This is a genomic window from Paraburkholderia susongensis (genome assembly GCF_900177725.1).
Lineage (GTDB): Bacteria > Pseudomonadota > Gammaproteobacteria > Burkholderiales > Burkholderiaceae > Paraburkholderia > Paraburkholderia susongensis.
The window spans coordinates 1-57,671 of sequence record NZ_FXAT01000008.1 but is presented as its reverse complement, the minus strand read 5'-3'; the positions used below and the strand labels follow the sequence as shown (position 1 = coordinate 57,671).

Below are 57,671 nucleotides of genomic sequence, written 5' to 3'. Positions count from 1 at the left end.
AACCGGGCAAGATGCCCGAGCGAAACAACCAGGCCAGACGACTGAGGAGACACGCGGTGCCAGCAAGCGAACTGATGATTTCGAGCAGCAACAGCGATCTCGACCTCGAGATGGTTTACGCGTTCCTGTCACAGGAAACCGACTGGGCGAAGGGCATGCCGCGCGAAACCTTCGAGCGGGCCGTCGCGGGCTCGCTCTGCTTCGGCGGCTATCTCGACGGCAAGCAGATCGCGTTCGCGCGCCTCGTTACCGATAAAGCCACCGTCGCGTATCTGTGCGACGTCTTCGTGTTGCCCGAATATCGCGGCAACGGCCATGCGTCCGGGCTGATGAAGCACATTTTCGCGAGCCCGTCGCTCGCGGGTCTGCGCAGGATCATGCTGGTGACGACCGACGCGCACCACCTGTACGCTCCGCACGGCTTCAAGTCGCTGACGAATCCCGAGCGCTATATGGAGCTGCATCGGCCGGATGTTTATAAACGGGCGTGAGCACAGACTGAGCGCGAGGCGAAGTACGGAGCCTGGGAAGCGGGTTTCCCAGCGGTTTTTCAGCGGTTCCTCAACGGCTTCTCCGCCCCCTCTCAGCGATGCAGATTCCCGCGATAAAGCGTGAGCCCCCGGCGCGCCTGTGCCCTGAGCATGCGCTGCACGAGCGGCGACCAGCCTAACAGCGTGCCGCGGACGCCCATCGCCTGACGCATCCACAGCCACAGATCGAAACGGTCGCGATGCTCAATGATGAGCCCGTCGCGGAACACGAAGCGCGCGTCGATCCTGTTCACCACGGGCCGGCCCGTCTGGCTGAACTGATAGCTCGCGACCCATTGGGCGCGGCCGCTCTCGTCGTCCGCTTCGATCTCGCCGAAGCTCAGCGAGAAGTCCTGCGCGTGCTTGACGAGCATGCGCCACATGTCGTGCACTTCGTCGCCGCGCAGTTCGCCGAAGGCGGGATCGCTGAAGACGACGTCGTCGGCATAGCAGGCGACCATGGTCTCGGCGTCGCGTTGCTGGAAGGCGGTGTAAAAGCGTTCGATCAGCTCGATGTTGGGATGGCTCATTATTTAGATATCGTGCGTTGCGGGAGCGCGATGTGCCGCGCCCCGGAAAAGCGCCCGCGCGGGATATGCGGCGGGCATGGCGCACACGATATCGGAAAATCGCGTGGGCGGGGGTTTTGCGGTGGATCAAGCTTCACAGCAAGCGCGGTTACTCCCGCAACACCACACCCCGCAACCGCACAAGCTCCGCCAGCCTGGCGAACCACACGCCCGCGGCCATGGCCACTACCGGCGCAAACAACACACCCGCAAAAGCGCACGACCGTCAGCTTCCGATGCAACACGCCAAGCGTCTTTCGTTATATCCTGTTGGATATTACGGTAGGCTTCGCCGCCACAGCGGTGAAGCGCAACGAATCGCGAGGAGCCGTCAGCGGTGCGCAGTCGATCCACTTTGCCGGCCCTCGGGCCGCGCGTTCAACCCGGTCAGCGCGTGGCGAGCGAGATTTCGTCGGCCATCGTCGCGGTGAAATCGGCCTCCGAGCGCGGGCGGGCCGAATCGATCCGCGATGTCGTCGATGCCTATCGCCGCCTCTACGGCAGCGTGCAGCGCTTCGTCATCATGCTGAGCGGCGGCCAGTTGAGCTTCAAGGCGATCGGCACGTCGGGCTCGCATTCGCTGAACCAGTTGCTGTCGATTCTTGCCGAGCAGGCACGCACGACAGCCTTCGCGCGTCTGCGCGAACTGAAGACAACGATCGAGGAAGCACGTCTCGCGGAGCATCTGCGCGATGCGATCTTCTCCGACGCGTTCAGCAACGATCTACCCGCGTTGCGCAAGGTGGTGGCGGAACTCGAACGGCTCGACACCGCGATGGTCGGGCTGTGCGTCGGGCACGTACTCGAACAGCATGTGCGGCCAGCCGGCGAAATGGTTCGCCCAGTGGCTCGCCCTGCGGGCCAGCACCAACGTGCCGCCGTGCGCCGTGTGCGAACCGCCAGGACCGCTGCCGTGGTTCCCGAGCCGCTAAACCCGCGCGCCGAGCCCGCGCTCGCGCACCCCGCCGACTGACATCCTGATGCACGAACGCTGCTAATGAACGCCTTTTTTCGCCCATCGCTATATCCATCTGAATACATCGAAAGCGATGCTGTTCGCGTGATGAGCGTAAGCGCATGCGTTCGGCACGCTTGACACGAACCGGATTCGAGACCTTCATGCACACGCCCCCGTTTCCTCTTGCCCAGCCTCCGCGTCTGAAACTGTCCGGCGACGAGCTTGCCAGCACCGGCATTCGCGCAGTCGACCCATGCTGCTCGCCCGTCAAGGCAACACTGCCGGGCGTAAAGCGGCGCGCGCGTCTGTCCGAACTCGACAGTCATCTGCATTGCTCGATCATCGGCACATGTCTGAGCACGCACGAATTGCGCAAGCTGGTACCCCGATTCACCAATCTCGATCGTCGCGACGCGAGCGATCTCGAGATCCATCACACCGCGGTGGAACTCGCGATTGAGGGCGGCGCGGGCGCGAAGGCACTGCGCAAGCTGCTCGACGAACGCTACGCGGGCGCGATCCGCCGCTTCGAGAAAGCCACCGACGATTTCGACCTGCTGAAGCTCTGGGACGAAGCGCTCAAAAACGGCGACATCCCGCCCGCTTACTGGGCGCTCATGTCGCATCCGCTCGCGACGATGCCCGTGCGTCAGAAAGCGTTCGGGGAATTGCACATGCTGTCGCATCTGGTCGGCGCGGCCAATCGCGCGGATATCCGCCGGCTCGTTGCATTGGAAGAAGAAAACGCTGCGCTGAAGGAGAAGATCGAGCGGCAGCAGAGCCGCCTGCAGGAACTCAGCATCGAGCGCGACAGGTCGATCGCAGCGCTCGACGAACAGACCGCACAGCTTCGCACGCAACTGGGCGCACAGGCCGCGCGCCAGTTGCCCGCCGACACGGCCGGCCTCGAAGCCGAAGTGCAACATCTGCGCGAACGGCTCGCCGACGCCGATCAACGCATGGCCCTGCACACGAGCCGCCGCGAGGCGGCCGAGCAGCGCATGCAGCAGGAACAGGACGCCGCGCTGGCGCTACGCCGCAGCCGCGATCAGGCGCTGGCGCAGTTAAAGCTCGTGCAGAGCGAATGCGACGCGCTCGAACGCGCGACCGTGGACGCCGCCGCCGCAGGTGCTGCACATACCGCCCATGCCGCTCATGGCACGAGTACGCGCCGCGCGAGCCTCGACGGCGTGCAGGGTAAGCGGATCGTCTACGTAGGCGGCAGACCCGGCTCGAATGCCGCGCTCAAGCGGCTCGTCGAAGCGGCCGGCGGCGAACTCGTCGTGCATGACGGCGGTGTCGAAGATCGCAAGGGGTTGCTGGCCGCGGCATTGCCGGGCGCGAATATCGTCGTGTTTCCGGTGGACTGCGTCGATCACGATTCGATGAATACGCTCAAACGGATCTGCGAGCGTCACGGGATCGACTATCACCCGTTGCGCACGGCGAGCGTTGCAAGCTTCGTCGAATTGATGGCGCGGCTGCATCCTGAGCATCTCGCACAGCTTCGCCATGCGCCGCCTTCGTCGTTCTGTCTGCGGCACGGTTGAGCGCGGCGCGGTGTAGTGCATGAACGCGCCGTTCAGGCGCGGATCAGCTTCATCAACTCGGCGATCTGCTTCGAGCAACTGCGCCGCGCTTCTTCCTCGACCTCGCGATACAGCCGGATGATGGTCTCGCCGACCGGCGTCAGCGTGCAGCCCCCGCCGCTTTGCCCGCCCTGCTCCGAATGCGTGGCCGGCGACTTCAGCGAGCGGTTCAGTTCATCGATCAATAGCCACGCGCGCCGGTACGACATGTCGAGACTGCGCGCCGCCGCCGAGATCGAGCCGTATTCGCGCACCGCTTCGAGCAGATCGACCTTGCCCGGTCCGAGCGCAACCGAATCGCCATGGCGGATGCGCATTCTGAAGCGCACTTCGGGGCGCGGCGTCGCGGATTTCGTTGCCGGCGCGGCTTTGGTTTTCGCGGTTTTGACGGTGTCAGCCATGCGCGAAAGCATACACGAACCGCCTCGCGCTGCCACCTGGCCGCGCGCTTCAGTGACGGGCTTCGACTCCGTACGTCAAGTGCGTGACGCGAAGCAATATCCGTAGTCTTCGCAGCCCGGGCAACCCGGCGCCGGACCTGGCGGCAGACCCAACGACAGCGCGCATTGCGCGGCGAGGAATTTCTTCCAGCGCAGGTTCTCGACGTTCAGCGCGACGAGCGCGGGGAAATAACGCGTGAGCATCCACGTGACTTCGTCGCGGCCGGCAAGACCGAGGTCACGCCACAAATGATCCGGGCGCAGACACGCATGGACGATGATCGTGGCGAGACAGCGCGCATCGTCCACATGGACCGCGGTGCTTGCGTTGGCAATCAGCAGCGAGTGGAGCGCGCGCATAAAGCTCGCGTGTTCGCTGGGACTGATTGCCTGCGGCAAAGCGGGCATCGTTGCGTGACCGAAATACCCCGCGAAATGCCGCGCGAGCAGTGCGCGCCATTCGTGCGCCTGCAATCCGAGCAACGCGAGTTCATTGCGAGCATCGCGCGCGGCGATCAGTTTGGCGAAGAGCCGTGTGTCGAGAGCGGGGGCGGCGCTGGGGTCCGGGTCGGCCCGATCGGCGCGAGTGGTCCGGCTCAACCAGTCGCGCATGCATGCGGCGACCTGCAGATCGGACGGCAATTGCAGCGCTTCGATGCCGCTCGTCTTGGCACCTGTATGCTGCGCAGCCTGTGCAAAGGGATCGTCAGACATGGTCATGACTGCGCGATGATCGATGACAGGCAGACATGGCCGAAGGCCCTATACACGTCACATTTCATCCGCATGCGCACGGCTCCTGATATCGGCCAACGACAGATCGGTCAACAGGCGGCCCGCATCGAACACGGTCACGAGCGCTTCTTCCCATTCTTCAGCAACGGTGCGTTCGTCCCATACGACCGGCAGCGTCACCGTGCGGTACTCACCCGTGCGGCGATTGCGCAGCAGCGTCAAGCGCCCTTTCATCGACCGCTTGCCGTGATCCGTGACCGGGTCCTTCGACACATCGTGCCATTCGTCGCCGAGCCGGATCGCCGAGCACTTCATCGCGAAGCGCTGCGTATCGCGGTTGATCTGCTGCAACAGCGCGCCGCCCATGCCGAACACGATGTTGTCGGCGGCGAAACCGGCCTCGTCCATCGCGGCGAGAATCGCGACGATCGAATCGGGGTTCACGCCATCGCCCTGAATCACGCGCACGTTATTGAGCACGCGCCGCCCCTTGCTGTTGGTCACGGAACCGAACGATGCTTCGAGCGAGCGCAGCGTCTGCAACACGATCGTGCACGGATCGCCCGAGTCGGGCCGGATCACGAGCGTGCCGCCGGAATCGAGCACGGCCTGCTTCAGTTCCGTGCCCCACGCCTCGAGCGCGGCGAACAGGTCGTACGAATCGGACACCACCGAAACGATCGCGCCCGGCTTGCCGAAGCGCGCGATCATGTTGCGGTACGCGTCGACTTCGCGCTCGCGGCCCCAGGCGGTGATCGTGCTGTGCTCGGCCGCCGGCACCGAGAACGCGGCCATGCTTTCATTGTAGTAGTGATTCGCCGCGAGCACGCCGAGCACGGTATCCGAGCCCATGAAACTGACGAGATGCGCCGCGCCGCCGATCGCCGCCGACTCCGCGCTCGACACCCCTCGCGCACCGAAATCATGCAGCTTGAACGGCAGTTGCGCGAGGTCGTCGCTGCTCTCGAGCAGATACGCGCGGATCGTCTTGCGCAGATGCCAGCTCTGCGTCGCGACCGTGATCGGATACCAGACGCGCAGCAGCATCGTCTCCAGATACGAGGCGAGCCAGAACACCTGCGGATCGTCGCATTCGACCGTCATCAGCACGTTGCGCGTCGGCACGACCGAGCCTTCGGGCACCGCGCGAATCCGCACCGGCAGGTAGCCGCCGCACTGCTCGACGACGTAGCGCCAGCCCGCTTCGTTGAACGGCTCACCATGCGCGCTGAAGAAGGCGCGCGCCTGTTCGATCATCGCTGCCGTAATGGGCCGGCACAGGTATTCCTTGAGCAGCATCTGCAGGCCGAAGAACAGCGTGCGCTCGTAGCGCCCGCCGCGCGATTCGATGTACGAGAACATCGCCGACGCGTCGGGCGGATATTGCAGATAGTGCGAGGCCTTATACGAATCCGTGTTCAGAATCGGATTGGACAGGATCGACGCGAAGCCGGAACGACCCTGCGCGTTCTGCGTGGACTGTGCTGCGCTCACGTGATTTTCTCGCTGGAGTGGCGGGACGGCGGGGTCTTTATCGGGTCTTTATCGGGTCTTTATCTTTACCGCCCTTACCCCGCACCGTCGAAATATACCGGGAATTGCCGGCAATTCGACCTTACTCCGATATGCACGCCAGCGCTCGAACGCGGGGCGGCCTCAAAGCTCCGGCTTCAGTTGCCGTGGCGGATTCGGCCACGGCGCACGCGGCTGGCCTATGACGTCATTCATCCAGGCCAAGGTCCAGGCCGAAGCCGGAATCTGAACCACCGTCACCCTCGGCCGGCTGCCGCGGCATGTCCCGCTCACGGTCCCGCCCGCGACCGGCCGGCATCTCGTAGAGCGCATCGCGTAACACGTCGCGCCGGATCTCGGCCTGCGCCTTGCGCTTGAGCGCCTCGGCGACCACGAGCGTCAGCAGATCGACCGACGAAGCGTGCGCCTGCGCAAAGAAACGCGCCCGCGACGCCGCGACATACCGCCTGTAGGTCAGTCCGGAAGCCCCCGAAACGCCGGTCGCGCGTTCGGCGGCCGGCTTGCGGATCTGTTGTTTCATCACACACCCCGATATCGAGCAGGATTGCGCCAGGCCGAGCCGCTGCGCGGCAAAGTCCGGCGGCCGGTCCAGGTCGCCGTGCCCGTGCCAACCCACGGACACGGCACCCGGTTCACCTCGTCAAGCGAGCCTCTCTGTGGAGACTGTGGCCTCTCTCCCCGCCTCGTCGCGCCGGCTGGTCCTGGTCCGGCGCTGCCCCTTTTCGTTCCATCGGTGCGTCGCTCGCAAACGTTGCCAACGCGTCACCTGTCGTTATCGCTGTCCTTTTCATGTCTTTTGGACAAAAAGGCGAAAAGGAAAAACGGCGTGGCCGATGTCTGTTGTCGTCCGGTTATGAATGACCGATATCACCACTCCGTCATTCACCCGTTTTATTTGACGTTTATATTCAGGAAGACCCCGCCGCACTCTCGCAAACACTTAATGGCTTCCCCGGCCGTGCCTGCGAGCGACCTGTTTGCCGCCGGTCTTTTTTTAAATCTGGCTTTCCCCGTGCCATGGCGCGGGCGGCAAAACTTTTTTCTGTGCAGCCCTTAACGCAACAGTTATGCCAATGCGTGTTCAAACCCACGCAAACGCCGTCAAAGCCTTGCGCGATCGTTATACCGCCGGTCTTTTTGCGGCATCGCACCTGCGCGCCGGGGTCCGCTCATCGAGCATTGATTCGTCCGTGACACACCATTGAGCCGCATTCCAGCCGTGCCACGCACACGGCGGTGCGATTTTCCTGTCCGCAGGCGCGTGTAGACCAGCCGTTTTTTCCGGCTGCATCGGGCTTGCGCGATAAAACCGGTCAAATATACTGATCCCCAGGCACATCAAAAACGGCCTGCGAGGGTCTGCCCAATGTGTCGCAAACTTGAAACACCCGTGCTTGCCCAGCACGGGTGGATATCGTCGTTTAATGCCCGATGAATTGCTGCGCAATGTTGGATGCCGCTCATAACTGGGGTTGACCGCTTATTTTCTTACATTCCTTGTCAATCCGATAACGAGAAAATCATTCCTTTATCCATATTTGTTGGTATGGTGCTCCCAGTCGCTTTCGCATATGGTTGAGGCCATGCGCCAAACAGAGCGGCTGTATCAGATCGACAAGGTAATAGACCAGGCAACGAACGAAACAACAAGCGAGACAATCGGTTCCAGCGGTTTTCACGATTCCGGGGACAAAGCCACCGGGCAGTTTCAGCAATGCACGAGCTATTTACGCCGTCATTGCCTGATATGTCCGGCATGCAGCGCATTGCAGTCCGCGCCGCACACTCCCTGCTCACGCGATGCACTGCGGCCGGTCTGCCGCTAGCAGGCTCGCGTCGTGAGGCCAGGTCCGCATCCAGGCAAGCGGACCGAACCGGCCGGCCGAACGCCGCCAGTTGACCGTCCGTCTGCCCAGTACGTTGCACAGCAGTTCTGAAAGCAGTATCGAACCGGGGGTACCATGACTACGATTTGCACGCCTGCCGACACGGAACGCACCGTTCTGTACGTGGCGAATTTGCCCGACCCGAAACTTGTCGCATTTCTGGCTGCGTCCGGGTGGCAAGCCGTGCACGCGAAAAGCACGGCAATCGCCGAACGCATGATCGAGCGCGGCAATATCAAGGTCGGTCTCGTGCAATTGCCCGAAGACTCCACCTCGCAGCAACTGTCCGCGCTCGCCTCGTGCATGTGCGGCGTCCAGACCAACTGGGTCGCGCAGATCGTGCCCGGCCAGACCAAAAACGAACTGGTCAGCCGCTTCATCCTCGATTACTGCTTCGACTTCGTCACGCAGCCATGGCTCAACGAGCGGCTCGTGTTCGCGCTCGGCCATGCGCATGGCCTCTCGAGCCTGCGCCAGCCGCGCGCCGCGCCGGAGCCGTCGCTCGGGCGGCACGGCATGGTCGGGCAATGCGAGGCGATGCAGCAGCTTTACCGGCGCATCGACAAATGCAGCGTGACCGAGGCGCCGGTGTTCATCGCGGGCGAATCGGGCACCGGCAAGGAACTGACCGCCCGTGCCATTCACGAGCGCTCGCCGCGCGCCGGCCGCTCGTTCGTCGCGATCAATTGCGCGGCGATTCCGCCGAGCCTGCTGCAAGCCGAGCTGTTCGGCCACGAGCGCGGCGCGTTCACCGGCGCACTGCAACGCAAGATCGGCCGGATCGAAAGCGCGCACGAGGGCACGCTCTTTCTCGACGAAATCGGCGACATGCCGCACGAGTGCCAGGCGGTGCTGCTGCGCTTCCTGCAGGAAGGCACGATCGAGCGGCTCGGCGGCAACGGCCCGATCAGCGTCAACGTGCGCGTCATTTCGGCGACCCACGTCGATCTCGACCGCGCGGTCGAGGACGGGCGTTTTCGCTCCGACCTTTATCACCGCCTGTGCGTGCTGCGCCTCGTCGAGCCGCCGTTGCGCGAGCGCGGCGGCGACATCAAGCTGCTCGCCAACTACGCGCTCAGCCTGTACAAGCAGGACGGCGCGCGCAAACTGCGCGGGCTGTCGAGCGACGCGATCGTCGCGATGTCGAACTATACGTGGCCGGGCAACGTGCGCGAGCTGATCAACTGCGTGCGCCGCGCGGTGGTGATGAGCGAGGGCCGCTTCATCACCGCGAGCGACCTCGGTCTGCCGGAAGCGGACCACGGTCCGGCCGTGACGCTCGCGGAAATCCGCAGCAAGGCCGAAAAGGATGCCATCGAACGCGCGCTGTTGCGGCACGGCTACAAGCTGTCCGACGCGGCAGCCGAACTCGGCATCTCGCGCGCGACGCTGTACCGCCTCATGCACGCGAACCGCTTGCACCCGGAGCCGGGCGCCGCACGCGGCGCGAACGGCGGCGGCGCCGATGCCGACGACGAGGCGGAGCGGCAGGCGTCGTCTGTCGCGTAAGCGGGGGGTTAAGCGCTTTTCGCGGGCTTGGTTGAAGGCTCTGTCTTTGTTGAGGGCGCGTTGTTTTCGTAACCGTGCGTGGTGCGTTGCCGGTGTGCGCCGAGCCCGCCGGTCATGCCTGCTGGAGCCGCCCGTGCTCCGTTTGAAGTTTTCTCCGGCGTTTCAGGCTCCTCGGTAGTCACGCCCCCTGCGGGGTCATCATCCTGGTGACGATGGCCTGATCCATCGACGTCATCGCAGGCCGCGGTTGCCTGAGTGCGCGGCGCCTTCCTCTTTGCACCCTCCTCTTTGCGCTCGCCCAGCCGCGCACCACATTGCATAGCCTGCCCCCTAGGGGAAACCAGCCTCAGGCAGGCTTTGTGCTACCTTCCCCTTCAATACGCCTGCCGGCCGTCATGAGCGGCCGTCATCGGGTATCGTCACGCCTCGCACGAGCGTTCGCCAACGCCGCCCGGCGGCCCGCTGCGCGAGGAACTTGTGCGGCTCGGCCCGTGTCGGTCCGTGGTCGCGGCGCTGAAACAGTCCCCGCGTTCCGGCACAATCGTCCGCATCCGCTTATCTCTCCGGTCTACACCTGCTTTACACCCTATGCAAAGACTACTGCGCGTCTGGTTCTTCATTCTTCTGCTCGCCGGTGCGGCGCCAGTCTTCGCCGCGACGTCCGCTGCCCCCGCCGCGTCACCCGCTTCCGCTTCCATTGCCGCAGTCAGCCTGACGCCGGAGCAGGCTCGCGCGGCGCTTGCGGTGCTCAACGACCCGAAGCAGCGCGCACAAGTCGCCGATACGCTGCAGGCGATCGCCGCCGCCGGCGTGCTAAGCGCCCCGCCCGCTTCCGCCCCCGCGGCGGCCGCGGCTCCCGCCCCGGCAAGCAAGCCGGCCGCGTTCAACGCCAATGGCCTCGCCTCGCAGATCGCGCGTCAAAGCGAGCATTGGGCCTCGTATCTCGCGAAGTCATTGCGCGGCTCGGTGGCCGCGTTGCTCGACGTCGCGTCGGTGCGCGCATGGTTGAACTCGCAGTTCACGAATCCGCACGCGCGCGCCGCGCTGTTCGAAGTCCTGTGGTCGCTGCTCGCCGCGCTGATCCCCGCGCTGCTGCTCGAATGGCTGACGCGCCGGGTCTTGCGGCGTGCGTACTTCGCGCTCGCAGCACGCCGCGAGCGCGCGATGCAGGATGAACCCGGCGACGACGCACCACCGGACGAAGCCGCCGGGCGCGCACCGCAAGCGACCGACGAGCCGACCCGCATGCCGCCCGTGCCCGAAGCCGAGGCGCAGACCGTCGCCACCGGCCCGGCCGCCGCCTACGCGACGCCCTCCGAAAAAGGCCGCGCCATCGAAGCCGAAGGCAAGCGCAATGCAACGCATCACTGGACGCTGCTGCAGCGCCTGCCGCGCGCATTGCTGATTACGGTGCTGCGGCTGCTGCCGCTCGCGGTGTTCGTCGGCGCGGCGGGCGCGCTGATGTCGATCTTCAGCGACAACGGCACGCCGCAAGACCGCGCGCTCGATTCGCTCGTCGATACCTACGTTCTGTGCCGCGTGATCGTGATCGTCTGCGCGTTTTTCCTGCAACCGCGCGCGCCGCGTCTGCGGCTGCTGCGCATGGGCGACGCGTGGGCCGTGTTCGTGCTCGGCTGGATCGTGCGCATCGTCAGCGTGGTCGGCGCCGGCGTCGCGCTCGCCAGAGTCGCGCAGACACTCGGCCTGAACGACGCCGCGCATCTCGCGCTCCTGAAAGTGGTCGCGCTCGCCGGTCACCTGATGATCTCGATTCTCGTGCTGCAATGCGCGAAGCCGGTCGGCAACCGGATCCGCCAGCGCTTCTCCGCGCACGAGTCCTTGCAGATGTTCGGCAATGCGCTCGCCGATGCGTGGGCATGGGTCACCACGACCATCGTGATGGCGCTGTGGTTCGTCTGGGCCTTCGACGTGCAGAACGGCTATCACGCGCTCGTGCACGTCGGCGGCATGACGCTCGTGATTCTGATCGCCGCGCGGCTCGTGTCGATCGTGATCTTCGGCGCGCTCGCGCGCATCTTCCACGTGCAGGACGAGGAATCGCGCTCGCTCGTGCATCAGCACGCGTACCGCTATTACCCGCTGCTGCGGCGCGTGGTGAGCTGGGTGATCGGCATCATCACCTCGCTCGCGCTATTGCAGGCATGGGGCGTCGACGTCATCGACCTGTTCCGCTCGGGCTCGATCGGCCACCGGCTCGCCTCGGCACTCGCCACGATCGGCGTGGCCGCGGTCATTGCGCTGGTCGTCTGGGAGATCGTCAACGTCGCGGCCGAACGGCGCCTCGACAGTTGGACCAATCGCGGCGACCTGGTGCGCGCCGCGCGGCTGCGCACGCTGATGCCGATGCTGCGCAGCGCGCTCTTCTGCGTGATCGCGCTCGTCGTCGTGTTGACCGGTTTAAGCGAGCTCGGCGTGAACATCGGGCCGCTGCTCGCGGGCGCAAGCATTTTCGGCGTCGCGCTCGGCTTCGGTTCGCAAAAGCTCGTGCAGGACTTCATCACCGGCATCTTCCTGCTGATGGAAAACGCGATGCAGGTCGGCGACTGGGTCACGCTCGCGGGCGTGTCGGGCACCGTCGAGTATCTGTCGATCCGCACGGTGCGGCTGCGTGGCAGCGACGGCTCGCTATTCACCGTGCCGTTCAGTTCGGTATCGACCGTGAACAACACCAATCGCGGACTCGGCAATGCGGCGGTGCGCGTGAACATCGTGTTCGGCCAGGACGTCGAGCGGGCGATCGACACGCTCAAGGAAATCGGCGCGTCGTTGCGCGCGGACAGCAAGTTCAAGGACGGCATCCTGTCGGACTTCGCGTTCTGGGGCGTCGACGCGGTCGACGGTTCGGCGATCACGCTTGCCGGCCAGATGCAATGCCGCGATACGTCGCGCTGGGGCGTGCAACGCGAGTTCAACCGGCGCATCGTCGAGCGCTTCAGCGCGTGCGGCATCGAGATCGCGAATCCGCAGCGTCATCTGCTCACGTGGGACCCGGAAAGCAAGGCGGTGAAAACCGATCCAGGCTTGCCGCGCGAACCGGAGAACTGGCAGCCCGAGGGCGATGTGTCGCGAAGCAAGGAGGCCCACCACAAAGGCGACGCTCCAGTGGACGACCAGATACCGGTCGATCCGAGCCCGGCTGGCGGCCCGGGTACGCCTGCGAATCCGGGGTCGGCGTCGCCGCATGCGTGACATGCGCGAACCGCCGCCGCGCCCCCGGACCGCTAATGCGTCATGCCGCGATCATGCCGCGATCCACACGACGGTCAGCGAGCGCACGCCCTGTGCGCCGCGAATCAGCACGCCCTCGATGTCGGCGGTCGCGGAAGGTCCGGTAACGAGCGCCGCATAGCGCGCGTCGCGGAAGTCGTCGCGGCGATAGACATCCTGCAGTCCGTCGAGCAGTTGCGCCGGATCGAGCAGCACGATCAGATGCTGGACGATATAGCCGAGCGCATTGACCCCATACTCGCGCTCACTGAACCAGACGGAGCCGGTTTCCGCGACACCATAGCGCGCACGCACGACGCCGACGTCGACATCCTGCAGCGAGGCGGGATCCGTGTCCGAGGAAAGCACACGCGTGCCCGGCACCTCCGGCACGGCCGAGGCAACCGACGCCGTCGCGCCGAATCGCTCGCGAATCAGCTCGCTCACGTCGCCCGCACTCGCCGCTTCGACGCAGGTGCCGCCCATCGTCTGCAGCGCCGCGGTGAAACGCGCGCGCAGGTCACCGCCGGTCGAATCGAAAAGCGGCACGTCGGGACGCGGCCGCGCGGCCGGTTGCGCGGCGCGCACCTTCGCGAGAAAAGCCTCACGCGTTGTCATCGCCGCCTCCGCGATTCTTTTTGTACCAGGCGTGAAAAGTCATCTTGGGCGCTTCCGGCAATTCGCGCTGTTTGCCCCAGATGTTGAGCGGGTTATAGAGCACGAAATTCGGCAACCGCCGCAATGCGCCGCCCATCGACGACACCGTTGCGCGATACAAGGTCGGACTCGCGAGCAGGCGCCCCGCCATCTTCAGCACCTCCTGCTTCACGAACGGTACCTCATGACGCTCGGCAATCACCGCGCGCCACTTATAGATCTGCTCGTGAATATTGATCTTCACCGGACACACGTTCGTGCAACTGCCGTTGAGCGTCGAGGCGAACGGTAACGCGCTATAGCGCTTCAGATCGAAAGTCGGATTGATGATCGCGCCGATCGGCCCCGAATAGGTTCCGCCATACGAGAGGCCGCCACTGCGCCGATACACCGGACAGGTATTCATGCACGCGCCGCAGCGAATGCATTTGAGCGAGTACCAGAAGTCCTCCATCGCGAGCCGTTCCGAGCGGCCATGATCGACGAGGATAAAGTGCATCTCGGTGCCCGGGCGCGGCGCGCGAAAATGCGATGTGTACTGCGTGATCGGCGAACCGAGCGCGCTGCGCGAGAGCATGCGGACAAACACGCCGAGGTCCGACACTTTCGGAATCAGCTTCTCGATACCGATCGACGCAATATGCAGCGGCGGCACGTTCGCCGAAAGATCCGCATTACCCTCGTTCGTGCACACCACCACCGTGCCCGTTTCCGCCACTGCGAAGTTGCAGCCCGTCATACCGGCCGTTTTCTCGCGCACGAAATACGGCCGCGTATTCATGCGCTGACTTTCGGCGAGATAGTGAATGTCGCTATTCTTCGGATCGGTGCCGATAGTCCGGCCGAACAGCTCCGCCACGTCCTCGCGCAGCTTGTGCACGGCAGGCACCACCATATGGCTCGGATCCTGATGATCGAGTTGCTGGATGCGTTCGCCGAGGTCCGTCTCCATCACCGTGATGCCGCGCGGTTCGAGGTACTCGCGCATCCGGCATTCGTCGGTGAGCATCGACTTGCTCTTCACGAGCGTGGTCATGCCACGCGCGGACATCAGCTCATGCACGATCGCGTTGTGTTCTTCGGCCGTCGCGGCCCAATGTACGACGACGCCATTCGCTTCGGCCGTCGCCGCAAACTGCTCCAGATAGTCGGCCAGATGCGAGAGCGTATGTTCCTTGATGCCAGAGGCGAGCGAGCGCAACGTTTCCCATTCGGCGATACCGTGCGCCTGGGCATCGCGCTTCTCGCGCAAATCCCACAGACGTCTGTCGTGAAACGCGACGTGCTCGGTCTTTTTGATGAAAGCGCCCGCTGATTTGGCGTGATCGACACGGCTCATGCGCGCGCTCCATTGAGAACCTGCGCGATATGGATGAAGCGCGCGTCGGCCTTCATGCGTTCCGCGCAACCTTGCTGATGCATCAGGCACGACATGTCGCCGGAAACGATGTATTCGGCGCCCGCGTTCAGATGATCGCGCACCTTGTCCTGCCCCATGCGCACCGACACCGCCTCTTCCGTGACCGAGAACGTGCCGCCAAAACCGCAGCATTCGTCTGGTCTCGCCGGCTTGACGAATTCGATGCCCTTCACGCCTTCGAGCAAGGTGCGCGGCTTCGAAAACGGCGTGCCCATGATTTCCGACACCGACGCTTCCTTCAGATGCCGCAACGCGCTGCAACTGTTGTGCAGACCGACGCGATGCGGAAACTCAGCCCACGGAAATTCCCGCGCGCCGACGACGTCGTGCAGAAACTCGACCAGTTCATAGGCGCTCGCACGCACCTTTTTCACTTCGTCGGTCTGTTCGATCGCGCTCAGATGCTCACGCACGTGATGAACACAGCTCGCGGACGGCCCGACGATATAGTCATAGCCCGCGAAATTGCGCGCAAAGAGACGCTCGGTGGCGGCTGCGTCGGCATGCGCGCCGCTATTCGCCATCGGCTGGCCGCAGCAGGTTTGCTCCTGCGGATAGTCGACCTCGATGCCGAAGCGCTCGAGCAGTTCGAGCGTGGCGATGCCCACTTCCGGGTAGAACGCGTCGATAAAGCACGGGACGAACAGCGCGACTTTCATAGGCTTTTTTAAAGGGGCGGCGGGGACGATGCCAGCCGGGATAATCAGGGTTGCAGCGGCCGTTGTAGAGGCCGCTGTAGCGGCTGTTCCAGCCAGCCCGGCCAGATTGGTCTTGTTGGTCTGACCAAGACTATAGAAAAGTCCGCGAATGGTGTCAATCCGCCCGGCGGCGCGCCTGGGCGCGCGTTGGGTTTTCGCGCGGTGAACGGAAAATCAGGAATTCATGCTGGCCGGCGGTTTCGCCGCATCGCCCTCGTACATCTCGCGCACGAATGCGAGATGGCGCTCGGCCGCCTTGCGCGCCTTTTGCGCATCGCGCGCGATCACGGCGTCGTAAATGGCCTGATGCTGGCTCATCAACTGCTTTTCCATCGAGTCATCGTAATCGATCAACCGATGATAGCGGCGCATGCCTTCGCGAATCAGCGTATGAATGCCGTGCATCACGTGAGCGAGCGCGACGTTGTGCGTGGAATCGGCAATCGCGAGATGAAACGCGGCGTCCAGTTCGGCGAGATTCGCGCGATCGTTCGACAGCGAAGCAGCCTTCAAGGCCTTGAACGCCGCGCCGATCCGCTTGAGGTCCGCCGCCGTGGCACGCTGCGCGGCATAGACCGTCGAGATCGCTTCGAGCCCCTGGCGCAGTTCCAGAATATCCGCGCTGGTGCGCGGATTCTGCAGCAGCAGTTCGGCAAGCGGCTTCGAAATGATCGGCGCGGTGACATCGACAACGATAAAGCCGCCCCGCCCCGACGTTTCGATATAGCCGTCCGCTTCCAGCCGGATCAGCGCCTCGCGCAGCGACGGCCGCGATACGCCGAGTTGCGCGGCGAGATCGCGCTCGGCCGGCAGCCGGTCGCCCGGCATCAGCGTGCCCGCCGAGATCAGTTGCTTGATCTGATCGGACACGACGTCGGAAATGCGTTTGCGCGCGAAGGACGGGATCGGGGTGAAGGGCATGGGCAACGATCGGTGAAACCGGTTGACGGAGCAAGCGGCAGCGGCAATGGTCCGCGCGGCGTTGAACGCCTGCTCCACGGTGCGTGTTTGTATGTGGCTGTGCGTGGCTGTATGTGGAATTATACCGTTCGCCCCGCGCGCCGATTTCACGCACGCCGCACGACTCAATGCGGCTGCGCCGCGTAGAAGCTCGCCAGATCGCGCTTGAGCGTATGCAGCGCGGCATCGTCGAGATAGATCATGTGACCGGTCGGATAGTAGGCAATGCGCACGTTCTCACGCAGCGGACTGTCGACGCCGAGATGCGCAAGCGCATATTCGGTGGCGTAGAACGGCGTAGCCAGATCGAAATAGCCGTTCAGCGACATCACGCGCAATTGCGGATTCTGCCGCATCGCCTCGGCCAGGTCGCCGGCCGCATAGGGCAGCTGCAAACGTTCGCCCCACCACTCTCGATGCTTCCAGTCCCACTGCCGCAGCGCATCGTCGTTGAAAACCTGATAGCGCTCCGTCGGCGTGAAGTGCAGGTCTTGCGCGAAATGCTGGTGAAGCGCCGCATTGAAGGCGTTCGATACGCTGCTCACGGACGCATCGAAGTCGGGGTGCTCCGATGAGTCGTCGGAGTCGATGCCTTCGAATCGCGCATCATAACGGCCCACGCTGCGCGACTGATTGCGCAGCAATTCGCTGCGAAAACGCGAAGGATAAAGACGCAGACGATTGCGCTTCACATAGCCCACGTCGAGACCCGTGAAATACGCAATGCGCGCGGCGATCGCCTCGCGTTCGGTGTCGGGCAGCGCGTCGCCCTGCGCGAGCGCCTGAGCATAAGGACCGCGCGCGAAAGCGCGCGCTTCGTCGAGAAAGGCCGGCAAGCTGGCGGGTTTCGGCGTGATCTTGTCGTGATACCACGCGATGGCCGCGAAACTCGGCAGATAGCTCTCGCTCTTGAAATCGAAGCCCGGCGAGAACGCCGAGGAATCGAGCACGGACGACATCAGAATCACGCCGTTCAACGCAATATCGTTCTGTCCCAACTGGTACGCAAGCATCGCGGCACGCGCGGTGCCATACGATTCACCGAGCAGATACTTCGGCGAGTTCCAACGCTGGTTCACCGTCAGATAGCGATCGATGAACTGCGCAAACGCGCTGAGATCCTCGTCGACGCCCCAGAAGTCCTTGCCCGTGCCATGCCCGACTATTCTCGACAACCCCGCGCCGACCGCGTCGATAAAAACGAGGTCGGTGGTGTCGAGCAGACTGTCGGGGTTGTCTTCGAGCGTGTACGGCGCGGGCGGCGTGCTGGCGGGACTCGCGGTACGCACGCGCTTCGGTCCGAACGAGCCCATCATCAGGAACACGCTGCCGGCGCCGGGGCCACCGTTGAACAGAAATGTGACGGGACGCGTCGACGGCGTTTTCGTCGGCACCGTGTACGCCACGTAAAAAACGCTCGCGTTGGCGGCACCGGTCTTGTCGTGCAGCAGCAGATTTCCAGCGGTCGCCGTGTAGTCGATCTTGCGGCCGTCGAGCCGGAGCGAATGCGTGGTGACGCTCGTGGTTTCCGGCGGCACTGGGATCGCGGGCGTGGACGGTTTGCCGTTGTGCTGCGGCTTGTCCTCCGGGCCGGACGCTGCAGGGTCAGACGTCGCCGCGTCCGACGTTTCTGTGGCATCCGATAAGGTCTGCCCGTCCTCACGCGAAACCGGACGTTTGCGCGGCAGCGCACCCGTGCGCGAGGGCGCGGCGTGCAACTCGCTGGCAGCGCCAGCCGGCGGCCGGTTCGCGGCGGGCCCGGACGCCGCGCTTTCCAGAGTCTCCGCGCTTTGGGCTGCATTGGACGCTGCGTTGGACGCTGCGTTGGACGAATCGGCAACTCCGGCCGCCAAGCCTTGTTCACTGAACAGCGCCAACGCAGCGAGAGAAAACAGCGCCACCAGAACGGCCACCGGCACGCCGCCCGCCGCCCGGGGCCGGCGCAACGAAGAATAGAAACGAACGATCATGAAGGCCCCCGACCACGAGTCAAGACACGCAAGCCCCGCATTCCCGGTTCGACAGCGAACCCGGCGCTCGATTCTTGACGCAAGTCCGCGCGGCGTCAACCGTCCCGTTGTTGCAGGCACAACATGACAAACGGCATCTCATGCGATGCACTGAGGCCGCGACGCTCAGGCGCATCGTCGAGCTGCCCATCTGGGACATCGCCGTGCAAACCGAGGGCCGGGCGCGCCTGCGCATCGCCGCGTACGCGGCGACGCTCGACGACCCCGAGATGCGCGACGCGCTCGCGCTCAACGCGTGGGAAGAGAATCGCCATAAGGAAATGCTGTCGCGCATGGTGCAGGTCTATGGCATCGAACTCGTCAGCGAGCCCCCTTACGTCTATCCGAAAGACCCGAAATGGGCGTATCTCGTGACGGGCTACAGCGAATGCGTCGACAGTTTCTTTGCGTTCGGCCTCTTCGAACTCGCGCGGCGCTCCGGTCTTTTTCCGCCCGAACTCATCGACACGTTCGAACCGGTCATGCAGGAAGAGTGCTGCCACATCCTGTTGTTCGCGAACTGGATCGCGTGACACCGTGCAAGACTCTCATGGTGGCGGCGCATCCGCTTCGAGATCAAGGTCGCGGGTGTGTGGGCGTTTCTCGCCTGGGAGCGCATCGGCCTCGCGCGGACGAAGAAGTGAGGCAAGCCCTTGCGCACTGCATCGTCCGCATTACGTCCTCGCATTACGTCCTCGCATTACATCCTCGCATTACATTCTCTTTACCTGCGCGACCCCTCGACAAACGCCGCAATCCGCTCGCAAGCCGCGATCAACCTCGCCTCGTCGACCACGAGACCAAGCCGCACGAAACCTCTCGCGGTTTCCCCGAACGCGCTCGCATCGAGCACCGAGACGCGCTGCGCGCGAAATAACTGCCACGTGAAATCCGTCGTGTCGAGGCCCGTACCGCTCACATCGACCATCATGAACATGCCCGCTTCGGGCAACAGGCAGCGCAAACCCGGCACGCGATGCAGCCGCTCGAACACGACGTCGCGGCGGCGCCGGTAAATCCCGCGTATTTCGCCGACGATTTCAGCCTTGTTCTGCAAGGCCGTCAGCGCAGCCTGCTGGATGAAACCCGGCAAGCCGTAGAGCATCGCGAGCGCAAGCCGTCCCATATGCTCGATCAGCGCCGTGGGCCCGATTGCCCAGCCGACGCGCCAGCCCGCCATCGCATGCGACTTCGACAGGCTGCCGAGCGTCACCGTGCGCTCGGCCATGCCGGGCAGCGATGCGATGCTCACGTGCTCGCGCTCGAACGTGAGCTCCGCGTAGACCTCGTCGGACAGCACCCACAGGTCGTGCCGGCACGCGAGCCGCGCGATGCGCTCGAGATCGGCGCGCTGCATCACGACGCCGGTCGGATTGCACGGCGTGGCGAAGAAAATCGCCTTCGTGCGCGGCGTGACCGCCGCCTCGAGCGCGTCGCAGTCGACGTGAAACGCGCGCGACGCATCGACCGGCACCGCCACGAGCGTCGCGCCCGCGGCGCGCACGCAGGCTTCGTAAGTCAGGTACATCGGCTCGGGGACGATCACTTCGTCGCCCGCTTCGAGCAGGCACAGCGACACCGCGAACACGCCGTTCTGCGCGCCCGCGGTCAGGACCACGTTGGCGGCGCTCGCGGCGCACCCGGTCGTGCGCGTGTGCTCCGCGGCAATCGCCGCGCGCAGCGGCTCGCGGCCGGCCATCGCGGTGTAGTGCGTATCGCCGGCACGCAACGCCTCGACCGCGCGCTCGACGACCGGCGCGGGCGTCGAGAACTCCGGATCGCCGACGCTCAGCACGATCACGTCTTCGCCATTGGCGGCCGCCTGTTGCGCGACACGATGAATTTCCCACGCCGACGTGCGCCGGCCTTGCAGACGCTCGACCAGATTCGAATACTTCATTGCGCTCACCCGTTTTGCTGATCCGCTTCGTTGATCTGTTTTGTTGATCTGTTTCGTTGCTCTGATTCGCCACGCTGTTTCCATTCGACCCGCCAATGTAATGGCACGCCGACGAAACGTCCAGATACGAAAAAGCGCCATGCGAGCGGACAGCCTCGCATGGCGCTTCTCGAGGGTAACGGCAATTCAGTTTTTCTTACCAGCCCTTATCAGCCCATTTGATCGAGCAGGCGGCGCTCAAAGCTGCCGGCGCAATTCCGCCGGCGGCACCTTCATCAGATGCCGGTATTTCGCCACCGTGCGGCGCGCGACGAGCACACCCTGATCGGCCAGCATCTTCGTGAGCGTTACGTCCGAAAGCGGATCGTGCGTATTTTCCGCGGCGATCATCTCCTTGAGCAGCGCGCGCACCGCCGCGGCCGAACAGGTGCCGCCGCTTTCCGTGCCGAGCTCGCGCGGGAAGAAATGCTTGAACTCGAAAATGCCGCGCGGCGTCGCCATATATTTGTTGCCCGTCGCGCGCGAGATCGTCGATTCATGCAGGCCGAGTTCGTCGGCGACATCGCGCAGCACCATCGGCTTGAGCGCGATTTCGCCGTACTGGAAGAAGGCCTTCTGATGCGTGACGATGCACTCCGCGACACGCTGGATCGTATCGAAGCGCTGCTGCGCATTGCGGATCAGCCAGCGCGCTTCCTGCAACTGCTGCGCGAGCGGCGAGCGGCTCGCGCCGGCCGACTGCGCGAACAGTTGCGCATACATGCGATGGATGCGCGCACGCGGCTGCGCAGCGGGATTGATCGACACGATCCATTTGTTGCGCCCCTGCCGCACGATCACGTCGGGCACCACGTAGTTGTCTTCGGCGCGTCCATAGCAGTTGCCCGGCTTCGGATCGAGCTTGCGCACGAGCGCGCAGGCCACGCGCAATGCTTCCGCGTCGCAGCCGATCTGCTTTTGCAGCTCAGCCTGCTCGCGGCGCGCAAGACGCTCCAGATGATGCTCGGCAATCTGCCGCGCCACGTCGCGCCCCGGCGTGTCGGCGGGCAACGCGTTGATCTGCAGCGCGAGGCACTCCGACAGTGAGCGGGCGCCGAGCCCCGGACGGTCGAGCGACTGCACGAGGCGCAGCGCCACGAGCAGATCTTCCTCGGTCAACGCGGGTTCGAGATCGACGCTGTCGGCGAGATCGGCCAGCGATTGCCGCAGATAGCCGTCGTCGTCGAGCGCCTCGATGATGAAGCGCGCCACCGCGCGGTCGCGATCGTCGAGCCGGTACAGTCGCAGCGCATCATGCAGCTGCTCGCGCAGCGTCGGCTGCGAACGGGCCCACTCGGCCGGATCGCTGCCGTCCGCGTCGCTGCTCTGGCGCGCCGAATGGTGGCCGCCGTAGTCGCCCGAAAATTCGCCGGGCATGTCGTCCTGGCCCGCGCTTTCCGGCGCGTCGCCATTGACGTTTTCCGCGGACAGCGCACTGGATTCGGCGGTGGCAAGCGTGTCGGCGGCGGGCTGCGCACTTGCATCTTCAACCGGCGACGTGCTGGCTAACGCGACATCCTCCGTTTCCGATGAATCGTATTCAAGAAACGGATTCGTATCGAGTGCCGTGCGCAATTCCTGCTGAAATTCCAGCACCGACAATTGCAGGAGGCGTACCGATTGCTGAAGACGAGGCGTGAGCGTAAGAGACTGCCTTGTGCGTAGTTCAAGGGAAGGCATTGGAGTGAGGTCCCGTTCGTGAGTAGCGCGAGGAGTCCGAAGACGGAAAGCGCCGAGTTCACTCTTTAGAGCAACTGCCGTACCAGTTCCCTCAAGCCGCTGTTTTCTCTACGCTTTATCTTTTCGGGCGGGCACGCTGCATGCGCTCGCGACGCGATTTTTTACAAATACCCGGCAATTTCCGGTCCGCCTTTTCCGGCGCCGCGCGCGATGGCAGCGCGGAACCCCGGCCCGCCATTCCTCAGTCCTGAACCCTGCATCGCCGCGCTTTTACCACGCCTATACGGCGTTTGCTGCGCCTATGTCTCTACTCGAGGTCTACTCGCAGCGGCCGGGTACGGTGCTTGCGGCCGGGCACTGTGTCGACGGACGCCGGCCTTCACGCGTGCTGATGCGAATGCAAGGCCGGCGTCCGGTGTCGGAAACGGACCCTGATGGTACCGTAGCGGCAACGACCCCACGTGCGTCATCGGCGGTTTCGACCGCGATCGGCGACCGGCAACAAGACCGCCATTTTCACCAACACCCGAAGGAGAAACCATGAAGACGATCCAGTTTCTGAAGAGCGCAGGCAGCATCGCTGTTGTCGCATTCGCCCTGAACGCCACCGCGCAGACCAATACGGCAGCGCCGTCCGCTTCGTCCGAAAGCATCGGCGAGCACATCGACGACGGCACCATCACCACCAAGGTGAAGGCGGATCTGCTCGCGGCAAAGAACGTCAAGTCGACCCATATTCACGTCAAGACCCGCAAGGGCGTGGTGTGGCTCACGGGGTCGGTGCCTTCGTCCGACGATAAGTCGGCGGCCGAAGAAGTCGTGCAGAGCGTGAAGGGCGTGTCGAGCGTGAAGAACCATCTGAAGGTCGCGGCCGAATAAGGCCGGGCTCGCGCCCGGCTCCCGCGCAGCGGCCGCCTAGCGCGCACTAAACACACATCAGGCGCACACCAGGCACACACCAGGCGCACTCAGTTCACGCGTTCGGATCACGCGTGCTTTTCCACGAACTCATTGAGCGGCTCCGGCGTTTTCAGCGGATCGAAATCGGCCCAGCGTCCCTGCTGCCAACGCCCGCTCGCCTTTTCGATCGCCACGCCCCCCGCCTCCCGCAATACACGCGCGGCATCGAGCTGATTGTCCGGCGACACGTGCACGGCAACCAGCACGCCGGAATCGCGCGCCTCTTCGTAATACGGAACGCGGTGGCCCGCGTGCTGGTCCGCGCGTTGGCCCGCTTTCTCGCGCGCGTGCAGCGTCGAGCCCACCAGCGAGCCCACGTAGGCGCCGACCCCTGCTGCGATCAGCGATATGAGCAGCGGCGCGGAAAACGCCGCGAAGATCGCGACGCCCACGACCGCACCGATCACCGCGCCGATCGTCACGTCCCTTCCCGCACCGTGCGGCGCCTCGCGCGCGCCCGGGCCGCTGCCCGAATCGCCGCCGATCTGATGCCGCGCATGCTGGCCGCGCGGATTGACGAAAAACAGCGTCACGTCCTCTTCGACGAACCCTGCATTGAACAGCTTTTGCGCTGCGTTTTCCGCAGTCGGAAAAGTCGTGAAGCGTGCTGCGACGATGAGCGACATATCGCCTCCTTGCCTCGTTGAACGGCGTTCGCGGACCATGCCGCCGCCTTTCATCGCGCCCGGAAAGCGCGCTGCGGCGCGGCACGCGACGGCGCTACGCCATAGCGCCGCGCTCCGGCTCCATGCCTTTCACGCTGAACAGTCCACTATGCAACACTACGCCTTCTACGCTGTTCTGGTCGAGTGCTTCCGCGCACATCATGCGGATGCGCTGGCGCTCCTGTTTAAAGCGTTGAAAGCAAAACACGCGCCTATTTCTGGGAAAGTGTTTTGCCGTACGGGATCGCGGCACTGAGTTGCTACGCCTCGTTGAATCGGAGTCGCTAAAATACGGCACCTTCACACTGCGGCAAGGCGCTTTCATTTCGATGACTCCCACCGACGATTCAAGGCGGTCCGCGCGCACGTACGCCGCCGACGCGCTGTTCGCTTTTCTCAAGACGCTGCCGCTTGGCGACCGGCTCATCGAAGGCGGCTTCATGGCCGTGCAGGCGGTGGCGGGCGCGAGTCTCGCGTTCGGGATCGGCAGCGCGCTGCATACGGAACAGGCGTTCTGGGCCGCGATCACCGCGATTGCGGTCAGCCAGCACAGCTATATCGACACCCGCAAGCTCTCGCGCGACCAGTTCATCGGCGCGATGGTCGGCGGGCTATGCGGCCTCGTCGGCACGCTCGCGGGCGGTGGTCATTTCGCGGCCTATGCGGCGACGGTGGCCGTCGCCATCATGATCTGCTGGATCGTCAACGTGGGTAGCGCGGCGCGTCTTGGCGGCATCACCGCGACGATCATGCTGCTCGTGCCGGGCATCGGACCCGCATGGGACAAAGCCCTCCTGCGGCTTGCCGAGGTGACACTCGGCACGGTCTGCGCTCTGCTGATCGCGCGGCTCATGTCGTCGCTCGAACGGCGCGCGTTCAGCAAGCCCGGGAAATCCAGCTAACGTCGTGGCGCGCGCCGTAACGCCTCTGCAAGCGCAGCCATACACACTACCGTCAACGCCGCCGCGCTCATGCGCGTGCATCTGGCACGTGGCATCTGGTCAGTCATCCGAAGCATCATCTGCTTGCGTGCGGCGCCGGCAGCGTCCCGGGTTCACGCCGGTGCTTTGCGCAAATACCCTGCCGAACTTGAAACGATTGAACCGGCCGCGTCGGAACTGAATGCGGCATTCGCGACAATCAACGGCTGCCCGGTCGTCAGGCTCCGAACTATTTCCGACATGGCTGGCGGTCTGGCCGCGCCAGGCCGTACCATACCCGTTCGTCATCCCAACGAATGCGAGCCGTGCTGCGATATCGAGGTCGCCGGCCGCGTACGACGCGTCGCGCAGCGGCGACAGTGGCCACAGCGGCCGCGTGCCGTACACTGGATATGGCACGCACCGCCCCCATCTAGACGAGCATGACTTCGGCCAAAACTTTCGCCGCACTCGACGCGGCACCCCGTTCACGGAAGGCCCGTTCCGTCGCGAGCGCCGCGCGGCCCGTCGCGCGGGCCCTGCCGCCGGTTCCGCAGGCACTCCAGGGTTTCCATCCGGCCGTCGCCAACTGGTTCCAGAAAACCTTCCCCGCCCCGACCAGCGCCCAGTCCGCCGCATGGCCGCTGATCCGCAGCGGCCGCTCGACGCTCGTCGCCGCGCCGACCGGCTCCGGCAAGACGCTCACCGCATTCCTCTCCGCGCTCGACGACCTGGTCCAGCAAGGCCTCGCCAACGGCGGCGCCTTGCCTGACGAAACGCTGGTGGTCTACGTCTCGCCGCTCAAGGCGCTCTCCAACGACATCCGTCTGAATCTGCAGATGCCGCTGCAAGGCATTGCCCAGGAACTCGAAGCGCTCGGCTTGCCGCCGCTCGACATCCGCACGGCCGTGCGCACCGGTGACACCACGCCGCAGGAACGCAACGCATTGAAGAAGCGCGCGCCGCATATCCTCGTGACCACGCCCGAATCGCTCTACGTGCTGCTCGGCTCGGACTCGGGCCGGCGCATGCTGTCGACGGTGCGCACGGTGATCGTCGATGAAATTCATGCGCTCGCGGGCAGCAAGCGCGGCAGCCATCTCGCGCTCAGCCTCGAACGGCTCGATGCGCTGTGCGAGCGGCGCTTGCCGCGCATCGGTCTGTCGGCGACGCAAAAACCGATCGGCGCGGTGGCGCGCTTTCTGGTCGGCCGCGCGAGCGCGGAGAACGCGGGAAGTGTGGAAAGCGACACGCCGGCAGACTGCGCGATCGTCGACGTGGGCCATGTCCGCGCGCGCGACCTCGCGCTCGAAATTCCGCCCGTGCCGCTCGAAGCGGTCATGGCGAACGAGGTGTGGGAACGTGTCTACGACCGTCTCGCCGAACTCGTCGCGCTGCATCGCACGACGCTCGTCTTCGTCAACACGCGCCGCATGGCCGAGCGCGCCGCGCGGCATCTGACCGAACGGCTCGGCAAGGAGGCGGTCGCCGCGCACCACGGCAGTCTCGCGAAAGAGCATCGCTTCGATGCCGAACAGCGCCTGAAGCGCGGCGAGTTGCGCGTGCTGATCGCGACCGCCTCATTGGAGCTCGGCATCGATATCGGCGACGTCGACCTCGTCTGCCAGATGGGTTCGCCGCGCGCGATCGCGCCGTTCCTGCAGCGGGTCGGGCGCTCGGGCCACCAGGTCGGCGGCATGCCGAAGGGGCGGCTCTTTCCGGCCTCGCGCGACGATCTGCTCGAATGCGCGGCGTTGCTCGATTGCGTGCGGCGCGGCGAACTCGACGCGCTGCGCATTCCGCGCGCGCCGCTCGACGTGCTCGCGCAGCAGATCGTCGCGGAGGTATCGAGCGCCGAGTGGAGCGAAGACGCGCTGTTCGGGATGATCCGGCGCGCCGCGCCTTACGCGGAGCTCGAGCGCGAGCAATACGACGCCGTGCTGCGCATGCTCGCCGAGGGCTACACGAGCCGCCACGGTCCGCGCGCCGCCTACGTGCATCGCGACGCGGTGAGCGGCACGCTGCGCGGCCGGCGCGGCGGCAAGCTCGTCGCGCTCACTTCGGGCGGCACGATTCCCGAGAACGCCGACTACGCGGTCGTGCTCGAACCGCAGGCCATCAACATCGGCACCGTCAACGAGGATTTCGCGGTCGAGAGTCTGGCCGGCGACGTGTTTCAGCTCGGCAATGCGTCGTACCGGATTCTGCGCATCGAGAGCGGCCGCGTGCGGGTCGAGGACGCGCAAGGACAGCCGCCGAACATTCCGTTCTGGCTCGGCGAGGCGCCGGGGCGCAGCGACGAGTTGTCGTTCGCGGTGGCTAGGTTGCGCGAGCAGGTTGAGCGGTTGCTGGTGGAGCGGGAGTTGGGGGTTGATGCGGAGGCGCTCGTAGCCGCGCATGAAATCGCGAGCGCAACGCCACCCGCGCTCCAACCCGCCTCCCCCCGCATCGACCACGCCATCGCCTGGCTCGTCGAGCACCTCGCGCTCGACGAAGCCGCCGCGCGTCAGATCGTCGACTATCTGGCGCGCGCCCGCGCGGCGCTCGGCGTGCTGCCGACGCAGAACACGCTCGTCATGGAGCGCTTCTTCGACGAATCGGGCGGCACGCAGCTCGTGATCCACTCGCCGTTCGGCAGCCGCGTGAATCGCGCGTGGGGGCTCGCGCTGCGCAAGCGCTTCTGCCGCAGCTTCAACTTCGAACTGCAGGCGGCCGCGACCGAAGACGCGATCGTGCTGTCGCTGACGGGCAGCCACTCGTTCGTGCTCGACGACGTGTGGCGCTATCTGCATTCGAACAGCGCGGAGCATCTGCTGATCCAGGCGCTGCTCGACGCACCGCTCTTCGGCGTGCGCTGGCGCTGGAACGCGACCACCTCGCTCGGCCTGCCGCGCTACACGGGAGGGCGCAAGACCGCGCCGCAACTGCAGCGCATGCGCAGCGAGGATCTGCTTGCAAGCGTGTTTCCCGAGCAGGCGGCGTGTCTCGAGAATATCGTCGGCGAGCGCGAAGTGCCGCGTCATCCGCTCATCGACCAGACCGTCGACGACTGCCTGCACGACGCGATGGATAGCGTTCGCTGGCTCGCGCTGCTACGTCGCATCGAGCGCGGCGAGGTGCGGCTCGTCGCGCGTGATTTGCCGGCGCCCTCGCCGCTCGCCGCCGAAATCCTGACCGCGAAGCCGTACGCGTATCTCGACGACGCGCCGATCGAGGAGCGCCGCACGCAGGCGGTGCTGAACCGCCGCTGGAGCGACCCGTCGAGCGCCGACGATCTCGGCGCGCTCGACGCCGCCGCGATCGACAGCGTGCGCGACGAAGCCTGGCCGCAAGCGCGCACCGCAGACGAGATGCACGAAGCGTTGACGGGCCTCGCCTGCATCGCCGAGGCCGAGGCGCGTGAGCATGAGGACTGGCCGGCGTTGCTCGCGGCGCTCGCACAGGCCGGGCGCGCGACGCGCGTGCAACTCTCCGCGAGCGCCGGTACGGGTGCCAACGCCAATGACGCGCTCTGGCTGCCCGCCGAACGCGTGACCTGTTTCGCGGCGCTCTACCCCGACCTGCCGCGCCAGCGCTACGCACCACAACTGAGCGCACCCAAGGGCTACACCGATAGCTGGAGCGCCGACGACGCGCTCGTCGACGTGCTGCGCGCGCGCCTGACCGGCTTCGGTCCGCTGACGGTCGACGCAATCGCGCGGCCGCTCGGTCTGCCCGCCAACCGGGTCGAGCAGGCGCTCGTGCGGCTCGAAGCCGAAGGCTATCTGCTGCGCGGCCGCTTCACGCCGCAAGGCAGCGTCGAGGAATGGTGCGAACGTCACCTGCTCGCGCGCATCCATCGCTACACGGTCAAGCGTCTGCGGCGCGAAATCGAGCCAGTGGAGCGGCACGACTTCATGCGCTTCCTGTGCGAGTGGCAGCATCTGACCCCGGACACGCGCGCCGAAGGCCGCGACGCGCTCGCCGCCGCGCTCGATCAGCTCGAAGGCTTCCCGGCCGCGGCCGGCGCCTGGGAAGAAGACATCCTGCCCGCGCGCGTGCGCGCCTATGCCAATAGTTCGCTCGACGAACTATGCCGCTCCGGCAAGATCGTCTGGACGCGCCTGACCGAGCGCGCGCGCGGCGCCGCCGGCCCGATCCGCAGCACGCCGATCGTGCTGCTGCCGCGCGCCCGGGTGCGCACGTGGAGTGCGCTGCTCGATCCCGCGCGGCAGGTGGAGTTGTCCGCGCTCGCGCAGAGCGTGTACGACGCGCTCGCCCAACACGGCGCAATGTTCTTCGACGAACTGCTCGCGGAAGTTCGGGTGCTGCGCATGGAGCTGGAAGGCGCGCTCGGCGAACTGGTCGCCGCGGGACTCGCGAATTCCGACAGCTTCGCGGGCCTGCGCGCCTTGCTCAAGCCGCTCGCCAAACGCAACGCGTTTTCGAGCAGTCGGCGCGCGAGGCCGAGCGCGCTGATCGGCGGCATGGACGACGCGGGCCGCTGGGCGCTCGTGAGCCGCCGCCGCGCTGACGGCACGGCCGACACCGGCGTCAAAGCAGCGGAAAAACCGCCCGAACGTCGCCCGCAGTGGCCGCCCGAGGTGCTCGAACACGTCGCGATGACGTTGTTGCGGCGCTACGGCGTGGTGTTCTGGCGCCTGCTCGAACGCGAAGCCGAATGGCTGCCGCCGTGGCGCGATCTGCTGCGCGTTTTTCAGCGGCTCGAAGCGCGTGGCGTGATCCGTGGCGGGCGTTTTGTCAATGGGCTCGCCGGCGAGCAATTCGCCTTGCCGGAGGCGATCCCGCTGCTGCGCGAAGTGCGGCGGCATGCGAACGATGGTGCTTTTGTATGCGTCGCAGGTACTGACCCGCTGAATCTCGCGGGCACGCTGCTCGTCGGCGAGCGGGTGCCGGCCGTCGCGGGGAACCGCGTGCTGTATCGGGATGGCGTGGTCGCGGCCACGCTCGTGGCGGGCAAATTCTGGTTCGACGCCGCGCTGGAGGCGCATCCGCTCGAGCGCGACCGGGCTCGCGCATTACTTGCGCACAGGTTCTAGGGCCTGTTCACGCTAATTACCGACTTTCCCGATTCCGGAAAAAATCATTCGTGGGGCTGTAGCGTGAACAGGCCCTCGCGGCATGTGCGTAGCGTCACCCGGCTAAGGGATAATCCTGAAGCTCGCGGCCGCGCGGACCCGCGCGGACCGTTAGCGATCTTTAATGTTTATGCGCTCGACTTCAACTGCTTCGATACAATGAGGTAGTTTCACTTTAGTATGAGGAAGACTGTCTGCCGCCACCCGCCCTGACAGGGACTGCCGGCATACCGCCCGGGGACTTCATGAGCGACGAGCAACACGACCAGGTGCTTCACGCGCAGTTCGGCACAGGCAGCCCATGCTGGCGTCTGTCGGCCGAGCGCGACGCGCTCGAACTCGCACCGGTGAGCGGCGCCGCGCCTGCCCCTGTCGAAATTCCGCTCACTCCTCAGCAAGCCTCGTCTATCCGTACGCTGACCGGCGCGACCTCGCACGTGGTCGTCGACGTGCAACTGGCGGGTGCGCCGCTGCGTCTGCACCTGGTCGGCAAGCGGCGCGACCATCACACGTGGAGCGGCACCGCTTCGGCCGACCACGACACCGAATCCGTCTCCCGCGCGTTGCTGCATGGTCTTTCGTTCGCCGAACAGCTCGTCTCCGAAGTGAATTCGGTCGTCGTCATCGTCGACCGGCATGGGCGGATACAGCGCTTCAACCGGCTCGCCGAAGAACTGACCGGCGTCAAGGAAGAGGACATTATCGGCCGCAACGTGCAGACGCTTTTCATGTCGTCCGAAAACGATGCGGCTTCCAGCCAGAACAGCGCCGCGTTTTTCAATCGCGGCGAGTCGTACGAGATCGAGCGGCGCATCAAGACCGTGCACGGCGAACGGCTCTTCCTGTTTCGCAACAAGTTCGTGCGCAGCGGCAGCGGCATCGAAGAGCAGTTCCTGATCTGCTCGGGCACCGACATCACCGAACAACGGCTCGCGCAGGAGCGGCTCATCGAGCAAGCCACCACCGACCCGCTCACCGGCCTCGCCAATCGCAACGCGATCCAGGAAAAAATCCAGATCGCGATCGAGCAGGCAGCGCCGGGCGAAGCCGTCGGCGTGCTGTTTCTCGATCTCGACAACTTCAAGAAGGTCAACGATCACTACGGTCACGTGTTCGGCGACCGGCTCATCTGCGACGTGTCGGATGCGATCCGCCATTGCCTGAATCCCGGCGACTCGCTCGCGCGCCTCGGCGGCGACGAATTCATCGTGCTCGCGGCCAAGGGCACCGCCTACCAACTCGAGAACACCGCGCAGCGCATTCTCGACCGCATGCGCATGCCGTTCGCGGTCGGGCTCGTCGAGGTCTATACGGGCTGCTCGATCGGCATCGCGCGCTCGCCCGAACACGGCGACAGCCTCGAATCACTGATCCGTTCGGCCGACACCGCGATGTACGTCGCGAAAGACGAAGGCAAGCGCACGCACCGCGTGTTCTCGCCGGACATGAACCGGCGCGTCGCCGAATTCATGTGGCTCGACACGAATCTGCGCCGCGGTCTCGAAGAAGGCCAGTTCGCGCTGCATTACCAGCCGAAGCTGGTGCTCGCCACCGGCGCCGTGCAGGGCGCCGAGGCACTGGTGCGCTGGAATTCGCCGGAGCGCGGTCAGATCATGCCGGTGGAATTCATCCGCTATGCTGAGGAATCCGGACTGATCGGCGTGCTCGGCCGCTGGGTCATGGAAACCGCCGCGAAACAGGCGGCCCGCTGGAGCGCAGCCGGCTACGACCTGCGCATCGCGATCAACGTGTCGGCGCGGCAGCTCACCGATACCGCCGTGGTCCAGCATTTCACCGAGGCGCTGCAGCACGCGAGCTTGAACCCTTGCGTCGTCGACCTCGAACTCACCGAAAGCTGCCTGATCGAAAACGAAGCGGCCGCGATCGAGCTAATCAAGCAGTTCCGCCAGCTCGGCGCGCAGGTTCATCTCGACGATTTCGGCACTGGCTATTCGTCGCTGTCGCAACTCGGCCGCATTCCGCTCGACGTCGTCAAGCTCGACCGCAGCTTCGTGCGCTCGATTCACGCGAACACGAAGGCGCAGGCGCTCGTGCGCTCGATGGTCGCGGTCGCGCAGGAGCTCGATTTCCAGGTGGTCGCCGAAGGGATCGAAACCGAGGCGGAAGAAGCCTTCATGAAAGGACTCAGCGTCGATTACGTGCAGGGCTTCCTGTACGGCAAGCCGATGCCCGCCGCCGAGTTCGAGCGCTGGCTGCTCGATCGGCGCAATCTCAGGCTGATCGCCTGAGGCTGCGTGAAACTGCCTGATGACGCTGCTTGATGAGGCTCCCTGAAGCAGCCTGAGCCCGCCCGAAGCTGCATGAGCCGGCTCGAACCCGCGTAAAGCTGCGTGAGCCGGCTCGAACCCGCCTGAACCCGCTCCCCGCCCACTTTTAACGCAGGTGCGCCGACCAGCGCGCCGTCTCTTCCTCGCTCATGCCAACCGCGCGCGCCGCTTCGTGAATCTGCGTCCACGTCGCCGCGTCGATCGGAATGCCCTCGGCCTCGCGCTGCGCGCGCCTCACGCGCTCGGGCTCGCCGGGCTCGTAGATGCGCTCGGTGCCCGCCGCGAGCGGCGAGTCCTTCACCCAGGCAATGAACGCGTCGGCTTCGGCCTGAGCGTTGGCGGCGTCGAAGGCGGCCGGGTCGATGATGACCGACAGCATGCAATTGATGATCGCGTGGGTCGTGCCGAGCGTGTCCGCATGCGTCGTGAAGCCGCCCGAGAGCGCGCCGCCGAAAATCTCGCACATCGCCGCGAGCCCGAAACCCTTGTGGCCGCCGAACGGCGTCAGCGAGCCGAACGGCGCTTCATGCATGACCTTCGGTTCGAGCGTCGGCAAGCCTTCGTGATCGATCAACGCGCCGGGCGGCACAGGCTTGCCCTGGTTATAGGCGACGCGCGTCTTGCCGAACGCGATCGTGCTGGTCGCGAAGTCGAGCACGAGCGGCGGCTTGCCGGGGCGCGGAAAGGCCGCGCAAAACGGATTCGTGCCGATGCGCCGGTCGGCGCCGCCGAACGGCGCGACGAGCGGATCGCCCGCCACGTTGACGAAGTGAAACGACACGAGTCCGGCACGCGCGCACTGCTCGGCCCAATGACCGATGCGCCCGATGTGATGCGCGCCGCGCAAGCCGACCGCGCAGATGCCGAGCCGCCGGGCGCGCTCGATGCCCCGCTCCATCGCCTCGAACGCGATGACCTGGCCGAAGCCCTTGCCGCCTTCGACCGTCAGCACCGCGCCCGCGTCCTTGACGACTTCGGCGTGCAGGTTCAGTCGCAGTTGCGCGTCGGCGAGCGATGCGACATAGCTCGGGATCATGCCCACGCCATGCGAATCGTGACCGCTCAGATTCGCCGCCACCAGATGATCGGCCACCAGTTCCGCCTCGCGCGGCGCACTGCCCGCCTGCTCCCAGATCGCCTTCACGTAGGCATGCAATTGATCGGCCGGAATCCGGGACGTAGTGGGTTGCGCAGTCTGGTGGTCGGTCATTCAGCTTAGGGGTGTGGTTGATGGGAATCAGCAGGAACTCAGCGGCAACTCAGGGAGAACTCAGGGCGCCAAGGCAATCACTTCCGCGACCGCGGCCGTGAGCTTCTTGCCGTACGGCACGTGCAGAAACTCGTTCGGTCCGTGCGCGTTCGACTTCGGTCCGAGCACGCCGCACACCATGAACTGCGATTTCGGAAAGCCCTCCTTCAGCACGTTCATGAGCGGAATCGTGCCGCCGAGCCCCATGTAGGCGGCATCCGCACCGAAGTGCGCGCGCGACGCGCCGTTGAGCGCGCTGGCAAGCCACGGCGCGACATCGGGCGCGCTCCAGCCGTTCGCCGAGCCCGCGTCGGGCTTGAACGTGACCTTCGCGTTGTACGGCGGATCGAGTTCGAGCAGCGCCTTCAGTTCGGCGACGGCCTTCTCCGCTTCGACGAGCGGCGGCAGGCGCAGCGACAGCTTGAACGCGGTGCGCGGGCGCAGCACGTTGCCGGCGTCCGCGAGCGCGGGCAAGCCGGCCGCGCCCGTCACCGAGAGCGACGGACGCCACGTCGAATTGAGCAGCGCTTCCTGCGGGTCGGTCGTGGTGGGCAGCACCTGGCGGCCGTCCTCGCCGCACGCCCACGGCATCTTCTTCCAGACGTCGTCGCCGAGAATGCGCGCGGTCGCTTCCGCTTCGCGCAGACGGTCCGCCGGAACCGGGCAATGGAAGCCCTTGGGCAGCAGCGTGCCGTTCGCCGAGTCTTCGAGACGGTCGAACAACTGCCGCATGATGCGGAAGCTCGACGGCACGATGCCGCCGTAGACGCCCGAGTGAATGCCTTCGTCCAGCACCTGCACTTCGAGGTCGCCGGAGACGAGGCCGCGCAGCGACGTGGTGAGCCACAGCTGATCGTAATTGCCCGCGCCCGAATCGAGACACACGACGAGCCCGACCTTGCCGAGCCGCTCGCGCAGCGCATCGACGTACGGCAGCAGATCGTAGCTGCCCGACTCCTCGCAGGTTTCGATCAGACCGACGCAGCGCGGACGCTCGACGCCCTGCGCGTCGAGCGCGGCAAGCGCCGTGAGGCTCGCGTAGATCGCGTAGCCGTCGTCCGCGCCGCCGCGGCCGTAGAGCTTGCCGTCTTCGAGCTTCGGCGTCCACGGACCGAGGTCCTTGCGCCAGCCGTCGAATTCGGGCTGCTTGTCGAGGTGGCCGTACAGCACGATGGTTTCGTCGCTGTCCGAACGCGTTGCAGCCGTTTCGAAGAAGATGACCGGCGTGCGGCCCGGCAGGCGGATCACCTCGAGCTTCAGACCGCGCACCGGCTGCTGCTCGGCCCATTGCGCGGCGTCGGTGATGACACGCTCGAGATAGCCGTGCCTCGCCCAGTCGGGATCGAAGGCCGGGCTCTTGGCCGGCACCGCGATGTAATCCGTCAGCGCGGGCACGATCTCGTCGTTCCACTTGCGCTCGACGAATTCACGTAGCGTGTCCGGATTGAGGCGTTGAACCTGCTGGGTCGTATCGTCGGTCATCATGATGGCGTCCGTGAGGGCTAATCAGTCGAAACGATCATGATAGTCCGGATGCGCGCCGGGCTGAACCCCTTGGCGCGCATCGCGCGCCGAACCTGCGCGAGTCGGCCGTTCGCGCGACAATCGTTGAATACATCGCGCATCAGGAGTGTGTTTATGGGTGGCAACGTGGCCGTTCAGGCCATCGCCGCGGTGTTTGCGCTGGCGCTGTATTTTCTGCCGGCGATTCTCGCGGACCGGCGCAAGCGCCACGACATGCTGACGCTCGCGCTCTTCAATGCCTGCCTCGGCTGGACCGTGCTCGGCTGGCTGTTCGCGCTCTACTGGGCGCTGCAGCCGAATCCGCCGGAGAACATCGCGAGCGACGTGGTGCGCACGCGCAAAGTCGTGAGCATGCGCGCTTTTTCAGCGGCGCTGATGGCGCGCGTGCAACGGCGTGCGGCCGCGCGCAACCGGCCGGAGCGTTGATCGATCCGGTTCAGGTGAGACAGAAATGAGGCAGGACGGATTCGCGCTCACGCGGCGCGCCCGATGCGATTGCGTTGCACCCAGCCAGCCGGAATCGAACGAGGTTCGGCGCGCACGTTCTGCGGCGCGAACATTTCATGGCGCAGTTCGCCGTGCTCGTCGAACCATTCGCAGATCAGCCAGTTGCCGGGATTGAGCGCTACCGGACCGGCGTATGTCACCGTCATACGCGGGCCCCCCTCTTTCAAGGTGACCACGTCGCCTGCGTTAAAGACGGCGGGCGCCTCAAATGCGTCAATGGTAGCGGTCAGCATATTCAATCCCCTATGTTGAGCCTTATTAAGTCATTGCGCTGGCTTATCGACATTGACCTGCTGAGAGAAGACTCTAAAACTTGGTGAAGATTAACAATTGAATTTAAACGCGGCAAGCGCTTTTTATTGATACCGTTTTCAGCGCCTCTGGAATTTGCTGCTGCCGCGTTTAGTTCCCAGCCAAACTGTAAAAATCCATGAATATCGCGTCAATCCGTTATCTGTGCGCTACCGCACCAATGCAACACTGACTGCACGCGGCTTTGCGGGCCGGTAGAAAAGACTCCCCCGCATTCCTCACATTAGAAACGTGATGCAATGCCGCATAGGGTTTATTCCAGTTTGATGTAAATCAAAATTACCTGTGAATGGCCGGCTTACCGGCAAATACAACAGGACTTGCATTCAGTCTTTCTTTAAAACAACAGCATTTTTACGATAAGCCAGCGGTTGAAAACGATTACCGGCGCGGTATTTTTCAAACTGCCTGCGCGAGCCGCCGCAGCGCGAGTTGCTGATGCCGCACGAGCAGCACGCTCAAACCGATGCACACGAACATCAAAAGCGCGTTGATGCCGAGGCTCAACTGGAACGCATGTGCATACGCGGCGGGCGCCGCGCTGCCGCCGAGCGCACCGAAAAACGCGCCGCTGATTGCCGCGGTGCCGAACGCCGAGCCGATCTGCAGCGTCGAGGACACGACGCCCGACGCGAGCCCCGCCTTCTCGGGCACGACCTCCTGCAACACGATGCGCATGATCGAAGGCAGCAGCAGGCCATGCCCGACGCCCGCGCACACGAGCCCGCCATAGAACAGCAGATCGGGCGTCGCGGACTGGCTCGCGGACCAGCCGGTCAGCGTGAAGCCGAGCGTCATCATCGAAAAGCCGAGTGTCAGCACATGGCCGCCGATGCGCTTGACCACCGCGGGCGAGCTCAGCGGTCCGATCACGAAGCCGATCGCGAACGGCATGATCGCGATGCCCGATGCGAGCGGCGTCCAGTGCAGACCGGTCTGCAGGAAGATGCCGTAAGTCAGGAAGAACGCGCTATTGCAATAAAAGAGGAACGCGAGCACGAGGCCGAGCGCGAACGCGCGGTTGCGGAACAGTTGCAGATCCACGAGCGGATGACCGCCGCCGCGCTCGACACGCCGCTCCGTTGCGACGAACAGCGCGAACACCGGCACGGCAAGCACGAACATCACGAAAGTCCAGGCCGGCCAGCCGGCTTCGCGGCCGTGCGTCATCGGATAGATGACGAGCAGCAGCACCGCCGAGAGCAGCGCGACGCCCTTCAGGTCGACGCCGGTGCGCGCGGCCGGCTGGTTCTCCGGCACGAACTTCCACGTGCCGACGAACGCCACGATGCCGATCGGAATATTGATCAGGAAGATGATGCGCCAGTCGAGCCCGAACGGGTGATACGTAATCAGCGCGCCCCCGCCCAGTTGCCCGACGATCGACGACAAGCCGAACACGAAACCGTACAGACTCATCACACGCGTCTGCTGATGCAGCGGCACGACCGCGCGAATCGTCGCGAGCACCTGCGGCGCCATCACGGCCGCTGCGATGCCCTGCACGATGCGCGAAATCACCAGCATATGGCCGCTCGTCGCGAAGCCGCACAGCGCCGACGCGACCACGAAGCCCGCCATCCCCGTCATGAACATGCGGCGGCGGCCGAACAGGTCGCCGAGGCGCCCGCCCGTAATCAGCAGCACCGCATAGGCCGAGGCATAGGCGGACACGACGAGTTGCAATTGCGCGTCGCTCGCGCCGAGGCCGGTGTGAATCGAAGGCAACGCGAGATTGACGATGAAATAGTCGAGCGGCGCGAGAAACGCGCCGACGAACAGCACGGCGAGCGCAAGCGCCTCGTGCCCGAAGCGCGGCGCGGACGCTTTGGCCGCGACGGCCATCTTCGCCACCGCCGGTCCCGGACAGGTCGGGGCCGCCGCAGTGCAGCCAGCGGGTCCAACGAATGCCGCCGGAGCGGACTGGGTCGCTTCGCTTTTCATGACCGATCGTTCAAAAAATAGTTAAAAAATTTGATGTACTGCCAGACGGAAAACTCGGACAAGAGCGTCAGACAAGAGCGCGCATCGCCACGTCGACGATACCGGTTAGCGCGTCCTCCTGATGCGCGACGCGGCCCAACACGCGCAGACCCTGCATCACGCACAGCAGGAAGTCGCCGACGGCTTTTTCGTCGAGCGTCGAATTGAATGCGCCGCTCGCCTGCCCGCGGATCACCGTTGCCGCGAGCAGCGTCGCCATGCGCCGTTGAATCGCGGCGACACGCGTGCGCAGCGCTTCGTCGTCGGGCTGCATTTCCAGCGTGGTATTGGTGATGAAGCAACTGCGCTGGCCGGTCAGCGCACACGCGACCCGCGCGTAATGCAGCAAGGCGTCGCGCAGGGCCTGCTCCGGCTCCACGGGCGCGTTCAAACGCTGCGCGAGCCGCGCGACCGCGCCTTCCGCGTAATGATCGAGCGCGGCGAGCATGATGCCGTGCTTGTCGCCGAATACGCCGTACAGGCTGCCGCGCAGCAGGCCGGTGGCCTTGCACAGATCGTCGATCGAGGTGGCGTGATAGCCGTGATTCCAGAACACCTGGCTCGCGCTCGCGAGCACGGTGTTCGTGTCGAATTCACGCGGGCGGCCTCGCGGACACACCTCGCCGGCTTTCTTCGTGACTTGCCTGGAATGACTCAATTGCGGTGACCTTGCTGTTTCGTGCCGTGTTTCGTTGGATGGATATTATGACTGGTCATTCAATAAATCAAGGACGGATTTTCGTAGGGTTTCCGGAGAGCGTCTGCGGGGGAACGCCTTGCCACGAGCCACAGCCTTGCCGCTGCTTTGCTCCAACCCTGGAATAGCGTTGGAACAGCGCTCAAAAAAGCCGGCGACGGTTGCCCCCCGTCGCCGGCGTCTGCATGCTTTTACTGCCGCACGGAAAAACTCGCGGCCTCAGGTTTCGAGCTTCGCGTCCATCGTGATCGTCGCGTTGAGCACCTTCGACACCGGGCAACCCGCCTTCGCGTCGGCGGTGGCCTTGTCGAACGCGGCCTTGTCGCCGCCCGGAATCTTCACCGCCACGTCGAGATGCACAGCGGTGATCGAAAAGCCTCCGCCGTCCTTGTCGAGCATGACCGTTGCCGTGGTGCCGATCCGCTCGGGCGTGATGCCCGCCTTGCCCAGTTCCGCCGACAAGGCCATCGAGAAACATCCCGCGTGTGCCGCCGCAATCAGTTCCTCAGGATTCGTGCCGATGCCGTCCGCGAAGCGCGTCGCAAACGAGTATTGGGTGTCCTTGAGGACGCCGCTGTCGGTGGAAATCGAGCCTTTGCCGTTCTGCAGGCCGCCTTGCCAGACTGCCGATGCCTTGCGCTTCATCGCCTCTCTCCTGTTGTGCCCTGCCGCATGCTGCGCGACCAAAGACGATGCCTGCCGCGGCGGTCCCGCCCGGATGTGCCCGCGCTCAGGCATCGGTCGCAGGTACCGCGCGGCTTTACAGGCGCGGGTGGGGACCGGACTTCATCATAGGCGCTTCCGTGTGCCGCCGTCGTGACGGTGCCGCGACCGCGCGGCCGAATGCGCGCCGCCGGCGTTCCGGAGGCCGGCTTTCAAGCCACATCAATATCAATTTCAGTAACAATCTTTCCTCGGAAATCTGCTTTTTTGCTGAGACCGCAAGAAATAAACTGGCTTCAACAGATCGGGAAACGCAATTCAAACCGATCCACTCAACAATCGAAACTGGAGGTCATCATGAAATCGCTTCTTTCCGCAATGGTCGTCGCATCGGCTCTTATCGTTCCGGCAGTGTCGTTCGCCCAGCAGGCAAACGGTCCGGTCACCCGCGCTCAGGTGCGCTCCGAACTCGTCGCCGCGCAAAAAGCGGGGCTCGTGTATCAGAACGACACCGAGTATCCGAAGGCGGTGCAGCAAGGCTCGGCGACCGTGGTTGCGTCGGAGCAGAGTGCGCAGGATTTCGGCGGCGTGAAGGCTAGTTCGTCGGACGCGGGCGCTCCGTCGTCGGTGCAGCAACGCATCTTCTCGACGTATCGCGGTCAGTAAGTTTGTCGCAGCGGGCCGCGCGGTTGGCGGCCTCGGCCGTGAAAAACAGTTGATGCGGCAGTGAAAATAAAGAAGCCCCGCTTGTGGAGTTCGCAAGCGGGGCTTTTCTTCGTGCTCTGCGGCGCAGTGCGGCGGGAAGCCGCGCAAAGCAGGCAGCGGCCACGCCGGGCCGCGCGTTTGTCAGAACGTCACTCGGGGAACGGCAGACTCTCCTGCCCCAGCGCGCGCATGCCGAACACGTTCAGCGTCATGGCAACGAGCGCGTAGTAGCCGAGCAGACCGACGAGGTTGATGACGACCTCATGACCAAAACGCTCGACCGCCTTCGCATACGTCACGTCCGACACGCGTTTCGTCTCGTACAACTCGCTCGCGAAGTCGTAGATCAGCGCGTCGTCGGCGTCCGCGAAATCGGGGCGATGGCCCGCGCGGATCGTCTCGGCGTCCGCTTCGCTCACGCCCGCCTGCAGCGCGATCGGATAGTGGATGTACCACTCGGCCTGCGCCTGCCAGCGCGAGGCGGTCACGAGAATCGCGAGTTCCGACAGACGCAAAGGCAGACCGGTCCGGTAGCGGCAAAACGCGCCGAGGCGCTGCGCCTGCTGCGCCAGCTCGGGGCTATGAATCCAGCCGAGAAATGGCCCGTTCAGGTTGCCGCGCGGGCCGGACAGGATTTCGTCGAGCACGGCCTTCTGCTCGGGCGTGGCGGCGGTGGTGTCGAAGTGAGGCAAACGCTCGGTCATCGTCGTTCTCGCAGATAGATTGCGGTGGTTCAAATGGCTCGGCCCCGGCGGGTTCAGACGGCGGCAAGCGACGCGCCGATTGCGTCGGTCAGGCGGCTCACGATCTCGTCGATGTCGCGCTCCGTGCAGATGAACGGCGGCGCGAGCAGCACATGGTCGCCGCTCCGGCCGTCGACGGTGCCGCCCATCGGGTACACCATCAGGCCGCGCGCGAACGCTTCGCGCTTGATCGCCGCGTGCAGTTTCAGTTTGGCATCGAACGGCTCTTTAGTGCTGCGATCCTTGACCAGTTCAACGCCGACGAACAGCCCCCGCCCGCGCACGTCGCCGATATGCGGATGCCGCGCATAGTGCTCGCGCAAGCGGCTGCGCAACTGCTCGCCGCGCGCCTGCACGTTCGGCAGCAGTCTGTCTTCGGCGATCACGCGCTGCACTTCGAGCGCCGCCGCGCACGCGGTCGCATGACCGATGTAGGTATGACCGTGCTGAAAGAAGCCCGAGCCGCCGACGATGGTCTGATAGATGCGGTCGCTGACCAGCGTCGCGCCGATCGGCTGATAGCCCGCGCCGAGCCCCTTCGCGATCGTCAGCAGATCGGGCGCCACGCCGTCTTCCTCGCACGCGAACAGATAGCCGGTGCGGCCCATGCCCGACATGATCTCGTCGAGAATCAGCAGGACACCGTAACGATCGCAGACCGCTCGAATCTTGCGGAAATACTCGCGCACGGGCGGCACCGCGCCGGCCGTTGCGCCCACCACCGTTTCGGCGACGAATGCGGCCACCGTGTCCGCGCCGAGTTCGAGGATCTTCTGCTCGAGTTCGTCGGCGAGACGCTGCGCGAATGCTTCCTCGGTTTCGTCCGGGCGTTGTTCGCGGTACGCGTAGCATGGGCTCACGTGATGCGCTTCGATCAGGATCGGCAGGAACGGCTCGCGGCGCCACGCATTGCCGCCGATCGCGAGCGCGCCGAGCGTGTTGCCATGATAACTCTGACGCCGCGCGATGAAATGGCGGCGCTGCGTTTCGCCCTTCTCGACGAAATACTGGCGCGCGAGTTTGAGCGCCGCTTCGATCGCCTCCGAGCCGCCCGAGACGAAGTACACGTGCTCCAGCCCGGCCGGCGCGCTCGCGACGAGCCGCTCGGCCAGTTCCTCGGCCGGCGCGGTCGTGAAGAACGACGTATGCGCGTACGGCAGTTGCTGCGCCTGACGCTTGATCGCATCGATCACGCGCTGGTTGCTGTGGCCGAGGCACGAAACGGCAGCGCCGCCCGATGCGTCGATATAGCGCTTGCCGGTGGAATCGACGATCTCGATGCCTTCGCCCGCGACGGCAACCGGCAGAGAATGCTTCGGAGAACGATGAAAAACGGTGGACATGGTGTTCAATTCCTCGTGATTGCGGCGTGTTCGGAAACGCGAGCCTCATGTGCCGCGCTGACGATCGAGCGTTCGAAGGCGCATTGCCCGTGTCGATAAACCTTCATCGACACACCTGTGCTGCCGATGTCGAAGAGCGCGGTGGCGAGCGTGTTTTCGTCGTCGGGATCGTGCGGATCATCGCGATAGATCGGCAGGCCCGCAGGCGCGCGGTCCTGCAGGACCTCGAGCAGCGCGGCCGGTTGCAACTGAGTGGCACCGGCAAGCGCGGGCAGCAACGCGTTCACGCGCGACTGCCGGTCGCGCGACGACTCGGTGACGATCTGCGCCTCGGCTTCGCAGCCCGGATGAATCATGTGATTCGCGTGGCCCGAGAGTTTGCTCACTTCCTGCACCGAGCAGCGCCGCGCGCTTGCTTCGACGCTGAAAAGGCGCGCGTCGCCCGCGCTGCCGAGCGTGTGATGAAAGCCGCTCGCCGATGGCACCCCGCGCAGTATGTGCAGCGCCTCGCCGAGCGAACCGGCGTCGAGCACCGCGCGCGCGAGGATCATGCGCGGCACGCCAGCGGCGGGCGTGCGGATGCGCAGATTATTGATGGCCTGCGCGATTCCCGCCCGGTTGGCCGCGAACGTATGACCCGGCAGCGAACCCGGATAGTAGAAACTGACGAAGCCCGGTTGGCCCTTCGCTTGCACTTCGACCATCGCGCAGCGCTCGCGCAGAAATGGATCGCCGTCTTCGTTGTGCGCGATGAAGCGCGTGCCGCCCTCGATGGCCGCGAGCGTCGTGCAGCCGTCCGGCGCGTTGTGGATCAGCTCGCCGCGGCAATTCCACAGGAACACATCTTCCGCGGCCCAGCCGAGCCCGGCCGCCATGCCGTCGAGTTCGGCCAGCAACGCCGGAAAATGCGCGCGTGCCGCGTCACGCAGCGTCTGCACGAACGGATCGCCGCGCCAGCGCCGCACCGCCTGCCATGCGGCGCTTTGCGCCATGTAGTCGGCAAACACCGGCCGCGCGATTGCGCCGAGTTGGTAGCCGATGTCGTACGGCTCACCACTGACCTGAAAAAAACTGATGTCCTGCTTCGACGCCATGGGGCGCACCCATATTCAACAATCGGTACGTATTTATACGCCAAAACAACATTTGTTGTCAAATACTGTGAAACTGCACCAGATGGAGCGTGCTGGCCCGGCTCGGGCCTATCCGCCCCTGGCGCGCGGGAATGCGTGAGAAAAGTTTTAAGTGCTTCAGAGGTGTTGCGGCGAAACGTTTCGGGACGCGCTCAGGGCACGTACGCGCCCTTCGCATGCAACGATTGCTCGGCGAGCGCGAGCTGCTCGACCGCATCCGCGCCTTCGAGCGCGAGCAGATGCGCGACGAGCGCCTCGGCGATTGCGGTAGCGGCCACCAGCGACGGAAAGAACGACGGGCTCTCGTGCGAGAAGATCAGCACCTTGTCGGCGTTCAGCGCGATTGGCGACACGGCGCTGTCGGTGATTGCGATCAGCTTGCTGCCTTTTTCGAGCGCGGCTTCGGCGACGCGCGCCGCCTCGACCGAATACGGCGCGAAGCTGATGACGATTGTCGCGCTGTCGCGCTCGATCGTGCGCAGCTGCATTTCGAGCGTGCCCGCCTCGCCGTTGAGCAGCGACACCGACGAACGGAACAGCCGGTAGCCGTACACGAGCCCGAATGCGACGGAGTAACACGAACGGAAGCCCGCCACATGCACGTGCGGCGCGCGCCGCAACAGCCGCGCCGCCTCGACGATCACGCGGCCGTTATGCGCGGCAGTCGCTTCGAGATTGTGCTGCTGCGCGACGAGCAGATCGCTCGCGAGCGCGTCCTTCGACTTGACGAGCGACCGCGCGCGGCTCGTGAGCGGCTCGGGCCTTGTGCGCACGCGCGCGACGAACAGGTTGCGCAACTCGTTCCAGCCAGGAAAGCCTAGCTGCTGCGACAGACGCACGAGCGACGCAGGCTGCACCTGCGCGCGCTCGGCCACCTTGCGCATCGACGAAACCGCCACCTCGTCGGGATGATCGAGCAGGAAGCCGGCTCCCATCTGGAACTGCGGGCTCAGTTCGGAGAAGCGCGCCCGGATCAGGGCGGCAAGCTGATCGAAACTGTCTGGCATGTGAAGGACGGCCGAGGCCGGCGGTGAAGATGACAACAAATGTTACCACTGGGTGGGGGTGTTTCAACGAAGAGAGGTTTGCTTTGGTGAGTGGCCCTTCCTTACCCAAAAACAACGGCAGAGCCCAATTGAGCCGCCTGTCGAACAGCCGCTGTGATTCGCAATGTCTTCGTGGCATCGAATCCGTCGCATACCGGAGGTTCTTCTCCCCGCATGACGGCGCCGAAATGACGCATCTGCTCGACGTAGGGGTTCACGGTCTCGAAGCGAACCATCTCATCCCGGAGAGGATGAAACCAACCCCGCTCGGACGGATAGCGCCACATGCGTAAAGTCGGCAGTGCAACCGAAGCATCGGTGCCGCAGAGAAAGTGACTTTCGACATCGTTCCTCGGAAAAGCTGCGTTTTCCCCTGACGCGGTATCCCAACTCCAGGGCGATGCCACCGTGTCCGACAGCGAAATTGTTCCGACCGCGCCACTTTCGAATCGCACGAGCGTTACCGCCGTATCTTCCACCTCGAATCCTCGGATGGAATTGGACGTGACTGCCTGGATGCAGGCAATCTCGCCGCAAACGAAGCGAAGCAAATCAATTTCGTGAATCAGGTTGATGAGCACGGGGCCTGCTGCCTTCGTCCGGCGCCATGTTTCGTCGAAGTATGCATCTGGTTTGAGAAACGTCGCGAGTACGGTCGCGCAAACCAGTCGCCCGAGTTGCCCGTCCTGCACGAGCGAACGGGCGGCCCGGATGATTGGATTGTGGCGACGATGATGGCCCACCAGCAACGGCACTCTGGCCTGCGCCGCGGCTTGCGCGAGGCGCAGGCCATCGTCGACGGAATCGGTGATTGGCTTTTCAACCAGTACTGCAATTCCCGCGGCAATCAGTTCCATCGAAATAGGGACGTGCAGCGCGTTCGGCGTCGCAACGATTGCACCATCCGGCCTTGTCTTATCGAGAAGCGCCCGATGGCCGGAAAACCACGGAATCGAGAACTCGGCGGCCAGAGCTTGTGCCGCTGGGTTAGGATCTGCGATACCGACAATCTCGACACCCTCCGCACCGGCCGCGCCTGCCAGATGAGCGCGGCCGATTGCACCGGCGCCAATGAGGCCGATCTTCAAATCAGACATTGCACATTACCCGCGAATCAATGAGTCGTTGCATTGCAAAGCACGGGCGCTACATTCGTGCAGCGTCGACCCTGGACATACGCTGCCACGATTGCGATTCCGATAGGTACGGTCAACGCAAGGAACAGCTGGCCGAAATCCCATTTGAAGCTCAGAAGGACAGCGCCGATAGATGCGCCGGAAATTGCCCCGAAGCGGCCGATACCGGTCATCCAACTCGTCCCTGTCGCCCGCATTTCGGTCGGGTAATAATTGGCGGCCATTGCGGTCCATCCGGTATTCGTGGAGTTGATGCAGTACCCGAGCAGGAACACCAGGCCGATGAGACCGTACAGCCCCACGTTGAGCTGGGCGAGCAACACCGTAAAGATTCCAGCGCCAAGCAGCATGCCAATCATGACCTTGTACGCTTTGAAACGGTCCATTTTCCAACCGATGACGATGTTGCCGAGCGTTCCTCCCACTTGCATCATCGCACCCACCAGAGCGGCGTCAGCGAGCGAGAAATTGTTGTCTTTCACAATGATCGGCAGCCAGCTGTTGAGAAAGTAGACCGTCATCAGGTTCATGAAAAGTCCCACCCACAACGCAAGCGTGATGGTGGTGTGGGGCTTCGAAACGATGAGCCGGATGGCTCCTTTGCCGGCATGGCCGCGTTCAGCGGTGACCAGTTCGGTCGACGCGTCGACAGCAGCGGGTTCGATCTGGTTGATGATGCGTGCGAGAGCCGCGCGTCCTTCATGTTTCACCGCGAGGAACTTCGCAGACTCAGGCAGAACGAAAAACAGCGCGACCGCGAAAACAAGCGGAACGACACCGCCGACGACAAGAATCGACTGCCAGCCATGGAGCGGAATCAGATAGCTCGAAAGGAAACCGCCGCCGGCGGCGCCGAGTGTGAACCCGCAGTAGATGACCGTCACCATCAAGGAGCGATGCTTTTTCGGCGCGTATTCGGATGCAAGCGTTGCGGCATTGGGCTGTGAGGCGCCCAGCCCCAGCCCGGTCAGAAAGCGCATCACGGAAAGCACGGCGATGTTCGGGGACCACGCGGATGCAATGCTCATCAAACCGAAAAAGACGACTGCGCCGATGATGACCCGACGCCGGCCGAAACGGTCGGCCAGCGGGCCGCCGGCCAGTGCGCCGATTGCCAGACCAAACAGGCCCATGCTGAGAACCGGGCCGAGTGCCGCACGGGTTATTTTCCAGTCACCGATGAGGGCCGGTGCGATGAAGCCCATCGCGACGACATCGAAGCCATCGAGAATCAGGACCGCAAGGCCCAGAAGCAGAATCTTCCAGTGGAAAGCGCAGAAGGGTCTTGAATCCAGAAACTCCTGGACGTTCAGTTGTTTTGAAAAGGTCATCGTTGTCTCCGTGTATTTCGGCTGATGCGACGCTGCTCAGAGCAGTCCGCGCATGTACTCGATGCTCTCGACGATGGCCTGCTCATCGTCTGTGTAATCGGGATGCAGATAATCGATTTCGAGCGCAAGCAGGCCGTTGTAGCCGTGCTTGCGGAGCTCGTTGAAGGCATGCGGAATGTCGATGATTCCCCGGCCGACCGGCACGCTTGGCCAGAATGCGAATTCGCGCGGGTTCCCGCTCCGTGCCGTAACGTCTTTCACATGCGTCGCCCGTGCGTAGGGCGCAAGCTTTTCAATCGCGACTGCGGGATCCTCGAGCATCCGCAAATTATTTGCGGTATCGAGGCATATACCGAGCCACGGGGAATCAACCGTCTCGATGAGTTCAACAAGCTCGTCTGCGAGCAGGTCGATGTGGTTCTCGATGGCAAGCACGATGCCTTGAGTTTTGGCGTGCCGGGCTGCTTCGACCAGCAACGGCACGAGCCTGGCTTTGTGCTCCCTCCAGTCCTGCGGACGGGTTCGACGGCCTCCGCAGCAGATACGCATGACCTTCGCTCCAACCGCCGCGGCAATCCCGGTGTGTCTTTTGAGGTCAGCAAGCTCTTCGGGCGCATCACCTGAGCGCAAGCCGCCCGGGTGACCCCAAGCCCATACGCGCTCCAGTTCGAGCCGGTCCAGCTGATTTCGCAATCTCTCGACCTCATCCGCGCTCGGGTCGGGCAAGAAGCACGATTCAAGTGACACCCCTGCGACGCCCAACGCCTTGGCGCGGTCGATGAACGCTTCCATGGTGATTCGGGAGCCTGGGTCTGCTTCGAGGCCCGGATAGACCTCCCCGAAGTAGCGGTGGTAGCTGTATGAGTCGATGGCTAGTTTCATGGCGAAGTCTCAAAATTTTGGTTTACTGTACCAAGTGGAATATCAATCCACATTAGTCGTTAACCCGACTCCATACCAGATGAAATGGCAATCCAGATGGAATAGAATGTCCTCATCGCTTTTCTGGACTACCTGAAATGACTGCTGTTCGCGACCGCGCATTAGCCATCGTCGAGTTGCTCGCCCATAACGTTCATGGGCTTCCCATGTCGGAAGTCGGTGACCGGTTGGGCATCCCACGCACCGCAGCCCACCGTCTCCTTACGGATCTGAAAGAGACCGGCTACGTCAAGCAGGATCCGAACAGTTCGCAATACATGCTCACCGTCAAACTCGCGTCGCTTGGACTGAGTTACCTGTCGGCTACAGGCATCACCGATGCCGCGCAGCCATTGCTCGATGATCTCGCCGAAGCCAGTGGTGAACTGGTCAGGCTCGCTGTCGTTGAGGGGGACGATCTGATTTGGGTAGCAAAGGCGCAAGGAGCACGCACCGGACTTCGCTACGACCCGGACGCCGGGCTCGAGATATATTTGCCGGCGACTGCGAATGGAATGGCATTCCTTGCAGCGCTAGATGAAGAGCGGGCCCTGTCGCTCGTGTCTCGTCAGGGCATGGAGCGCGCCCGGGAAATGGGACCCGGCGCCCCCCAGAGTTTGCGCGCCCTCATGGCGCAGATCGAGCAGGCACGTGAGCGCGGTTTCGCGGTCGTCTTTGACGCTTACGAAGCAGGAACAAGTGCTGTCGCGGCAGCAATTCGCATTGACGAAAATGGCGAACCCATAGGCACGGTCAGCATTGCAGGACCATCTATCCGCATGACACCAGAGCGCATGGAAGTCCTGGGTCCGCAAGTGTGCGAGTGCGCAAAAGCGTTGGCACTCGCAAGTCGTAGCTCCCCGATGTTTGCACGCCGACCGAGCGCAGCTTGACGACGAACCAGGGCGCCTGCTCTCTCAGACACCTTGCATTTCAGCGCCAGGCCGCGGAACGCCCCACTTGCGCTAGACTGGCTTGAGAAACCGGAAGGAGACCTGGCGGAAGGAGACCTGGATGATACGCAAGACGCTCAATGCTTCGCAGCTCCAGCAGGAGGTCAACCGGCGAATCCATCGGCTGCAGGAAATCGTCGAGGATGGCGTGAAGATTCGTGTGCCGCGGCCTCAACTGCAGGAGCTCGACAAGACAGGCTGCAACTGGAACATGACTCACTTCGGCAACGCGATCGGCTTCGAGCGCGACATCGAGGGCGTGCTCAAGGCCATGCGTGCGGAATACAACCTCAATACCGAAGTGAAGGACACCGGCAACCCGTTTGGAGACTAACCGCGAAAGACATCGATTTCCTGTTCGTTTTTCATGGCGTAGGCACTGACGGTGCGCTTACCGCAATTGGTCTACCTTGCAACGCCACGTCGCAAATATTCCTCGCTTTGAAACCCATGCTTTTTACGAGCATCGACATGGCTGTCAAAGGAGATGGCTGGTAGCTACCTCACGGCGGGCTCAAGCAACGGGCGTCGCACCCGCGAACAGAGAAGTGACGGAGCCCGGTGAAGTTCAGCCGACGAATATCAACAGTTGGGCCTCGCTGCCGATACTACGGATTCGGTGCTCCACCATCCCCGGAAACTGCGCGAAGTCGCCCTCGCGCAAAACAATCGACTGGTCCGCCAACTCCACCTCAATGGCACCTGAAAGCACGAAGAAGAGCTCGTCGCCTGAATGGAACGCCGCCTCCTGCACGTTCGCATCGGCCGAAACTGTGAGCAGGAAAGCCTTCGGTCCATCGCGGCTGTCGGCCCGATTCAGCGGCGCATATTCGTAGTCCCCCTCCCTGCGATAGTGTCTGTCGCGTGCTCGCACGACATGCACGACGTTCTTGTCCACCTGTTCGCCAAGCAGGGTCGCCGTGGAGGTATTCAAGGCCTGGGCCACGCGCATCAGGCCCGCTAGCGAGACGGTTTTTTCTCCGCGTTCGAAGCGCGAGAGATGTCCCTTGCTCATCCCGGACTGAGCGGCGAGCTCATCGAGTGTGAGCCCCTGCCGCGTGCGCAGTGCACGCACGAAGCTTCCTGGACTCTTCGGCTCGAACTCCGGCGCATTCACACGGGCCCTTGGTGCAGATGCGTGCGAACGCGCCTGAGTGCCTGACGACGCGGCGCTATCGGCCACTGCTTTCTTCGGTGATTGACGCGGCATGAGGGTAAATACGCATTTTTTTAGACTGGTCACACAGGATTTTAGTGGATTACAGTTGCATGATGGACAACAAGGTTGTCCATTAGGCGACCACGAGGCAACGAACCGCTCTGGGCGCTCCATTACGTGAGGAGCATGCAATGGAATCTATTGAGCAGGCATCAGGCGCCACCTACCGGAGCGCGTCCTCAGACAGGAAAATGGTCCGCGTCGCCGCAGCCTCAATGGCGGGCACAGCGATTGAAGCATTCGACTTTCTCGCCTACGGCACTGCCGCAGCACTGGTTTTCAACAAGCTATTTTTCCCGAGCCTTGACTCGGCCACCGGAACTCTCGCGGCGTTCGGAGCCTTCGCGTCTGGTCTCTTCGCTCGTCCAATTGGCGGAATCATTTTCGGACACTTCGGTGACCGCCTTGGCCGCAAGTCGATTCTTATATTGAGTTTGCTGCTGATGGGGATTTGCACCGTTCTCATCGGGTTGTTGCCAACCTACGGCTCGATTGGAATCTGGGCTCCGATTTTGCTCGTCGCGCTTCGAATTGGCCAGGGCGCGTCGTTCGGCGGGGAACTGGGCGGCGCCGTGCTGATGGCTGTCGAACACGCGCCCGCGCGTCTGAAGTGTTTCTACGGGAGCCTGCCTCAGGTCGGCGCACCTATCGGCATTCTTATGTCGTCGGGTGCTTTCGCACTCATGAACCTGCTGCCGAGCGACAGCTTCATGAGCTGGGGGTGGCGCATACCGTTTCTCGCGAGCGGAGCCTTGATTGCAGTCGGCGTATTCATTCGTATGAAAGTCGATGAAACGCCAGACTTCGTAGCGGTCACGTCGCAGCGCAAAGTTGCTTCGATGCCAGCGCGCGATGTCCTTGTTTCTCATTGGCGCCCGCTTCTACTTGCCATTGGCGGAAAGCTCGCTGAAGTCACACTCATCTACACAATCATCGTCTTCTCGATTTCGTATGCGACGTCTCACCTTGGATTCTCGCGAGGCAACGCGCTGAGTGCGGTCATTCTCGGGTCGCTGTGCCAGGCGGTAACGATTCCGTTATTCGGATGGCTGGGCGACCGGGTTGGCGCGAGGCGGCTTTACATTGTCGGCACGCTGTTGCTCGCGGTCATGGCCGTGCCGCTCTTTTCAGCAATGGAAAGCGGCTCGTTGGCGCTGTACACGCTCGCTGCGGTTGTCGCATTGGCGCTCAACTACGCCATCATCTTCGGACCGCAATCGAGCCTCTACGCCGCGCAGTTCCCGCCGGAACTCCGGTACTCGGGTATCTCTATCGGCATTCAATTCGCCGCCGCCCTCGGCGGTGGTCTGGCTCCGCTCATCGCCGCCACGCTTGTTGCGCGCTATGGCGGCATCGGGTCCGTCGGGGTTTATCTCAGCGTACTCGGGGTCGTAGGCGCCGTGAGCGCCTGGCTCATGAAACCAACTGCATCTGACTAACTACATCTGACTAACTACCAGGATGATGACACTCTACGACCATCCACTATCCGGGAATTGCCATAAGGTCCGCCTGCTGCTTTCAATGCTCGGCCTGTCTTATCGGAGCGAGTTTATCGACGTACCCAACGAGGCGCATCACGCGCCGGCCTTCGGAGCAGTGAATCCGTTGCGCCAGATCCCGGCGCTCGACGATGACGGTCACATCGTTTGCGACAGTCAGGCAATCCTGACTTATCTGGCTCATCGATTCGGACCACAATGGCTTGGCAGCACTGCAGCCGAGTACGGACGAGTCGCCCAGTGGCTTTCGTTTGCGGCGAACGAGGTTGGAAACAGCCTGCAGCCCGCCCGCCTTTATTATTTGCTCGGAGAGAAAGTTGACATCGACGCGGTGAGCGCGAAGGGTTTGCGCGTACTGACCCATCTTGATACCTCTCTCGCGAAGCAACCCTGGTTGGCATCGGACCGCCCCACGATTGCGGACCTTGCCTGCTTCCCCTACGTCGGCCTTGCGCGTGAAGGACACTTGCCGCTAGACGACTTCTCGAATGTGACTCGCTGGATTGAACGCATCGTCTCTTTGCCTGGATACGTTTCGATGCCAGGGCTGCCGAAGGAGCCCGCCTGATGCTCGACCTATTCGATAGCCCAAGCCTTTTGCAAACGGAGACTCAGATGTTGGATACAGCAAAGCAGACAGTCACGGACCGCGCAATCAGCGACATGAGTACGCGTGTCGACACAGGAAACTGGTCGGACGAGCAGAAGATGGTCCTAACGTGCCGTATGCTAGCCATGGAAAACCACTCGGAGACGTTGGCCGGACAAATCACCATCCGCTGCGATGACGGCACGTTCCTCACTACGCCACTGGCGATTGCCTTCGATGAGGTCGAATCGCGGCACATCATGCGTGTCGACGATTCTTTGAACATCCTCGAAGGCTCGGGAATGCCCAATCCGGCGGTTCGATTCCACATGTGGGTATATCGTCGACGTCCCGACGTTCGCAGCATCGTCCATACTCATCCGCCGTACGTTTCGGCGCTGTCGATGGCTGCTCGGCCGCTGCGGGTTGCCCACATGGATGCCACGCCCTTTTTCAACGACTGTGCATTCCTTCGGGAATGGCCCGGCCTGCCAATCGCAGACGATGAAGGGGAAATTATCTCGTCGACGTTGGGCACCTGTCGTTCGATACTGCTGGCGCACCACGGATTTCTAGCCGCGACATCTTCTATCGAGGAAACCGCGTACCTCTCAATGCTAATCGAGCGGGCAGCTCGCAACCAAATCCGTGCTGAGGCGCTCGGCCCCATCGTGGAACTCGACGCGGCTCTGGCTAAAGAATCGCATGACTTCCTGCTTCAACCGAGCGTGGTTCGAGCAAGCTTCGCCATGTTTGCGCGACGGGTTCTTCGTCAGGAACCATCAGCACTCGCTGGCTTCAATTGACGAGCCATCATGCAAAACGGAGCGCCTGAAACCGGCGCTCACGCCCGCTGACTGTGAGTGCCTAACCCGGCCATGCTGGCGCAGACAGCGCCCTGATCTGATGAGCCTCGCATGTTGAATGCTCTCGCGCTAATCTTTCGGGAATAGTTGAGCCCGAAGTTTTGCCCACAGTGAAGGTTTCCCGGCAACCTGTGCAGCGGCTGCCCCGGAGCTCGCAGCAGCCTGGTTCTGCGGCGGAAACCAATCTCGAATATCTCGCGGAGCATATCCGCCATCCTGGCTCCACTTATTGAGCCAGGTTCTGAGCTGGCCGAAGTGTGAAAGGTCATTGGGCGCAGAAGTGCCGCCTATCGTTTGATGCGGCTCATTAGTCTCGCAATATTTTGGGTCATCGAGAGTGAAGAAGGTACGGCAGGCAAGCGGACGGAGTTCGTATATGCCGCAAGACCCATCGCTCTCCAGGAATGTACACGCCGTTCCGAGATGCCCCGTCGTCCTGGTGGTACCCGTGTGGTCCAAAATGAGTTCTGACCTGCTCTTCCGATAGATGTGTTCTGCTTCAAGCCGCGTGACGGAGACATCAATGCGGCAGCAGTGGCTACATCCTTTTTGGCAAACAACATAGTTCGAAAGTGATTTCGCATACTCGTCAACATACTCGTAAATCGCCGGTATGCGTTGGTGATGTTTCAGCTTGTTGTTGTGGATGAATTTTCTCTGAAGCAGCTGGAATCTAACGTTTAGCTGGGCTGATGTATTCGGCAACGTCACCGTATCGGCCTTGTCTCTGAAAATGATTTGTTTTGGCTCCATCAAAGTCTCCCCATGTTTCCGTAGCTTTCCTGCTTTCTGTTAGAGAATCTTGTGGCAAGAAGACCGCTCAATTGAGCGGTCTTCTTTTGCATCGCTACATATGAAAATGACGGTTCATTGACTGCATCGAAACGTGGTTCCAATGCATGGCATTTGTGCCCGGAGACACACAGGACAATCCTGATTGCAAGCGTAGGACAGATTTCGTTTGTGAGGAGCAAGCTTGCCGGCTTCAGTTTGCTCCTCACGCCATTGCGCCATCGACGGCCACATCGGGAACATGCGACCGATTACGCCCCTCATCGCCCGCTCTTGCCGCGCATCTTATTTGCCGAGTCCCCCGCTTCTGTTCCAACGCGTAAAGAACACAGCGAATCCAATCGCGACGAGCAGGATTGCCATGAGGCCAAGGCTCATGCCGGTCGCGCTGCGCGGACCGTTCGCGCCTGCGGCAGCAGACGCGACCCCAGGTGAAGAAGCCTCCGCCGCAACCGGCTGTGGAAGCGCCACGCCAGCGGCGCTGCCATGACGGACTAGAGAAGCCCCCAATGCCGGCGAGGCCCCGGATGCCGGCGAAGCCTCGGATGCTTGAGGCACCGAAAGAGGCGGCTCGTCCGGATTGGGTCCGACAGGAGCCATAGCCGCGTCCGACGCCGCCGCGATAGGCGCAGGCGCATGAGGCATGGCCTCGAGAGATCTGGCCGTCGCCTTCCACTGAGCAAACACGACGTCGATGCAGTGAACGTCGGTACATGCGTTCCGCGATTGCCGCCACCGAGCCAGTTGTGCCGCCGAGAGTTTCCCGCTGCGCAGGAGAGCCTGCTGCTGCGCGAAGATGTCGTCGTACTCGTTGTTCAGGATCGCGTAGTCGCATATGACGCGCTCAGCGGGTTGCCGTGTGGTTGCGCACTGAATGTCGTTCGCCCATGCTCCGCTCGAACCCAATGCTGCGATCGATAGCAGCCATACCCCAAGTCGTCCTCCTCGATGCACCCGTCCTCCCGGAATCTGAATTTCATGATTTAACGACGGTCATCCGCCTAAAGCAACGCCACCACCCTCACATCCCCTTGCTCCGCCGACGCCACCACCTTCTCGCCAATCCGCCGGAACGTGATCGACACCGAAGCGTCCCCCACACGCAGATCGCTGACTTCGAGCCAATCGATACCCTCGGGCAGCATCGGCTGTTCGATCAGCACCTCGCGGCGCTCGGCGTCGATCGTGATGCCGAGACACGCTTCGAGCATCATGAACGGCGAACCGGCCGCCCACGCCTGCGGCAGACACGCGACCGGATACGCGGTGGGCGGCTCGCCGCGCCGCCGCGGGAAGCCGCAGAACAGCTCGGGCAGGCGCATGTCGAAATTGACCGCCGCCTGAAACAGCGCCTGCAGCAGCCGCACCGCCGACGCCTTGCTGCCGTAGCGCGACAGCCCGCGCGCGCAGAGCGCGTTGTCGTGCGGCCAGACCGAGCCGTTGTGATACGCCATCGGATTGAAGCGCGCCTGGCTCGCGGCCAGCGTGCGCACGCCCCAGCCGGTATGGAACAAGGTCGAGTCGAGCGCGCGCACGACCGCTTCGCCGCGCTCGCGCGTGGGCAGACCAAAGGCCAGCAGATGCCCCGCGTTCGACGCCATCACGCGGCACAACTCGCCGTGACCATCGAGCGCGATGCCGTAGAAGCCGGCCTCGTCCATCCAGTACTTTTCCTCGACACAGCGGCGGATTTTCTTCGCGCGATCGGCGTATTGCGCGGACGCGTCACGCAGGCCGCGCAGCTTCGCGAAGCGCGCCATCGTGTCGAATGCGGCGCTCGCATACGCCTGCACTTCGACGAGCGCGATCGGACCATCGGGGAAGCGGCCGTCGGCATGGAACACCGAATCGTGGCTGTCTTTCCAGCCCTGATTGGCGAGCCCGCCGTCCGATTCGCGCTGGTAGTCGAGCAGGCCGAAGCGGTTGCGGTCGCACACGCCCGCGACCCACTGCGCCGCACGCTCGAGCGCCGGCCATAATTCGTCGATCAATGCGAGGTCGCCGGTGCGGTTCGCATAAGCGCCCGCCAGCACGATGAATAGCGGCGTGGTGTCGACACCGCCGTAATACAACGCGAACGGCACTTCGCCCGCCGCGGCCATTTCGCCCTTGCGCATCTCGTGCATGATCTTGCCCGGCGCGGCATCGCGAAACGGCGAATTCTCGCGCGCCTGATGCTCGGCGAGAAAGCGCAGCACGCCGGCGGCGAGATGCGGCTGCAGCCACAGCGTCTGCAGCGACGTGATGACCGCGTCGCGGCCGAACGGGGTCGAAAACCACGGGATGCCCGCGTACGGATACGGGCCGGTCGCGAGGTCGGTCGTCAGCAGGCCGAGGTCGGCGAACGAGCGGTCGATCCACTCATTGAACAGCGGGTTGCTCGAACGCACGCGCGCGCTCACGCGGCGACGCTCGCGCATCACGAGGTGCGCGTCGACGAGCGCGGCGCGCACCGCCGCGCGGCCGACGCGCGGCCGCTCCGCATCGATTTGCGACAGATGCGCTTCGCTCAGCGCATGCGCCGGCTGCACGATGTCGGCGCCGGGCCTGTTCGTCATCGGCACGACGTGCACCGCGACCGACAGATAGATCGACACGCACGCCTGCGCCGGCAGATTGACGGTGTAATTGGCACGGTCGGCGAACAGCTTGTCCGGCTGCGGCGAGAACGCGATCTGCACGTTGCGCGCGACGTCGTCGAGGCCGATATAGCCGAGCAGCACCTCCTGATTCTCGACGCGCGCCGGCTCGACGCGCCCTTGTTTGTCGCGCTTCAGGCCACGCACTTCGAACATGTCGCGGAAGTCGCTCGAAAACGAAATGGACAGCGGCACGATCGCGTCGCTCGTGCCGTAGTTCGTGAGTTCGATCGCCTCGTTGAGCACGGTGCCCGACAGCACGCGCACGCGCTCGACGTGGATCACACCCTCGGGCGTGCTGTCGCCGCCGAGCGGCGGCAGCGGACGGTTGGTCAGATGCGCGGTGAACGAGGTGTTGTCGCTGCTGACGCTGCCCGACAGCAGCGACGGCGCGCGGCCGCCGAAGGTCAGCCGCAGTTGCGACAGCACGCGGGTGTCGTTGACGAACAGGCCATCTTCGTGGCCGGTGATGTCGCCGAGGGGATCGTTGACGATGAAGGTGTCGCCCGATTTCAGCACGTGCTGCGTGGCGCTCGCGACGTTGAGATTTTCCGTCGGAATGAAGATGCCGTCCGGCTCGGGCTCGTGGTACTCGACGCCGCCTGAGTGGGTCAGCCCGCCGAGGGCTTCTGGCTGCTGTATCAAGGTCGCTCCTGTGGATTCGCTGCTGCGTTCAATGTCACTGCCGGGTAACGCCCCGGGCTTGCCGCCGTATTGCCCGGTCGCTTCCGATTGTAGAGGGTCCGTGCGCGTGAGACGAACTTATCACAGAGGAGTTTCGATTTTTTTGCGTGGTTTCTTGCGGAATTTCTCGCGGAATTGCTTGCGGAATTTTTTTGTGGCACAGGACGTGCAGGCAGAGGCGCGGCGCTTGCGCTTCGATGCTGGCTTGCGCAAGCGCCCGCAGCGCCGTGAATGCCGGGAGTGCGGCGCGGGTATGGCGCGGGTGCAACGGCGACGGACTACCGCCGACTATAACAAATGCCCCACCGGCCGCGCGGCCGGTGGGGCAGGAGCGCGTTAGCGGCGTTAGCCCTGATTAGGGCTGGTTAGCGCTTCGCGATCGGCTTCGCTTCGCGCAGCGTCTCGCCAACGAACAACTGGCGCGGACGGCCGATCTTCTGCTCAGGATCGGCGATCATTTCGTTCCACTGCGCAATCCAGCCAACCGTACGCGCCATCGAGAAGATGCACGTGAACATCGAGGTCGGGATGCCGAGCGCGCGCTGCACGATGCCCGAATAGAAGTCGACGTTCGGGTACAGCTTGCGCGACACGAAGTATTCGTCTTCGAGCGCGATCTTTTCCAATGCCATGGCGAGCTTGAACAGCGGGTCGTCGTGCAGGCCCAGTTCCTCGAGCACTTCGTAGCAGGTCTCGCGCATCAGCTTCGCGCGCGGGTCGTAGTTCTTGTAGACACGGTGACCGAAGCCCATGAGCTTCACGCCCGAGTTCTTGTCCTTCACCTTCGCGATGAACTCGGGGATGTTGTCGACCGAGCCGATTTCTTCGAGCATGTTCAGCGCGGCTTCGTTCGCGCCGCCGTGCGCCGGGCCCCACAAACACG

Annotated in this window: 46 protein-coding genes and 1 pseudogene; 17 read left to right on the top strand and 30 right to left on the bottom strand. The window is 63.8% G+C overall.

Going from position 1 to position 57,671, the window contains the following annotated elements; all coding sequences use genetic code 11:
* Positions 1-56 precede the first annotated feature (56 nt).
* Entirely contained in the window at positions 57-491 is a 435-nt protein-coding gene (locus B9Z01_RS22710) for a GNAT family N-acetyltransferase (protein ID WP_085487213.1), read from the top strand.
* A 92-nt stretch (positions 492-583) separates the two neighbouring features.
* On the opposite strand, the gene B9Z01_RS22705 is transcribed toward B9Z01_RS22710, so the two are convergent.
* A complete protein-coding gene (locus tag B9Z01_RS22705) occupies positions 584-1,060 on the bottom strand; it encodes a nuclear transport factor 2 family protein (protein WP_085487212.1) in 477 nt (158 codons plus the stop codon).
* Between the two features lie 376 nt (positions 1,061-1,436).
* Between B9Z01_RS22705 and B9Z01_RS22700 the strand changes: the two genes are divergently transcribed.
* On the top strand, positions 1,437-2,072 hold the full coding sequence (locus B9Z01_RS22700; RefSeq protein ID WP_244196129.1) for a hypothetical protein: 636 nt from the start codon (positions 1,437-1,439) through the stop codon (positions 2,070-2,072).
* A 146-nt stretch (positions 2,073-2,218) separates the two neighbouring features.
* Positions 2,219-3,607 carry a DUF2325 domain-containing protein gene (locus B9Z01_RS22695; protein ID WP_085487507.1) on the top strand — a complete coding sequence of 463 codons (1,389 nt, stop codon included), beginning with the start codon at positions 2,219-2,221 and terminating at the stop codon, positions 3,605-3,607.
* Between the two features lie 32 nt (positions 3,608-3,639).
* Here B9Z01_RS22695 and B9Z01_RS22690 read toward each other — a convergent pair whose 3' ends face one another.
* The 4 genes from B9Z01_RS22690 to B9Z01_RS22675 form a co-directional block, all read right to left on the bottom strand.
* Positions 3,640-4,047 carry a winged helix-turn-helix domain-containing protein gene (locus tag B9Z01_RS22690; RefSeq protein ID WP_244196128.1) on the bottom strand — a complete coding sequence of 136 codons (408 nt, stop codon included), beginning with the start codon at positions 4,045-4,047 and terminating at the stop codon, positions 3,640-3,642.
* A 75-nt stretch (positions 4,048-4,122) separates the two neighbouring features.
* Positions 4,123-4,698: a nitrogen fixation protein NifQ gene (locus B9Z01_RS22685; RefSeq protein WP_085487503.1), complete on the bottom strand. Its 576-nt coding sequence runs from the start codon at positions 4,696-4,698 to the stop codon at positions 4,123-4,125.
* Between the two features lie 159 nt (positions 4,699-4,857).
* Positions 4,858-6,315 (bottom strand): nicotinate phosphoribosyltransferase, encoded by a 1,458-nt coding sequence (locus tag B9Z01_RS22680; RefSeq protein ID WP_085487211.1) that lies wholly within the window; start codon positions 6,313-6,315, stop codon positions 4,858-4,860.
* Between the two features lie 226 nt (positions 6,316-6,541).
* The gene (locus B9Z01_RS22675; RefSeq protein WP_244196126.1) at positions 6,542-6,874 is read right to left on the bottom strand and encodes a hypothetical protein; all 333 of its coding nucleotides are present in this window, start codon (positions 6,872-6,874) and stop codon (positions 6,542-6,544) included.
* Positions 6,875-8,315: 1,441 nt separating this feature from the next.
* On the opposite strand from B9Z01_RS22675, the gene B9Z01_RS22670 reads away from it, so the two are divergent.
* Together B9Z01_RS22670 and B9Z01_RS22665 are read left to right on the top strand one after the other, a co-directional pair.
* Positions 8,316-9,749 carry a sigma-54-dependent transcriptional regulator gene (locus B9Z01_RS22670; protein ID WP_085487210.1) on the top strand — a complete coding sequence of 478 codons (1,434 nt, stop codon included), beginning with the start codon at positions 8,316-8,318 and terminating at the stop codon, positions 9,747-9,749.
* A gap of 588 nt (positions 9,750-10,337) precedes the next feature.
* Complete coding sequence (locus B9Z01_RS22665; RefSeq protein WP_085487209.1) at positions 10,338-12,959, top strand: mechanosensitive ion channel family protein; 2,622 nt, start codon at positions 10,338-10,340, stop codon at positions 12,957-12,959.
* 51 nt (positions 12,960-13,010) lie between these two features.
* On the opposite strand, the gene B9Z01_RS22660 is transcribed toward B9Z01_RS22665, so the two are convergent.
* The 5 genes from B9Z01_RS22660 to B9Z01_RS22640 form a co-directional block, all read right to left on the bottom strand.
* Complete coding sequence (locus tag B9Z01_RS22660; RefSeq protein WP_085487208.1) at positions 13,011-13,595, bottom strand: LutC/YkgG family protein; 585 nt, start codon at positions 13,593-13,595, stop codon at positions 13,011-13,013.
* Entirely contained in the window at positions 13,582-14,973 is a 1,392-nt protein-coding gene (locus B9Z01_RS22655; RefSeq protein WP_085487207.1) for a lactate utilization protein B, read from the bottom strand. The genes B9Z01_RS22660 and B9Z01_RS22655 overlap by 14 nt, the downstream gene beginning before the upstream one ends.
* Positions 14,970-15,713 carry a (Fe-S)-binding protein gene (locus tag B9Z01_RS22650; RefSeq protein ID WP_085487206.1) on the bottom strand — a complete coding sequence of 248 codons (744 nt, stop codon included), beginning with the start codon at positions 15,711-15,713 and terminating at the stop codon, positions 14,970-14,972. The genes B9Z01_RS22655 and B9Z01_RS22650 overlap by 4 nt, the downstream gene beginning before the upstream one ends.
* Positions 15,714-15,926: 213 nt before the next feature.
* Entirely contained in the window at positions 15,927-16,673 is a 747-nt protein-coding gene (locus tag B9Z01_RS22645) for a FadR/GntR family transcriptional regulator (RefSeq protein ID WP_085487205.1), read from the bottom strand.
* A gap of 164 nt (positions 16,674-16,837) precedes the next feature.
* Positions 16,838-18,682, bottom strand: coding sequence for a S10 family peptidase (locus B9Z01_RS22640; RefSeq protein ID WP_085487204.1), 1,845 nt, complete (start codon positions 18,680-18,682; stop codon positions 16,838-16,840).
* 164 nt (positions 18,683-18,846) lie between these two features.
* Here B9Z01_RS22640 and B9Z01_RS22635 point away from each other — a divergent pair.
* A pseudogene (locus tag B9Z01_RS22635) lies at positions 18,847-19,353 on the top strand (ferritin-like domain-containing protein); the annotation flags it as partial.
* Between the two features lie 92 nt (positions 19,354-19,445).
* On the opposite strand, the gene B9Z01_RS22630 reads toward B9Z01_RS22635, so the two are convergent.
* Together B9Z01_RS22630 and B9Z01_RS22625 are read right to left on the bottom strand one after the other, a co-directional pair.
* Complete coding sequence (locus B9Z01_RS22630) at positions 19,446-20,621, bottom strand: pyridoxal phosphate-dependent aminotransferase (RefSeq protein ID WP_085487203.1); 1,176 nt, start codon at positions 20,619-20,621, stop codon at positions 19,446-19,448.
* Positions 20,622-20,858: 237 nt separating this feature from the next.
* On the bottom strand, positions 20,859-22,340 hold the full coding sequence (locus B9Z01_RS22625) for an RNA polymerase factor sigma-54 (RefSeq protein WP_085487202.1): 1,482 nt from the start codon (positions 22,338-22,340) through the stop codon (positions 20,859-20,861).
* Between the two features lie 540 nt (positions 22,341-22,880).
* Here B9Z01_RS22625 and B9Z01_RS22620 point away from each other — a divergent pair.
* Complete coding sequence (locus B9Z01_RS22620; protein WP_085487201.1) at positions 22,881-23,219, top strand: BON domain-containing protein; 339 nt, start codon at positions 22,881-22,883, stop codon at positions 23,217-23,219.
* Between the two features lie 107 nt (positions 23,220-23,326).
* Here B9Z01_RS22620 and B9Z01_RS22615 read toward each other — a convergent pair whose 3' ends face one another.
* The gene (locus B9Z01_RS22615) at positions 23,327-23,926 is read right to left on the bottom strand and encodes a glycine zipper domain-containing protein (RefSeq protein ID WP_085487200.1); all 600 of its coding nucleotides are present in this window, start codon (positions 23,924-23,926) and stop codon (positions 23,327-23,329) included.
* 368 nt (positions 23,927-24,294) lie between these two features.
* Here B9Z01_RS22615 and B9Z01_RS22605 point away from each other — a divergent pair, with 368 nt between their 5' ends.
* The 3 genes from B9Z01_RS22605 (at position 24,295) to pdeR (ending at position 32,212) form a co-directional block, all read left to right on the top strand.
* Complete coding sequence (locus B9Z01_RS22605) at positions 24,295-24,867, top strand: FUSC family protein (protein ID WP_085487199.1); 573 nt, start codon at positions 24,295-24,297, stop codon at positions 24,865-24,867.
* A gap of 461 nt (positions 24,868-25,328) precedes the next feature.
* Entirely contained in the window at positions 25,329-29,924 is a 4,596-nt protein-coding gene (locus tag B9Z01_RS22595) for a DEAD/DEAH box helicase (protein WP_085487197.1), read from the top strand.
* 284 nt (positions 29,925-30,208) lie between these two features.
* Complete coding sequence (pdeR, locus tag B9Z01_RS22590) at positions 30,209-32,212, top strand: cyclic di-GMP phosphodiesterase (protein ID WP_085487196.1); 2,004 nt, start codon at positions 30,209-30,211, stop codon at positions 32,210-32,212.
* Positions 32,213-32,357: 145 nt separating this feature from the next.
* On the opposite strand, the gene B9Z01_RS22585 is transcribed toward pdeR, so the two are convergent.
* Both B9Z01_RS22585 and B9Z01_RS22580 read right to left on the bottom strand, forming a co-directional pair.
* Positions 32,358-33,461, bottom strand: a complete 1,104-nt coding sequence (locus B9Z01_RS22585; protein ID WP_085487195.1) for a malate/lactate/ureidoglycolate dehydrogenase — start codon at positions 33,459-33,461, stop codon at positions 32,358-32,360.
* Between the two features lie 60 nt (positions 33,462-33,521).
* Positions 33,522-34,985 carry a M20 family metallopeptidase gene (locus B9Z01_RS22580; RefSeq protein WP_085487194.1) on the bottom strand — a complete coding sequence of 488 codons (1,464 nt, stop codon included), beginning with the start codon at positions 34,983-34,985 and terminating at the stop codon, positions 33,522-33,524.
* 153 nt (positions 34,986-35,138) lie between these two features.
* Between B9Z01_RS22580 and B9Z01_RS22575 the strand changes: the two genes are divergently transcribed.
* Positions 35,139-35,450 (top strand): superinfection immunity protein, encoded by a 312-nt coding sequence (locus B9Z01_RS22575; protein ID WP_085487193.1) that lies wholly within the window; start codon positions 35,139-35,141, stop codon positions 35,448-35,450.
* Between the two features lie 47 nt (positions 35,451-35,497).
* Here B9Z01_RS22575 and B9Z01_RS22570 read toward each other — a convergent pair whose 3' ends face one another.
* From B9Z01_RS22570 to B9Z01_RS22555, 4 genes are all read right to left on the bottom strand, one after another.
* The gene (locus B9Z01_RS22570) at positions 35,498-35,764 is read right to left on the bottom strand and encodes a YodC family protein (RefSeq protein ID WP_085487192.1); all 267 of its coding nucleotides are present in this window, start codon (positions 35,762-35,764) and stop codon (positions 35,498-35,500) included.
* A gap of 478 nt (positions 35,765-36,242) precedes the next feature.
* The gene (locus B9Z01_RS22565; RefSeq protein ID WP_085487191.1) at positions 36,243-37,787 is read right to left on the bottom strand and encodes an MFS transporter; all 1,545 of its coding nucleotides are present in this window, start codon (positions 37,785-37,787) and stop codon (positions 36,243-36,245) included.
* 67 nt (positions 37,788-37,854) lie between these two features.
* Positions 37,855-38,484 (bottom strand): TetR/AcrR family transcriptional regulator, encoded by a 630-nt coding sequence (locus tag B9Z01_RS22560; protein ID WP_085487190.1) that lies wholly within the window; start codon positions 38,482-38,484, stop codon positions 37,855-37,857.
* Between the two features lie 258 nt (positions 38,485-38,742).
* Positions 38,743-39,168 carry an OsmC family protein gene (locus B9Z01_RS22555; RefSeq protein WP_085487189.1) on the bottom strand — a complete coding sequence of 142 codons (426 nt, stop codon included), beginning with the start codon at positions 39,166-39,168 and terminating at the stop codon, positions 38,743-38,745.
* Between the two features lie 375 nt (positions 39,169-39,543).
* Between B9Z01_RS22555 and B9Z01_RS22550 the strand changes: the two genes are divergently transcribed.
* The gene (locus B9Z01_RS22550) at positions 39,544-39,852 is read left to right on the top strand and encodes a DUF4148 domain-containing protein (RefSeq protein WP_085487188.1); all 309 of its coding nucleotides are present in this window, start codon (positions 39,544-39,546) and stop codon (positions 39,850-39,852) included.
* A gap of 188 nt (positions 39,853-40,040) precedes the next feature.
* Here B9Z01_RS22550 and B9Z01_RS22545 read toward each other — a convergent pair whose 3' ends face one another.
* The 7 genes from B9Z01_RS22545 to B9Z01_RS22515 all read right to left on the bottom strand — a co-directional run bounded on the left by B9Z01_RS22545 (position 40,041) and on the right by B9Z01_RS22515 (position 47,505).
* Positions 40,041-40,595 carry a carboxymuconolactone decarboxylase family protein gene (locus B9Z01_RS22545; RefSeq protein ID WP_085487187.1) on the bottom strand — a complete coding sequence of 185 codons (555 nt, stop codon included), beginning with the start codon at positions 40,593-40,595 and terminating at the stop codon, positions 40,041-40,043.
* Between the two features lie 53 nt (positions 40,596-40,648).
* Positions 40,649-41,977 carry an aspartate aminotransferase family protein gene (locus tag B9Z01_RS22540; protein ID WP_085487186.1) on the bottom strand — a complete coding sequence of 443 codons (1,329 nt, stop codon included), beginning with the start codon at positions 41,975-41,977 and terminating at the stop codon, positions 40,649-40,651.
* A gap of 5 nt (positions 41,978-41,982) precedes the next feature.
* Complete coding sequence (locus tag B9Z01_RS22535; protein ID WP_085487185.1) at positions 41,983-43,071, bottom strand: C45 family autoproteolytic acyltransferase/hydrolase; 1,089 nt, start codon at positions 43,069-43,071, stop codon at positions 41,983-41,985.
* Positions 43,072-43,262: 191 nt separating this feature from the next.
* Positions 43,263-44,117: a MurR/RpiR family transcriptional regulator gene (locus B9Z01_RS22530; protein WP_085487184.1), complete on the bottom strand. Its 855-nt coding sequence runs from the start codon at positions 44,115-44,117 to the stop codon at positions 43,263-43,265.
* Positions 44,118-44,218: 101 nt separating this feature from the next.
* Positions 44,219-45,253, bottom strand: a complete 1,035-nt coding sequence (locus B9Z01_RS22525) for a Gfo/Idh/MocA family protein (RefSeq protein ID WP_085487183.1) — start codon at positions 45,251-45,253, stop codon at positions 44,219-44,221.
* Between the two features lie 17 nt (positions 45,254-45,270).
* Positions 45,271-46,623 carry an MFS transporter gene (locus tag B9Z01_RS22520; protein WP_085487182.1) on the bottom strand — a complete coding sequence of 451 codons (1,353 nt, stop codon included), beginning with the start codon at positions 46,621-46,623 and terminating at the stop codon, positions 45,271-45,273.
* A 36-nt stretch (positions 46,624-46,659) separates the two neighbouring features.
* Positions 46,660-47,505: a sugar phosphate isomerase/epimerase family protein gene (locus B9Z01_RS22515; protein WP_085487181.1), complete on the bottom strand. Its 846-nt coding sequence runs from the start codon at positions 47,503-47,505 to the stop codon at positions 46,660-46,662.
* A gap of 137 nt (positions 47,506-47,642) precedes the next feature.
* Between B9Z01_RS22515 and B9Z01_RS22510 the strand changes: the two genes are divergently transcribed.
* Together B9Z01_RS22510 and B9Z01_RS22505 are read left to right on the top strand one after the other, a co-directional pair.
* Entirely contained in the window at positions 47,643-48,437 is a 795-nt protein-coding gene (locus tag B9Z01_RS22510; protein WP_085487179.1) for an IclR family transcriptional regulator, read from the top strand.
* A gap of 121 nt (positions 48,438-48,558) precedes the next feature.
* Positions 48,559-48,831 (top strand): hypothetical protein, encoded by a 273-nt coding sequence (locus B9Z01_RS22505; protein WP_085487177.1) that lies wholly within the window; start codon positions 48,559-48,561, stop codon positions 48,829-48,831.
* A 234-nt stretch (positions 48,832-49,065) separates the two neighbouring features.
* Here B9Z01_RS22505 and B9Z01_RS22500 read toward each other — a convergent pair whose 3' ends face one another.
* Positions 49,066-49,572 carry a helix-turn-helix domain-containing protein gene (locus B9Z01_RS22500; protein ID WP_167387554.1) on the bottom strand — a complete coding sequence of 169 codons (507 nt, stop codon included), beginning with the start codon at positions 49,570-49,572 and terminating at the stop codon, positions 49,066-49,068.
* Between the two features lie 275 nt (positions 49,573-49,847).
* Between B9Z01_RS22500 and B9Z01_RS22495 the strand changes: the two genes are divergently transcribed.
* The 3 genes from B9Z01_RS22495 to B9Z01_RS22485 are packed head-to-tail and all read left to right on the top strand — an operon-like array spanning position 49,848 to position 52,613.
* Entirely contained in the window at positions 49,848-51,155 is a 1,308-nt protein-coding gene (locus tag B9Z01_RS22495; RefSeq protein ID WP_085487173.1) for an MFS transporter, read from the top strand.
* Between the two features lie 22 nt (positions 51,156-51,177).
* A complete protein-coding gene (locus B9Z01_RS22490; RefSeq protein ID WP_085487171.1) occupies positions 51,178-51,786 on the top strand; it encodes a glutathione S-transferase family protein in 609 nt (202 codons plus the stop codon).
* A 47-nt stretch (positions 51,787-51,833) separates the two neighbouring features.
* On the top strand, positions 51,834-52,613 hold the full coding sequence (locus B9Z01_RS22485; protein ID WP_085487501.1) for an aldolase: 780 nt from the start codon (positions 51,834-51,836) through the stop codon (positions 52,611-52,613).
* A 129-nt stretch (positions 52,614-52,742) separates the two neighbouring features.
* Here B9Z01_RS22485 and B9Z01_RS22480 read toward each other — a convergent pair whose 3' ends face one another.
* The 3 genes from B9Z01_RS22480 to B9Z01_RS22465 form a co-directional block, all read right to left on the bottom strand.
* Positions 52,743-53,426 (bottom strand): YkgJ family cysteine cluster protein, encoded by a 684-nt coding sequence (locus tag B9Z01_RS22480; RefSeq protein WP_085487169.1) that lies wholly within the window; start codon positions 53,424-53,426, stop codon positions 52,743-52,745.
* Positions 53,427-54,466: 1,040 nt separating this feature from the next.
* Positions 54,467-56,746, bottom strand: coding sequence for an amylo-alpha-1,6-glucosidase (locus B9Z01_RS22470; protein ID WP_085487499.1), 2,280 nt, complete (start codon positions 56,744-56,746; stop codon positions 54,467-54,469).
* Between the two features lie 407 nt (positions 56,747-57,153).
* On the bottom strand, positions 57,154-57,671 hold a 518-nt coding region (locus tag B9Z01_RS22465; RefSeq protein WP_275937515.1), incomplete at its 5' end, for a citrate/2-methylcitrate synthase.

Excerpts from the sequence above, each read along its gene's own strand:
- B9Z01_RS22705 (WP_085487212.1), bottom strand. The coding sequence starts at position 1,060 with ATGAGCCATCCCAACATCGAGCTGATCGAACGCTTTTACACCGCCTTC.
- B9Z01_RS22695 (WP_085487507.1), top strand. The coding sequence starts at position 2,219 with ATGCACACGCCCCCGTTTCCTCTTGCCCAGCCTCCGCGTCTGAAACTG.
- B9Z01_RS22690 (WP_244196128.1), bottom strand. The coding sequence starts at position 4,047 with ATGGCTGACACCGTCAAAACCGCGAAAACCAAAGCCGCGCCGGCAACG.
- B9Z01_RS22685 (WP_085487503.1), bottom strand. The coding sequence starts at position 4,698 with ATGCGCGACTGGTTGAGCCGGACCACTCGCGCCGATCGGGCCGACCCG.
- B9Z01_RS22675 (WP_244196126.1), bottom strand. The coding sequence starts at position 6,874 with ATGAAACAACAGATCCGCAAGCCGGCCGCCGAACGCGCGACCGGCGTT.
- B9Z01_RS22670 (WP_085487210.1), top strand. The coding sequence starts at position 8,316 with ATGACTACGATTTGCACGCCTGCCGACACGGAACGCACCGTTCTGTAC.
- B9Z01_RS22665 (WP_085487209.1), top strand. The coding sequence starts at position 10,338 with ATGCAAAGACTACTGCGCGTCTGGTTCTTCATTCTTCTGCTCGCCGGT.
- B9Z01_RS22660 (WP_085487208.1), bottom strand. The coding sequence starts at position 13,595 with ATGACAACGCGTGAGGCTTTTCTCGCGAAGGTGCGCGCCGCGCAACCG.
- B9Z01_RS22655 (WP_085487207.1), bottom strand. The coding sequence starts at position 14,973 with ATGAGCCGTGTCGATCACGCCAAATCAGCGGGCGCTTTCATCAAAAAG.
- B9Z01_RS22650 (WP_085487206.1), bottom strand. The coding sequence starts at position 15,713 with ATGAAAGTCGCGCTGTTCGTCCCGTGCTTTATCGACGCGTTCTACCCG.
- B9Z01_RS22645 (WP_085487205.1), bottom strand. The coding sequence starts at position 16,673 with ATGCCCTTCACCCCGATCCCGTCCTTCGCGCGCAAACGCATTTCCGAC.
- B9Z01_RS22640 (WP_085487204.1), bottom strand. The coding sequence starts at position 18,682 with ATGATCGTTCGTTTCTATTCTTCGTTGCGCCGGCCCCGGGCGGCGGGC.
- B9Z01_RS22630 (WP_085487203.1), bottom strand. The coding sequence starts at position 20,621 with ATGAAGTATTCGAATCTGGTCGAGCGTCTGCAAGGCCGGCGCACGTCG.
- B9Z01_RS22625 (WP_085487202.1), bottom strand. The coding sequence starts at position 22,340 with ATGCCTTCCCTTGAACTACGCACAAGGCAGTCTCTTACGCTCACGCCT.
- B9Z01_RS22620 (WP_085487201.1), top strand. The coding sequence starts at position 22,881 with ATGAAGACGATCCAGTTTCTGAAGAGCGCAGGCAGCATCGCTGTTGTC.
- B9Z01_RS22615 (WP_085487200.1), bottom strand. The coding sequence starts at position 23,926 with ATGTCGCTCATCGTCGCAGCACGCTTCACGACTTTTCCGACTGCGGAA.
- B9Z01_RS22605 (WP_085487199.1), top strand. The coding sequence starts at position 24,295 with ATGACTCCCACCGACGATTCAAGGCGGTCCGCGCGCACGTACGCCGCC.
- B9Z01_RS22595 (WP_085487197.1), top strand. The coding sequence starts at position 25,329 with ATGACTTCGGCCAAAACTTTCGCCGCACTCGACGCGGCACCCCGTTCA.
- pdeR (WP_085487196.1), top strand. The coding sequence starts at position 30,209 with ATGAGCGACGAGCAACACGACCAGGTGCTTCACGCGCAGTTCGGCACA.
- B9Z01_RS22585 (WP_085487195.1), bottom strand. The coding sequence starts at position 33,461 with ATGACCGACCACCAGACTGCGCAACCCACTACGTCCCGGATTCCGGCC.
- B9Z01_RS22580 (WP_085487194.1), bottom strand. The coding sequence starts at position 34,985 with ATGATGACCGACGATACGACCCAGCAGGTTCAACGCCTCAATCCGGAC.
- B9Z01_RS22575 (WP_085487193.1), top strand. The coding sequence starts at position 35,139 with ATGGGTGGCAACGTGGCCGTTCAGGCCATCGCCGCGGTGTTTGCGCTG.
- B9Z01_RS22570 (WP_085487192.1), bottom strand. The coding sequence starts at position 35,764 with ATGCTGACCGCTACCATTGACGCATTTGAGGCGCCCGCCGTCTTTAAC.
- B9Z01_RS22565 (WP_085487191.1), bottom strand. The coding sequence starts at position 37,787 with ATGAAAAGCGAAGCGACCCAGTCCGCTCCGGCGGCATTCGTTGGACCC.
- B9Z01_RS22555 (WP_085487189.1), bottom strand. The coding sequence starts at position 39,168 with ATGAAGCGCAAGGCATCGGCAGTCTGGCAAGGCGGCCTGCAGAACGGC.
- B9Z01_RS22550 (WP_085487188.1), top strand. The coding sequence starts at position 39,544 with ATGAAATCGCTTCTTTCCGCAATGGTCGTCGCATCGGCTCTTATCGTT.
- B9Z01_RS22545 (WP_085487187.1), bottom strand. The coding sequence starts at position 40,595 with ATGACCGAGCGTTTGCCTCACTTCGACACCACCGCCGCCACGCCCGAG.
- B9Z01_RS22540 (WP_085487186.1), bottom strand. The coding sequence starts at position 41,977 with ATGTCCACCGTTTTTCATCGTTCTCCGAAGCATTCTCTGCCGGTTGCC.
- B9Z01_RS22535 (WP_085487185.1), bottom strand. The coding sequence starts at position 43,071 with ATGGCGTCGAAGCAGGACATCAGTTTTTTTCAGGTCAGTGGTGAGCCG.
- B9Z01_RS22530 (WP_085487184.1), bottom strand. The coding sequence starts at position 44,117 with ATGCCAGACAGTTTCGATCAGCTTGCCGCCCTGATCCGGGCGCGCTTC.
- B9Z01_RS22525 (WP_085487183.1), bottom strand. The coding sequence starts at position 45,253 with ATGTCTGATTTGAAGATCGGCCTCATTGGCGCCGGTGCAATCGGCCGC.
- B9Z01_RS22520 (WP_085487182.1), bottom strand. The coding sequence starts at position 46,623 with ATGACCTTTTCAAAACAACTGAACGTCCAGGAGTTTCTGGATTCAAGA.
- B9Z01_RS22515 (WP_085487181.1), bottom strand. The coding sequence starts at position 47,505 with ATGAAACTAGCCATCGACTCATACAGCTACCACCGCTACTTCGGGGAG.
- B9Z01_RS22510 (WP_085487179.1), top strand. The coding sequence starts at position 47,643 with ATGACTGCTGTTCGCGACCGCGCATTAGCCATCGTCGAGTTGCTCGCC.
- B9Z01_RS22505 (WP_085487177.1), top strand. The coding sequence starts at position 48,559 with ATGATACGCAAGACGCTCAATGCTTCGCAGCTCCAGCAGGAGGTCAAC.
- B9Z01_RS22495 (WP_085487173.1), top strand. The coding sequence starts at position 49,848 with ATGGAATCTATTGAGCAGGCATCAGGCGCCACCTACCGGAGCGCGTCC.
- B9Z01_RS22490 (WP_085487171.1), top strand. The coding sequence starts at position 51,178 with ATGATGACACTCTACGACCATCCACTATCCGGGAATTGCCATAAGGTC.
- B9Z01_RS22485 (WP_085487501.1), top strand. The coding sequence starts at position 51,834 with ATGTTGGATACAGCAAAGCAGACAGTCACGGACCGCGCAATCAGCGAC.
- B9Z01_RS22480 (WP_085487169.1), bottom strand. The coding sequence starts at position 53,426 with ATGGAGCCAAAACAAATCATTTTCAGAGACAAGGCCGATACGGTGACG.